The organism is Pseudoduganella buxea (assembly GCF_009720835.1).
GTDB classification, from domain to species: Bacteria; Pseudomonadota; Gammaproteobacteria; order Burkholderiales; family Burkholderiaceae_D; genus Rugamonas; species Rugamonas buxea.
Genome location: NZ_WNKZ01000018.1, coordinates 1 through 57,288, shown reverse-complemented (window position 1 = coordinate 57,288; position 57,288 = coordinate 1). Strand labels below are relative to the sequence as shown.

Below are 57,288 nucleotides of genomic sequence, written 5' to 3'. Positions count from 1 at the left end.
ATATTTGCACCGAGTTCCAGCGATGGGCCGACCACGTTACCTGTCTGGTTCAAGTCGATCCGGTTACTCCAGTACGCAACATTGCCATGCGACTCGATGCCTGCTTCCATGTTGCCCTGGATAATACTGTCGCTGATGAGTCCGCCGTAGTGCACTATGCCGGCCCTGCCATTTTCACTGGCGATCGAACGGGTAATCTGGCTGGTCGAGTACAGGAGGAAACCTATGCGGCCGTTCTTGATCGCACGGCTCCGGCTTACACGTCCCTCGGTGATGGCAATGCCGTTGCCGCCGTTCTCCATGCTGGACATTTCATCGACTTCCACCCACCAGCCCAGGGACACGCCGTCGCCGCCCATACTGCGCACAGCGCCGTTGCGTAGCACAACATAGTTGCCGCGATAATTTTCGGCGCCGATTCCTGCCGAGTGACCGCTGTCTTTGCCGGGGCCGAAGATGGTGAAGCCGTTCAGATCCACTTCCACGTGATCGGCGGCCAGTACGATCGCACCTGTTTCACTCGCCGTCACGTGCAGGTTGGATGCAAGGCGGTAGCTGCCGGGTTGGGAAATCGTGACGGGAAAGCCTGGCTCGTCCCCGGGTGTCACCCCGCCGGCAATCGCCCGAGCCTGCGTGATCACGACGACGCCATCGACCGCGCCAGCCCGTTGCGGGCAACTGCAAAGCGCGAGTGCGGCGAATATAGCGAACAAGACGTGCGATGGATTGTTCATGACAGACTCCTTATGTCGCTCGGGTCCAGCAAACCGGTGCGTCTTCCAATGGCCAGCGCCGATCGCCGGGTGTGGACCTGAACAGCCACGCGATTCGACCAAGGGCCCCTGCCTTGCGCTTACGGGCAGGCGGTCGACCCATGGCATAAGTTCGGGCCCAATTCCACAAGAGCCCCGCCGGCCGCGCCTGCGCCGCTGCTGGCGATGACGTTACCCTTGTAACCGCTTGGTCCGCCCAATCCGGCGGGATTCCCGAAAATCCCCCATTCGCGGTTGAACACCAGCACATTATCGCTGACCAGGCTGGAGCCATACTCGATGTAGATACCGCTCGCCCCGTTGACGCCCGCGTGACTATGAATGATCTGTCCGATCAGGATACGGAAACCGTGGCGGCCATTGTCGTTTGCTTCGCAGTTGGTGATGCGCGCTCCCGTCGTCAGGATCATGCCGTCCACGCCATTGTTGCTGCTGCTGACATGATCGATGGTGGCTCCCGAGTCGATGGAGATGCCGTGACCGCCCATATCCCGCACGAAGCCATTCTTGACGATGACGGCTGCGCCGGTCGTCCCGCCGCCGGGATGCCCCTCGATGCCTGCTGCGGTACCGAAGCCCTTGCCCGGGCCGAAGATCGTGAATCCGTTCAGGTCGAGCTCCACGTAGTTGGCCCTCAAGTCCACAGCCGGGATATTCGGCGTTGCCACGCGCAGGTCGGAAGCCAGGCGGTAACTTCCCGGCTCGGAGATCGTGACCGGAAACCCGGGCAGGTCCGCCGGGGTCACGCCACCGGCCAGTGCGCGGGCCTGCGTGATCAGAACCACCCCATCGACGGCGCCGGCGCCCGGCGAGAAAGCCGCCATGCCCAATGCCGCCAGCGTTGCCAGACCCGATATGATGCTGCGCGAAATGTCCATTTGTTGCTCCTTTGCTGTTCATGGTGGAAAAATCAGGATGCGCGGCGCCGCCGCGACCAGACCGCGACGCCGGCGCCGCAACCGGCCAGCAGCAAACAGTCCGTTGCCGGTGCCGGCACCTGGTACACGATGCCGGCCACCTCGTACTGGTAAAGCTGGCCACCGCGGTTGACGGCACCGGTCAGCATGAAGGTGTGCGGGTAGCGGTAGAAAAGGTCGGGAGGGATGGCCGGCAGCGCATCGCTGCGGAACAGCGAGCCCGGGTAGTCCAGCTGCATGTCGAACATCGCATAGGAATTCAGGCCGTCCGGATTGCCGGCTTCGCCGTGCAAGGTGTACTGGTCGCGCACCGGTCCGTCGACGACGCCGATACGGTAGTCGTTGAAGACGAAAACCAGCGGCGTACTGTCGGGGTAGAGCTCGAGCTGCAAGAAGAACGGCGCACCGTCGGTACGGCCATACACGCCGACGCTTGGATCGTCCGGCGCCAGGTCGGGTGCCTCGGTATCGAAGAAAACCCGTCCTATCAGGGCGGTCCCGGGCCCTGGCGTGACCCGGAAGGGACTGGCCGGATCGAACGTCGCCTGCTGGACGGTGCCATAGAAGTTGTAGTGGAACGGAACCGCTTGCGCGCCCGACGCCAGCAGTGCGCCGACGAGCGCGGCCGCACGAAGGATGTGTTTCATTGCTCAGCCCTCCCAGATGGTTGACCCGTTGGAGACGGTATCGGCCAACACTGAACGCAAAGCTCGTACCAACCCGGATTTCCCCTGCGGCGAGCGGCACTGGGCTGCGGCGTGCTGCCATTAATGGACTCGCTTGTAAGGAAGCCCGACGGTGGTGTGAACATGCCTGCTGACAAGGCGAAGCAGGCCCGGACGCCCCGCGCTTGTGTACGCTGACGTACAGAGTCTCCCGTCAACGCAAGGCACAATGCACCCATGAAAAAGACCTTGCTCACCCTCCTCCTCGCCGCGCCACTGGTGCAGGCCGCCGCGCAGACCGCAACCCCGCAGCAGGCGGCCCGTCCCGCCACGCCGGCAGTCGCGCCGCAGGCGCCGCCGGCACCTGTCACGCCAGCGCCCGCCACGGCCACGGCCGCCCCGGTCGCACAAGCGCCTGCGCGCACGCAGGATTCGCCCGAGCTGCGCGCCCAGGTGCTCCTGGATCGTGCCCATTTCTCGGCCGGACAGATCGACGGCGCCTACGGCAGCAATATGAAACACGCGCTGGCTGGCTTCCAGAAGTCGCGCGGCCTGCCCGTTACCGGCAAGCTGGACCAGGCCACCCTGGACGCGCTGGACGACCGGCAACCGGTCATTGCCACCTACACCATCACGGATGCCGACGCCCAGGGCCCGTATGTGAAGGTGCCCGAATCGATGGGCGAGAAGGCGAAGCTGGCCGCGCTGGGCTTCGCCAGCATCGAGGAAGCGCTGGGCGAACGGTTTCACGCCAGCCCGGCCCTGTTGAAAGCACTCAATCCGGGCAAGGATTTTGCCCGCGCGGGCGAGCACATCCTCGTGCCGAATGTGCACGCGGCCGGCCCCATGCCAGCGGCGAGCAGGCTGGTGGTCGACGACTCGGACCGCACCCTGTCGCTGGTGGATGCGGACGGCAAGGTGGTCGCCCAGTTCCCCGCCAGCACGGGCAGCGAACACGATCCCCTGCCCATCGGCGAATGGAAGATCAACGGTGTGGGCCGCAATCCCGACTATAACTACAACCCGAAGCTGTTCTGGGATGCCAAGCCGGGCGACACGAAAACGAAGATCAAGCCGGGGCCGAACAACCCCGTCGGCGTCGTGTGGATCGACCTGTCGAAAGACCATTACGGCATCCACGGCACGCCCGAGCCGGGCAGCATCGGCAAGACGGAGTCGCACGGCTGCATCCGCCTGACCAACTGGGACGCGGCCAAGGTGGCCGACGTCGTCAAGCCGGGTTTCCCGGTCATCCTGCAAGACTGATCCGGGGAGAACGCGATGAAATGGCTGTTGACCTTGTTGTTCGGCGCCGTACTGGGCGTCGTCGGGACGGTGCTGTACCTGGGACGCGATGTCAGCAGCGCGGGCACGCCCTTGCCGGGCCCTGCCGTGACGCCGGCCCCGGCCGCCCCCGCTGCCCCCGCGACGCCACCGCCCGCTGCCGCGACGCCACCGGCAGCCGGCGTGGCACTGCCCGCCGCCGATCTGCCGGAAGTGACGCCGCCCGTACCGGTCTCGCCGGCACCGGCAACGGTGGACATGAACGTCAAGCCGGCGCTGGGCCCGCTATTACTGCCCGTGGCCGGTGTCAGCGCGAAGGAACTGACGGACACGTTCAACCAGGCGCGGGGTACCGAGCGCCGCCATGAGGCCCTGGATATCGTCGCACCGAAAGGCACCCCCGTGCTGGCCGTGGCGGACGGCAAGATCGTCAAGCTGTTCAACAGCAAGGCAGGCGGCTTGACCGTCTACCAGTTCGACCCGTCGGAGAAATACGCGTATTACTATGCGCACCTGGACAGCTACGCGGCGGACCTGAAGGAAGGCCAGACCTTGCGTCGTGGCCAGATGGTGGGCTATGTGGGCGTCAGCGGCAATGCCGATCCGGCCACGCCGCACCTGCACTTCGCCATCTTCGAACTGGCCGCCGACAAGAAATGGTGGCAGGGCACGCCCGTCAATCCATATCCTTACCTGACCGAAACGACGGCCAGGTAGGCAGGCCGGCACGTAAAACAAAGGGGGCGAAGCCCCTTTGTGCGTTTACCAGTGGCGCAGGCGCCCCGTGTCCATGTGGACAAACTGGGAGTCGTGGTAATAGCCCACGCCGCCGCCCTTGATGCCCAGCGCGGCCTTGTGCACCTGCTTCAGGTCGACCCCGGGAATGCGCAGGTCGATGGCCTTGCCTTCCAGGTGCATGCTGTGCCTGGCGACGCCGCCACTGGCAGCAGCGAGCTTCTGGTTCGTTTCCGGCGAGCGATAACCCGAAATGATGTGGATGATATTGTTGCTCCCGAACTGGGCGCTGACCTTGTTGACGAGGAGCAGCAGGCCCGGGTCGATGGTGGCAATGGTATTGCTGCGATGATCGCGCAGCAATTTATTGATGTCCTGCAGCGCTTCCGGAATGAACTGGCCTTCGGCCCAGAACATCGTGCGCAGGGTCTCGCCTGTATGCGTGTTGTAGAAACGCAGGCTGCGTTCATGCGGCGCCGCCACGGCGGCCCGCGCCAGGGCCGGCATGCTCAAGGCGGATGCCACGGCCACGGATTTCTTGAGGAATGATCTGCGATTGTCCATGGGCTTCATCATACGCCTGTCGCGCCAGCGATGTTTTTGTGGCGCGTGGAAATTCTTTCACATATACTTGCGCACTCAAGTACTTTTCAAGGACAAATCATGAATCCAGAATTCAACACCGATAATGGCACCCTGGCGGGCGATGCCGCCCTGGCCTTCTGCCTGCGGCTGGCGCGGGCGCAGGCCACGGTCGTGCGCCGCCTGGACACCGTGCTGGGCGGCCACCACGGCCTGTCATTCGGCGACTTCATGCTGCTGCATCACTTGTCGAAGGCGCCGGGCGGCCGCTTGCGCCGGGTCGACCTGGCCGAGCGCCAGGGACTGACGGCATCCGGGGTCACGCGCACCCTGCTGCCACTGGAGAAGACGGGCCTGGTTGCGCGCATGGCCGACGAGCGCGACGCCAGGGTCGGCTTTGCCGCCATCACGCCGGCCGGCCACAACCTGTTTGACCACGCCCTGCTGACGGCGCGCGAGACGTGCGCCGAACTGCTGCGCCATGCGCCGGCCGACCAGCTCGAAGCGCTGACGGGTGTGCTGGGCAATATCGTCGGACCGGGTGCATGAGCGCCGCGCCGCGCGCTGCCTTGTGGCGCGACACCAACCTGCGGTGGCTGATGGGGGGCAGTACCTTGTCGCTGCTGGGCGACCAGTTCACCCTGATCGCCCTGCCGTGGCTGGTGCTGGACGTAACGGGCGACGCGCTGGCGCTGGGCCTCGTCATCGCCCTGATGAGCGTGCCACGGGCCCTGTTCATGCTGGTCGGCGGCGCGCTGGTCGATCGCCACTCGCCCCGGCTGGTGCTGCTGCTGACCAAATACGCCAGCGCCGTGCTGCTGGGCGTTCTCGCCGTGATGACGTGGCGCGGCCAGGCCACGCTCCCCGTGCTGTACGCGCTTGCGCTGGCCATAGGGCTGGCCCAGGCCTTCGCCATCCCGGCTGCCACGTCGATCCTGCCGCGCGCCGTGCCGGCACCGCTGCTGCAAGGTGCCAACGGCATGATGATGGGCCTGCGCCAGCTGTCGCTGCTGGCCGGCCCCTTGCTGGCGGCGGCGCTGCTGGCTTTCTCCGGCGGCGCAGGCAAGGCCGACACGCGTGCGCTGGCGCTGGCCTTCGCCGTCGACTGCGCCAGCTTCCTGCTGTCGGCGTGGACCCTGGCGCGCGTCAAGCCGCTGCCCGCGCAGGCCGCACCAGAGGGGCAATCCGTGCTGCGCGCCGTCGGCGCGGGCCTGGCGATGGTGTGGCGCGACGTGCCGCTGCGCACCTGCTTCCTGTACTGGGGCCTGGTGTCGTTCTTCGTGGGCGGCTCGATGCAGGTGGCGCTGCCGCTGCTGGCCAGCGAAACGCTGCGCAGCGCACCGGCCTACGCGCTGCTGCTGGGCGCCCACGGCGCCGGCACCTTGCTGGGCATGGCCGTCGCTGCGCTGCTGCCCAGGCTGGCGGTGCTGCCGTTCGGCGCCATGCTGCTGGTGGGCGACGCCGTGGCCGGCATGCTGCTGGCCCCACTCGGCACGATTGGCGCGGCCTGGCAAGGCGCCGTGCTGCTGCTGGCGCTGGGCATCCTGGGCGGCTACCTGCAGGTGGCGATCTTCACGTGGATCCGCAAGCGCGTTCCGGCGCCGATGCTGGGGCGGGCCATGAGCATTTTCCTGTTCATCTTCATGGGCCTGGCGCCCCTGTCGGCGGCGGGCACGGGCTGGGTGCTGCAGCATGCCAGTTTGCCGCAGCTGTTCGCGGCCAGTGGCGCCATGCTGGTCTGCTGCGCCGTGCTGGCGTGGACCCTGACGCCGATGCGCGCCATCGGCGCCGATGGTGCCGATGGCGCCGACCGTGCCGGCAGCGCTAGAATGACGCCCTGACAATCTCGAGCAGGTAGGGCAAGCATGGAAACGAAATGGCTGGAAGACTTCATTTCACTGGTGGAGACGAATAATTTCAGCCGCTCCGCGCAGCTGCGCCACGTCACCCAGCCGGCCTTCTCGCGCCGCATCCAGTCGCTGGAAAACTGGCTGGGCACGGACCTGGTCGATCGCACCACCTTCCCCACCCGCCTGACACCGGCGGGCCTCGTGTTCTACGAGCAGGCGCTGGAAATGCTGGGCCAGATCAACGGCGTGCGCGAGCTGCTGCGGCACAAGCGGGCGGCGGCCCGCACCACCATCGACCTGGCCGTACCGCACACCTTGTCGCTGACCTTCGTGCCGAAGTGGATCACGGGGCTGGAAGGGGAATTCGGCACCATCAACAGCCGCCTGATGGCGCTGAACGTGCACGACGCCGTGCTGCAGCTGGTCGACGGCGGCTGCGACCTGCTGCTGTGCTACCACCATCCGCGCCAGCCCGTGCAGCTGGACCCGGGCCGCTACGACATGCTGGTGATGGGCCGCGAGGCGCTGCGCGCCTATGCGCGCTGCGACAAGGCCAGGGAACCGGCCTTCCGCCTGCCCGGCCGCAAGAACGCGCCGCTGCCCTTCCTGTCGTACACCACCAATGCCTACCTGGGCCGCATGGTCGACCTGATCCTGGCGGACGCCAGGCCGGCCCTGCACCTGGACAAGCGCTACGAGACGGACATGGCCGAGGGCCTGAAGATGATGGCGCTGGAAGGCCGGGGCATCGCCTTCCTGCCCGAATCGGCCGTCACGCGCGAGGTCAAGACGAAGCAGCTGGCGCGGGCCGACGAAGGCGGCCAGTGGGAAATCGAGATGGACATCCGCCTGTACCGCGAGCGGCCGTCGGCGGCCAGGCCCGGCAAGCCGATCGTCGCGCAGTTGTGGGAGTTCCTGGCAGAGCGCTTGCAGCCGCGGGCGTCGAAACGGCGCGTGCCGGCGTCCGAGCGCTGACACCAGAATCCACGTTATGCGTTTTTTGCATGGCTGGATGCGCAAGCGGCATTGGCCGGCAAACGGCCCGCCGCCATAAGATTCGCTCCGTTGCCGCGCACCGTATCGAGGTGCATGCGAGCAGACCATTCGAACCCCGAATCCCGGAGCCATCACATGATCAATCACGCCCTGCCCTCCTACCTGAACGCCGACGATCTCGGTCCATGGGGCCAGTACCTGCAGCAGATCGACCGCGTCACCCCGCACCTGGGCGCCCTGTCGCGCTGGGTGGAAACCCTGAAGCGTCCGAAGCGCATCCTGACGGTCGACGTGCCGATCGAGCGCGACGACGGCTCGATCGCCCACTTCGAGGGTTACCGCGTGCAGCACAATATGTCGCGCGGCCCGGGCAAGGGCGGCGTGCGCTTCCACCAGGACGTGACCTTGTCCGAAGTGATGGCCCTGTCGGCATGGATGACGGTGAAGAACGCCGCCGTCAACGTGCCCTACGGCGGCGCCAAGGGCGGCATCCGCGTCGACCCGAAGACCTTGTCGAAAGGCGAGCTGCAGCGCCTGACGCGCCGCTACACGAGCGAAATCAGCCTGATCATCGGCCCCACCAAGGACATCCCGGCGCCGGACGTGAACACCAACGAACAGGTGATGGCGTGGATGATGGACTCGTACGCCATGATCGAAGGGAACCTGTCGACCGGCGTCGTGACGGGCAAGCCCATCTCGCTGGGCGGCTCGCTGGGCCGGCGCGAAGCCACCGGCCGCGGCGTGTTCGTCGTCGGCCGTGAAGCGGCCGCCAAGCGCGGCGTGGCCATTGCCGGCGCCCGTGTCGCCATCCAGGGCTTCGGCAACGTCGGCGGCGTGGCCGCGACGATGTTCGCCGACGCGGGTTCGAAAGTCATCGCCGTGCAGGACCACACGGGCACCGTGGTGCACCAGGGCGGCCTGGACGTGGCGCTGCTGCACAAGCACGTGGCCGAAGCGGGCGGCGTCAAGGGTTTCCCCGGCGCCGAGGCCTTCCTCGACCGCGACGCCTTCTGGGGCATCGAATCGGACATCCTGATCCCGGCCGCGCTGGAACAGCAGATCACGGCCGAGAACGCGCCGACGATCCGCACCAAGATCATCCTGGAAGGCGCCAACGGCCCGACCACGCCGGAAGCGGACGACATCCTGATGGAGAAGGACATCCTGATCGTGCCGGACGTGCTGGCCAACGCCGGCGGCGTCACCGTGTCGTACTTCGAATGGGTGCAGGACTTCTCCAGCTTCTTCTGGTCCGAGGAAGAGATCAACGCCCGCCTGACCCGCATCATGCAGGAAGCGTTCAACGCCGTGTGGGAAGTGGCCCAGGACAAGAAAGTCTCGCTGCGCACCGCCACCTTCATCCTGGCCTGCACCCGTGTGCTGCAGGCGCGTGAAGTGCGGGGCCTGTACCCGTAAGAAAAATCCGGAACCGTTCCGACTTTTCGGGGACTGTCCCGGATGGTTCCGGAACAGCCTCGGCAGATTCCTCGCAGAAGAAGAGCGGCCGCCCCCGAGCGGCCACCACGGAGGAGACGGGCGCGACAGCGAGCAACTCGCTGCCGCGCTTTTTTTTTGCGACCACGCGCCGGCATTGTGGGCCAACCCACAGACATCGCCGCCTTGCCTGATCGACAATCAGTCATCTTCGACCAGCCAAGGAAGCGCCATGCACGTCCCCATCGAATACGACCCCCGCTTCGAGTTTCCCGAAGAGGGCGAAGGCGATACCCAGTCCGAGCTGCTCGACACCTTGCACGGCATCGCCGACACCACGTTCCGCGACAGCGGCAAGCCCCTGCGCAGCGTCCACGCGAAGAGCCACGGCCTGCTGCGGGGTGAGCTTCGCGTGCTGCCCGGCCTGCCGCGCAGCCTGGCGCAGGGCCTGTTCGGCCAGCCCGGCACCTACCCCGTCATCATGCGGCTGTCGACCACGCCAGGCGACGTGCTGGCCGACAGCGTCTCCACGCCGCGCGGCATGGCGCTGAAGGTGCTCGGCGTGCGTGGCGAGCGCCTGCCCGGCAGCGAGAACGACAGCACCCAGGACTTCGTGCTCGTCAACAGCACCACCTTCCTGAACGCCGGCCCGAAAGCCTTCCTGGGCGGCCTGCAACTGCTGGCTGCCACCACCGACAAGGCGCCCGCGCTGAAGGAAGTGCTGTCCGCCGCGCTGCGCAAGGCCGAGGGCCTGCTGGAGAAAGCCGGTACCGAAAGCGCCGCGCTCAAGGGCATGGGCGGCCACCCCGCCACCAATCCGCTGGGCGAGACCTACTACAGCCAGACCGCCATCCTGTTCGGGCCGTACATGGCGAAGGTGTCGCTGGCGCCCGTCGCCACCGGCCTGACCCGGCTGCACGGCGAACCTGTTGACGTCAAGGGCACGCCCGATGCGCTGCGCCAGGCCGTGTGCGACTACTTTGCCCAGCAGGGCGGCGAGTGGGAGCTGCGCGTGCAGCTGTGCACGAATATCGAGGAAATGCCGATCGAGAACGCCGCCGCCGAGTGGCCGGAAAGCGTCAGCCCCTTCATGCCGGTGGCGCGCCTGGTGGCGCCGCCGCAGGCAGGCTGGAGCGAGGCCCTGTCCGCCGCCATCGACGAAGGAATGAGTTTCAGCCCGTGGCATGGCCTGGCCGTGCACCGTCCGCTGGGCGCCGTCAACCGTGTGCGCAAGGCGGCCTATGAAATGTCGGCGCGGCTGCGGGCCCGGCGGCGTGGCGCGCCCATCGTCGAACCGGTGTCGCTGGACGAGGTGCCGTTCGGCCCCTGAACAATCGGCCGCTCGCCGCGCCCGCTTGCTAAAATGCGCGCCTGACCGGCGCGCGCCGGTCGTCCTATTCATGACCGGAGAACCGAATGACCTTACGCCTGCTGGTAATAGGCGCCGCGCTTGCCGCGGCCACCAGTGCAAACGCCGCGCCGCGCGGCCTGACCGTCGAAGACCTCGCCAGCATGGACCGCGTCGGCAGCCCCTCGCTGTCGCCCGACGCGGCCCGCGTCGTCTACACGGTGCGCAGCACGAACATGGACAAGAACCGCGGCAATACGCAGCTGTGGATGATCGACCTGCGCGCCCCCAGGCCGGTGCCCCAGCAGCTGACGTCGCACGACGCCAGCGCCGCCGATCCGGAATGGTCGGCCAGCGGCGACGCCATCTACTTCCTGTCCAGCCGCTCCGGTTCCAGCCAGGTGTGGCGCCTGCCCGCCCATGGCGGCGAGGCGAGCCGCGTCACCGACCTGCCGCTGGGCGTGGACAGCTTCCGCGTCTCGCCCAAGGGCGACCGCATCGCCGTCACGCTGGCCGTGTTCCGCGACTGCGCCGACCTGGCCTGCAGCAAGAAGCGCGGCGACGAGCAGGAGAAGAACAAGGCCACCGGCAAGGTATACGACCAGCTGTTCGTGCGCCACTGGGATACGTGGAACGACGGCCGCCGCAACGTGCTGTACACCTTGCCGCTCGACGCTGCCGGCAAGGCCGGCAAGGACCCGGTCAGCCTGTCCGGCACGCTCGACGGCGACGTCACGTCCAAGCCCTTCGGCGACCGCGGCGAATACACTTTCAGCCCGGATGGCCAGCGTGTCGTCTTTGCCGTGCGCGTGGCGGGCAGGACGGAGGCATGGTCGACCAACTTCGACCTGTACGACGTGCCCGCCGCCGGCGGCGCCGCACCGCGCAACCTGACCAGCGACAATCCGGCCTGGGACACCAAGCCGCAGTTTTCCCCGGACGGCAAGACCCTGGCCTACCTGGCGATGAAGCGCCCCGGCTTCGAGGCGGACCGCTTTCACCTGGTGCTGCAGGATGTCGCCAGCGGCAGGAAGCGCGTACTGGCCGAGGGCTGGGACCGTTCCATCGCCGACTACCGCTGGCGCGCCGACGGCCGCGCCTTGCTGGCCAATGCCGACGACGTCGGCCAGCACCGCCTGTTCGCGCTGGACGCAGCCAGCGGCAAGGTCACCGCGCTGACGGGCCAGGGCTACGTGGCGGACTTCGACACGCGCCGCGACACCACCGTGATCGCGCACGCCACCTTGTCGGGCGGCGCCCAGTTGTACAAGCTGCCGGCCAACGCCAGCTCGGAGCAGAAGCCGGCACCGCTGACGACCTTGAACGCGGCCCGCCTGGCCGACGTGCGCATGGGCCAGTACGAGCAGTTCTCCTTCAAGGGCGCCAACGGCGACACGGTATATGGCCACGTGATGAAGCCGTGGAACGCCCAGCCGGGCCAGAAGTATCCGGTGGCCTTCCTCGTGCACGGCGGCCCGCAGGGCAGCTTCGGCAATTCGTGGAGCTACCGCTGGAACCCGCAGGTGTATGCCGGCGCCGGCTACGCCACCGTCTTCATCGATTTCCACGGCTCGACCGGCTACGGCCAGGCCTTCACGGATTCGATCAGCGGCGATTGGGGCGGCAAGCCGCTGGAAGACCTGAAGAAGGGCCTGGCCGCCGCCGGCGAGAAGTTCCCATGGCTGGACACGGCCAACGCCTGCGCGCTGGGTGCGTCCTACGGCGGCTACATGATGAACTGGATCGAGGGCAAATGGAGCGACGGCTTCAAGTGCATCGTCAACCATGACGGCGTGTTCGACCAGCGCGGCATGGCCTACTCGACCGAGGAACTGTGGTTCACGGAGTGGGAGAACGGCGGCACCTATTACGACAATCCGGAAGGCTACGAGAAGTTCAACCCGGTGCACCACGTGAAGAACTGGAAGACGCCGATGCTGGTGATCCAGGGCGACCTGGACTTCCGCATCCCCACCGCGCAGGCCCTGGGCACCTTCAGCGCCCTGCAGCGGCAAGGCATCAAATCCAAGCTCCTGGTGTTCCCGGACGAGAACCACTGGGTGCTGAAACCGGCCAATTCGATCCTGTGGCACCACACGGTGCTGGGCTGGCTGGATGAGCACCTGAAGAAGTAAATCCGCCAGCTACGATGGCCGCCTTGCGCGGCCGTTTTTTCTACCGCTGCGCCAGGACGGTCGTGCACGTCAGGCCATGGCGGGCCCTGGCTTACTTCCAGGCGCAGGTGCGAAAACCGCAGAAGATATCGTCCCGCTCAGGCATGTAGAAGTTACGGAACTTGGGCGAACGCAGGCGCGTCGGCGTCGCGCTCGACGCGCCCCGCAGCACCTGGTGGCTGCCGAACCACGGCTGCGAGTATTCACGGTAGCGGTCCGGCGCGAAACCGGGATAGGGCTCGAACGGCGACGCCGTCCATTCCCACAGCTGCCCCCAGCGGAACGCCGGGTGGCCGTACTGCGCCGCGTACTCCCACTCCGCTTCCGTCGGCAGGCGCCGCTCGGCCCACGCGCAATAGGCCTGCGCTTCGTACAGGTTGACGTGGCGGACCGGCTCGTGCGGCGCCAGGGTGGCCGGCTGGCCGAAGCGCACCGTCAGCCACTGGCTGCCGTCGCGGTGCCAGTAGCGCGGCGCCGAACGTTCCTGGCGCATCAGCCAGGCCGCGCCGGCATTGCTCCAGAACTGGCGCTTGTCGTAGCCGCCGTCGGCGACGAAGTCGGCATACTGGGCGTTCGTCACCAGGGCGCCATCCATGCGGAACGGCGCCACATATACGGCGTGGCCGCCCTTCTCGTTATCGAACACGAAGCCGCCGGCCGCTTCGCCGCAGCCCATCTGGATGGTCCCGCCAGGAAAACCCAGTTCGCCCGGCGCCACCAGGGCCGGCTCGTCGCGCGCCAGGTGAGGCGGCGCCTGCAGGCCCAGGGTCTGCAAGGTGTACAGGAAGGCTTCGCCGTGCATGTCCTCGTGGGCCAGCACCAGGCGGTAGGGATACAGCGCCTCGTCCGTGTTCGGCTCGCGCCCCAGCTTGTCCAGCACCCGGTCCAGCACTTCGTGGCAGTAGGTCTTCACGCCGCCCGTGCTGGGCAGGTCCAGGCTCCAGCGGCTGCGGTGGGGCACCAGGTTCGAATCGAACCAGTCGTCGCCCTTGCTCAGCATCGACGTGAACTGGGCGTCGGCCGGGTGGCTGGAGAGCGCCTCGCGCAGCACGAACCATTCGGCGAACCAGGCCGTGTGGCCCAGCTCCCACAGGGGCGGGTTGATGACGGGCAGGTACGGCACATTGCGCAGGTTGTCGAGGCCGGCGGCGGCATAGCCGTCGAACAGGCCGAGCGTATAATGGCGCGCGTTCTCCAGCGCTTCGGCAAGCTGCTGGGTGCGGGCGTAACGGAACGAGGCGGTGATGGAATTCATAAGGCACTTTGTAGCAATGACCACGATTGTAGCCGCTTGATGGCGAACCGGCCCTACCTGTGCATTATCAGTCCCGCCCTGGCCGACGCCAACAACGGCAACTGGCAGACGGCGGCGCGTTGGGCGCGCTTCCTGCGAGGTCGTTATCGCGTTGCCATCGCCAGGCAATGGCGACCCGATGGGAACGGGCCGGCGCCCGACCTGCTGGTGGCGCTGCACGCACGCCGCTCGGCCGATTCGCTGGACGCCTTTCGCGCCACCTACCCCGACCGGCCCGCCGTGCTGCTGCTGACCGGTACCGACCTGTATCGCGACATCCACCACGATCCCGCCGCGCAGGCTTCGCTGCGCCATGCGACGCGGCTGGTGCTGTTGCAGGCCGCCGGCCTGGCCGAGCTGCCGGCTGAACTGCACGGCAAGGCCTGCGTCATCCACCAGTCCGCGCCGGCGCTGCGGCCGTGGAGCGCGCCGCGCCGCCATGCGGATGTCGTCATGGTCGGCCACCTGCGCGACGAAAAGGACCCGGCCACCTTCATGCGGGCCGCCGCCCTCGTGACGGCGCCGCGCGCACGGCTGCTGCACATCGGCGGCGCCCTCGATCCGGCATTGGGCGAGCTGGCCCTGGCGACGCAGGCCGACGTGCCGCGCTACCGGTGGCTGGGCGCCCTGCCCCGTGCCACGGCGCGTCAACGGCTGCGGCGCTGCCATGCGATGGCGATCTGCTCGCGCATGGAAGGCGGCGCCAACGTCATCATCGAAGCCGTCACCTGCGGCGTACCCGTGCTGGCCAGCGACGTTTCCGGCAACCGGGGCATGCTGGGCGGGGACTATGCCGGCTATTTCCCCCTGGGCGACGCGCCCGCACTGGCCCGGCTGATCGAGCGCAGCATCGCCGATCCGGCCTTCCACGCACTGCTGCGGCGCCAGTGCGCGACGCGCGCGCCCCTGTTCGCACCGGCCACCGAGCAGGCAGCATTGCTGGAACTGGTGGATAATCTGCTGATTCACCGCACGTAATATTCGAAAGACATCATGAGTACTGAACCGATCAAACTGACTTCCTTTTCCCACGGCGGCGGCTGCGGCTGCAAGATCGCCCCCGGCGTCCTGTCCGAAATCCTGAAGAATTCCCATGGCTTTCCCGTGCCGAAGGAACTGCTGGTCGGTATCGAGACGGCCGACGACGCGGCCGTCTACCTGCTCAACGACGAGCAGGCCCTGATCGCCACGACGGACTTCTTCATGCCCATCGTCGACGATCCCTTCGACTTCGGCCGCATCGCCGCCACCAACGCCATCTCGGACGTGTATGCCATGGGCGGCACGCCCATCATGGCGCTGGCCCTGGTCGGCATGCCCGTCAACAAGCTGCCGCTGGAAACCATCGGCCAGATCATCAAGGGCGGCGAATCGATCTGCGCCGAGGCGGGCATTCCCATCGCGGGCGGTCACACCATCGACTCGGTCGAACCGATCTACGGCCTGGTCGTGCTGGGCCTGGTGCATCCGTCGAAGATCAAGAAGAACGCCGACGCCCGCGCCGGCGACGTGCTGGTGCTGGGCAAACCGCTGGGTGTGGGCGTGCTGTCGGCCGCGCTGAAGAAGAACGTGCTGGGCGACGAAGGCTATGCCGCCATGATCGCCAACACCACCAAGCTCAATAAACCGGGCAAGGCCCTGGCCGACCTGGCCGGCGTGCACGCGATGACGGACGTGACCGGCTTCGGCCTCCTGGGCCACCTGCTGGAACTGGCGCGGGGCGCCAAGCTGACGGCGAACCTGTCGATGGCCCAGATTCCCCTGCTGCCCGGCGTCGAGCAGCTGGCCCACGACGGCTACTTCACGGGCGCGTCGGGGCGCAACTGGGACGCCTATGGCAAGGATGTCACCCTGGACCCGGCCGTCACGCCGGCCCAGCACACCTTGCTGACGGACCCGCAAACCTCGGGCGGCCTGCTGGTCTCCTGCGACCCCGCTGCCGTCGCCGACGTGCTCGCCCTGTTCGCCCGGGAAGGCTTCGAAGCCGCCGCCGTCATCGGCAACATGAGCGCCGGCGACGCGCGCGTGCAAGTGAACGCCTGACCGCCCGCGAGCAATATTTCCCCGAAAATGGGGACAGACCCCATTTTCTGAGCAATATTTCTCGAAAAATGGGGTCTGTCCCCATTTTTTTGGCAACTTTTGCCGGACGAAATAGCTTGACAGTGTGCAAGGGCTTCTCTTACATTGGAGTCATGTTCACGCATCCGCAACTATCTGCTTTCCTGCTATCGCTTGCCAGCCTACCGCTGGCAACGCGCCTACTAGCACGCGCCTGATTCGTTTTACCCTCAGCGCGTCGCACGTGACAGCCGCCGCACCACGCTGTACCCAAGCCGGCCACAAGCCGCACCGCCTCGAAAAACAGGAAAGATTGCACCGATGCTCATCACGGCCATCCATCGTCCCTTCGCCGCATCCGCCGCCATTGCCATTGTCACGCCAGCGCTGGCGCTACCGACCGGTTGCCTGGTCCAGTGCCCCGTGGCCACCAGGCAGCCCGACGCCACATGACGCGCCGGCCGCGGCCCGCGCCTTCCCGCTTTTCCTTACAAGATTCCAGGAGTACACCATGATGTTGCAGAACCCGGCAGCCAAATACCGCGCCTTCCCACCCGTCCAGCTGTCCGACCGCACCTGGCCGAACAACACGATCACCAAGCCGCCGATCTGGATGAGCACCGACCTGCGCGACGGCAACCAGGCCCTGATCGAGCCGATGAGCATCGAGAAGAAGCTGCGTTTCTTCGACCTCTTGATCAAGACGGGCCTGAAGGAAATCGAAGTGGGCTTCCCCTCCGCGTCGCAGACCGATTTCGATTTCGTGCGCCGGCTGATCGAGGAAGACCGCATCCCGGTAGACGTCACCATCATCGTGCTGACGCAGTCGCGTGAAGAGCTGATCCGCCGCACCGTGCAGGCCGCCGCCGGCGCGAAGAAAGCCATCGTCCACCTGTACAACTCCGTGGCGCCCGTGTTCCGCAAGGTGGTGTTCGGCATGTCGCGCGAGGAGATCACGCAGATCGCCACCACCGGCACCGTCCTCGTCAAGGAACTGATCGCCAGGCACCCGGAAACGGACTGGGGCTTCGAATACACGCCCGAATCGTTCTCGACGACGGAACTGGACTTTTCCAAGCATATCTGCGACGCCGTCACGGCCATCTGGCAGCCCACGCCGCAGAAGAAAATGATCATCAACCTGCCTTCCACGGTGGAGTGCAGCACGCCGAACGTGTATGCCGACCAGATCGAATGGATGTCGCGCAAGCTGGAACGCCGCGACAGCCTCATCATCAGCGTGCACCCGCATAACGACCGCGGCACCGCCGTGGCCTCGGCCGAACTGGCCGTGATGGCGGGCGCCGACCGGGTCGAAGGCTGCCTGTTCGGTAACGGCGAGCGCACCGGCAACGTCGACCTGGTGACCCTGGCACTGAACCTGTACACGCAGGGCGTGCATCCGGGCCTGGACTTCTCGGACATCGATTCCGTGCGCAAGATCGTCGAGGAATGCAACCAGCTGCCCGTGCACCCGCGCCATCCCTATGTGGGCGACCTGGTCTTCACGGCCTTCTCCGGCTCGCACCAGGATGCCATCAAGAAGGGCTTCGCCCAGCAGCAGCCGAACGCGCTGTGGGAGATTCCGTACCTGCCGATCGATCCGCAGGACCTGGGCCGCAGCTACGACGCCGTGATCCGCGTGAACAGCCAGTCCGGCAAAGGCGGCATGGCCTACCTGCTGGAGCAGGACTATGGCCTGGTGCTGCCGCGCCGCCTGCAGATCGAGTTCTCGCGCGCCGTGCAGGCCGTGGCCGACGAGACAGGCCTGGAGATCACGTCCGAAGGCATCCATCAGATCTTCGAGAAGGAATATTTTGCCCAGACGTCGCCGTATGCCTACGTGTCGCACAAGATGATCGAGGACAGCAGCGCCGACGAATCCGTGCAGATCGATATCGGCCTGATGCACCGCCAGGCGCCGCTGGCCCTGCAGGGCGGCGGCAACGGCCCGATCGATGCCTTCGTCGACGCGCTGGGCCTGGACGTGAAGCTGATGGACTACCACGAACACGCCATCGGCCACGGCGCCAATGCCCGCGCCGCCTGCTACGTGGAACTGCGTCTGGACAATGGCCCGACCCTGTTCGGCGCCGGCATCGACAGCAATATCGTCACCGCCTCGTTCAAGGCCGTGCTGTCGGCCGTGAACCGCCAATTGAAGGCACGCGAGGCTGCGAAGGCCACGGCACTGGACACCGACGCCACCGCCTGACGCGAACCCGCGCCCGCGGCATGACGTACGACCAGTACGCCTTGCCGCGGGCGCCGCTACATCCGGCTCCTCACCGCCTCACCCGCTGAAACGGCGACCAGTGAGCGCCTTGCGCGTACCCGGTCGCCGTATCGCGTCAGCATGTCCCGCCTGGCTTCCACGCCATCACGTAACGAGATTGACGATACGCCCCGGCACGTAGATGAATTTCTTCAGCGTGTGCTCGCTGACGTACGTGCTGACGTCCGCATGGTTCAACGACACGGTGCGCAGGTCTGCCTCGGGGATGTCCCGCTTCACCACCACATTGCCACGCAACTTGCCGTTCACCTGCACGGGCAGGGTAATCAACTCGTCCTGAAGCAGTGCGGCATCGGCCTGTGGCCAAGGCGCCAGGTGGATCGACTCGCGCGGGCTGATGGTCGACCAGATTTCCTCCGTCATATGGGGCGCGAAAGGCGCCAGCGACAAAAGGAACAGCGAGAAATCGGACACGCTCAGCGTGCGGTGCTGGACTTCGTTCAGACAGCCCATCAGCGTGGCCACGGCGGTATTGAAGCGGAACTTCTCGATGTCGTCGCCCACCTTGTCGACCGTGCGATGCAAGGCCTTCAAGGCGTCGGTGGCCGAAGCGGGGGCGTTTTCATCGATGACCCGGTGCGCCACGCTCCACACACGCTCAAGGAAGCGCCGCGTCCCGGTCAGTCCTTCGTCGCTCCATGGAATGGCTTTTTCGAACGGTCCGATGAACATCTCGTAGAGCCGGAACGCATCGGCACCGACCTCGCGCACCACTTCCTCGGGGCTGCGGCTGTTACCGCTGCGCTTGGAGATTTTCGAGCCGTCGGCGGCCAGGATATGGCCGAGGAATTCGAGGCGCTTGAACGGCTCGGCGAAATCGACCATGCCGGCGTCGTACATCACCTTGTGCCAGAACCGCGCATAGATCAGGTGCGCGACCGCGTGATCGGCGCCTGCATACACGTCCACCTGCCCCCAACGGCGCATCGCCTCGCGCGAGAACGGCGCCGTGTCGTTGTCGGGGTCCATGTACCGCAGCCAATACCACGATGACCCGGCCCACTGCGGCATCGTATTGGTTTCACGGCGCACGGGAATCCAGCCGGCGTGCCCCGGCGTATTGTCGACCTGCCCCGTTGCCGGATCGATGAAGGCGTTCACCCACTGGTCGATGCCGGCCAACGGTCCCTCCAGCGTTCCGGTGGGCCGATACGCCACCACGACCGGCAGGCGCATCGCATCCAGGTAGGCCGGAAGGACGGGCACGGCGAAGTACTCGACGCCGTCCAGTACGTGGGAAATCGGCTGCTCCGGCAGCCACTGCGCCAGTTCGCCGTGCGCCACCGCATGGAAATTGTCGCGCCCCGCGATCCACACGATGGGGAACGGTTCGCCCCAGAAGCGCTGCCGCGAGAATGTCCAGTCGCGGATCTTGTATCGCTTCCGGCCTGTCGCCGCCACTGCCGCCGCGATGCCCGACCGCGCCTGCTGCACCGGCTGCCCGTCGAAGCTTCCAGAATTGGTCAACAGGTCGCCGTCGAGGACCGCGAGCACCGGCAGGTCGAGGGCGCGGGCCAGCTGGGCATCGCGCTCGTCGTGGGCCGGCACCCCCATCACCGCGCCGGTGCCATACGACGCCAGTACATAATCGGCGATCACGACGGGAAGGCGTGCCTTGGTAAGCGGATGGATGGCGTGCACGCCGCCGAGGAGCACCGCACCGGACGACGCGCTCTGACGGTCCAGTTCCGAGGCCTGGGCTGCGCGTGCGATATACGCGTCCGCTTCAGCCTCGTTGCTGGCGGACGCCTTCAAGCTGCGTGCCAGCTCGGCATCGGGCGCCAATGCGAGGAAGGTGACGCCAAACAGCGTTTCGATACGGGTCGTGAACACGTCGACGGCTACCTGCGCCGATGTCGCGAACCGCAGCTCGTGCCCTTCGCTGCGGCCGATCCAGCTGCGTTGGGCATTCTTCACCCGGTCGGGCCATTGCGGCAGCAGGTCGAGGTCGTCGAGCAGGCGGTCCGCATACGCGGTAATCGCCAGCACCCACTGGCGCATCGGAGTTTGAAACACCGGATGGCCGCCCCGCTCGCTCTTGCCGTCCACGATATCCTCGTTGGCCAGCACGGTACCCAGGGCGGGGCACCAGTTCACGGCCACGACGTCGTTGCGCGCCAGGCCGCGCCGGAAGAACTCCAGGAAGATCTGCTGCGTATGACGGTAGTAGCCGGGGTCCGTCGTGTTGATCTCGCGCGACCAGTCGTAGCCCAGCCCCAGCATCGTCAACTGCGCGCGGAATCTATCGATATTGCGCGCCACCGTCGCGGCCGGATGTTCGTTGTTGGCGATGGCGGTTTCCTCGGCCGGCAGGCCGAACGCGTCCCAGCCCATCGGATGGAGCACATCGAAGCCCTGCATCCGCTTGAAGCGGCTGTAGACGTCGGTGGCCACATAGCCGCGCGGATGCCCCACGTGCATCGAGCTGCCGGACGGATAGGGGAACATGTCCATTACAAAGCATGTCGGTTTGCCGCCGCTGCCGTCAGCCCGGTGGATTTTCTTTTGCTCCCACTCCTGTTGCCACTTGCGTTCAAAACGATGCGGCTCGAACCTCCGGTCATGGTCACTATGCATAAGGCGAACTACCTTCCAGGATAATAGTTATAAATTCGCTGTCGCGCAGAATAAATCACCGTTGAAAATGTTTTCAGATCAGGACTGAGGGCGAGATGCGCGAACCAATTCCCTATATACATTCTGCACTGCCCGAAGTCGGCTGCATAGTACCTGGCGCGGCCGTGGGATATATTTCCACGCAACGACGGAGCCGGGTTTCATCCCACTATTCCTTGCTGACTGTCATCCAGGCTCAGCTTGTCTGACCGGCACGTTTTCGCTGGTCTGCGGCGCAGCAGCGCCGTGGCGGGGCGCCGGGCGAGGCTCTCCCGGCGAAGGGTCCGGGTTGCTGCAGCCACGGCGACACCTGCGCCAGTCCGGTGTGCGGACGTCGACGTTGCCAGTGACATGGAAAGCGCCACCCGGTCAAGCACCTCGTGCCAACGCACGGAAAATATGGTCTCTTTCGCGCGCCTGGGCGATTTCGGTTTGCTCAGTAAATACGATGGGCAGGCCGGCGGGTTTGATCCCACCTCATTCGGGCCTTTTTCCCGCTCCCGATACATTTATAACCGGTGGAGAAAGCGTTCGGCGCGAATGATTGCGGCATATTGGTGCCGAACCTTGTGAGACCAAGAAACAGAATTACGCCGGGGAGCTACTATTCCAATGCCGAGTTTCCGGATCCGACGTGCCCCGTCAGCAATGGCCACGTTTGATTTACGCGGCAGGAGAATGGCAAAATCGGCCGGTACGACCGGAGCACGCGTGCCCCGCGCGGCCGATTTGCGCGATTCCAATGAACGGCGCCGACCTGACCATCCCGGTGTATATGGCACGTTCCGGCAGCTATTTGTCCTGGAGAATATCGGCAAAGCCGCGCAGTTGCCGGCCAGCGCGCGTACCAGCACGATGCGTCAGCGTGCCAGGCGGATGCCGGCGAACTGCCAGCGCGCGCCGGCCGGGAAGAAGTTGCGGTAGCTGGCGCGCGCGTGGCCGCCTGGGGTGGCGCAGGACGAGCCCCGCAGCACATACTGGTTGACCATGAACTTGCCGTTGTATTCGCCGATGGCGCCGGGCGCCGTGCGGTAGCCCGGGTACGGCGCGTAACTGCTGCTGGTCCATTGCCAGCAATGGCCGAACATCTGCCGCAGGGTGCCCTCCTCTTCCACCTCCCGGGCCTCGCCGGGAAACGGCAACGACGGCGGCGTGCCCGGCACGGCGCCGTGTTCGCGCGCGGCCCACTCCCATTCGATTTCCGTCGGCAGCCGCGCGCCGGCCCAGTGGGCATAGGCGTCCGCCTCGAACAGCGACACGTGCGTCACGGGGCGTGCCGGATCGAGCGGCTGCAGGCCGGCCAGCGTGAATTCGAACCAGCGCCCGTCCTCGCCCCGGTGCCAGTAGATCGGCTGGCGCAAACCCTGGGCGTTGACCCAGTCCCACCCTTCGGCCAGCCATAGCGCGGCCTGCTCGTAGCCGCCCGCTTCGATAAAGGCCAGGTAGTCGCCGTTCGTCACCAGCTGCGAGGCCAGCTCGAACGGCTCGACGAACTGGCGGTGGCGCGGCAGCTCGTTGTCGAAGCAGAAGCCGTCGCCGTCGTAGCCGATGGTGGCCAGGCCGCCGGCGCAGGCCAGCCATTGCGGGCTCAGTGCCGGGGAGGCCGGTGCCGGCGGCTCGTCCAGGTAGGCCGGCCACAGCGCGCTTTGCGCCAGCAGGTGCTTGACGTCCGTCAGGATCAGTTCCTGGTGCTGCTGCTCGTGCTCCAGCCCCAGGGTCAACAGGCTCGCCAGGCGTTCGCGCGCAGCCCCTTCCCGCACTGCGCCGATCAGCGCGGCGATACGGGCATCGACGTTGGCGCGGTAGGCCCGCACTTCGTCCAGCGACGGGCGCGTCAGCAGGCCCCGCTGCGGACGCGGGTGCTTGTCGCCGATGCCGTTGTAATAGGAATTGAACAGCACGCGGAAGGCCGGGTGGAACGGCGCAAAGCCGGGTTCCATCGGTGCCAGGATGAAGGTCTCGAAGAACCACGTGGTATGGGCCAGGTGCCACTTGACCGGGCTGGCGTCCGGCATCGACTGGGCGCCGCAGTCCTCGCTCGACAAGGGCGCCGCCAGCGCCAGGGTGTGGCGGCGCACGGCCTGGAAGCGGGCCGTCCACAGGCCCGGGTCGTTCATCTGCATGGCGGCCCTCCTAGGCGCTGGCGGCGCGCGCGTGCATCACGGCGAACCAGCCGGCGTCGTCGGTCCAGTTGCCGTCGGCCGTGAAGCCGGCTTGCGCCAGCAGGTCGGCAAAGCTCTCGCGCGTGTACTTGTAGCTGTCTTCCGTATGGATTCGGTCGCCGCGCGCGAAATGGCGCTCGCCGCCCTGCCACTGCACCGTCAACGAAGTGCGCGCTTCCAGGTGCATCTCGACGCGGCTTTCCTCGGCATTGAAGAAGGCCACGTGCTGCCACTGGCGCACGTCGAAGTCGGCCCCGAGCAGGTAGTTCAGGTGGCGCAGCATGTTCAGGTTGAAGGCAGCCGTGACGCCGATGGCGTCGTCGTAGGCAGAGTCCAGCACGGCCGCGTCCTTGATCAGGTCCACGCCGATCAGCAGGCCGCCATCGTGCGACGCATTCTCGCGCACCCGGCGCAGGAAGGCGATGGCCTCGTGCGGGGCGAAATTGCCGATCGACGAGCCGGGGTAGAAGAACACGCGCCGCTGCGCTTCGACGCCGGCGGGCAGCGCGAAGTGGCCGGCCAGGTCCAGCGCCAGCGCCATCATGGCGATGTGCGGGAAACGCTGCTGCAGGCGGCCCACCGCCTCGTTCAGGAACTCGCGCGAGATATCGATGGGCACATATTGCTTTGGCTGCAGCAGCGGGAACAGGCTGGCGGCCTTGGCGCAGTTGCCGGCCCCCAGGTCGATCAGGGTGCTGCCCGTGCCGACGCGGCGCGCGATATCGGCGCCATGCCTGGCGAAAATCGACGCCTCGGTGCGTGTGGGATAATACTCGGGCAGCTCGCAGATGGCCTCGAACAGGCGCGAACCGAGGCTGTCATACAGGTATTTCGGCGACGTGGCCGCCTGCGGCGCCAGCAGGCCAGCGGTAATGTCGGCGATGGTGGCGCGTTCGCCATGGGCGGTGCGGTGCGTCGCCGGGGCGCGCTCCGGCGCGACGGTGCGCAGCGCGGCTGTTCGGGTCATGGACATGGTCTTGTTCTTTCCTGGTTTTTGCTTTGGCATCAACGACTGCGAAGAACTGCAAGAAGAACTGCAAGGAAGCTGCGGAAGCTGCGCGTGGTGCTGGTGAAGCGATGCCCCGGCGCGGCGCTGGACCGGCATCAGAGCAGCCTCGGGGAAAAACCTGTAGCCGACCAGCAAACGCCAGCACGAGGCTGGCTGTCTTGCCGTCAGCATGATCGATAGCATCTTTGGATAGCATCTTTGTTATCATAGCCGAATATCGACGGCGCGGCGCCCAGCTCAGGCAGCAGTGCGCCCGCCGAACCGGACATGAACCGGACACGAACCGATCCCGAATCGATCACGAACCACCACCTTCCAGGACATCCATGAAATTCACTTCCCTTCTTGCCGCCGCCGGCATCCTGCTCGCTTCCAGCACCGCTTTTGCCCAGCAGGTGCTGCGCGTGTCGGCCATTCCCGACGAAGCGCCGACCGAACTGCAGCGCAAGTTCAAGCCATTGGGCGAATACCTGGAAAAGAAGACGGGCATGAAGGTGGAATTCACCCCTGTGACCGACTACGCCGCTTCCGTCGAAGGCCTGATCAACCACAAGCTGGACATGGTGTGGTTCGGCGGCTTCACCTTCATCCAGGCCAAGGACCGCAGCAAGGGCCAGGTGGTGCCGCTGGTGCAGCGCGTGGAAGACGAAAAATTCCGCTCCGTGTTCATCACCACGTCGCCCGCCATCCAGAAGCTGGAAGACCTGAAGGGCAAGACGCTGTCGTTCGGCTCCGAGTCCTCCACCTCGGGCCACCTGATGCCACGCTCGTTCCTGCTGGCGGCGAAGGTCGATCCGGACAGCGACCTGAAACGCATCGCCTTCTCCGGGGCGCATGATGCCACCGTGGCGGCTGTCGCCGGTGGCAAGGTCGACGCGGGCGCCCTGAATATCTCCGTGTGGGAAAAGCTGGTCGGCGAGAAGAAGGTCGACGCAGCCAAGGTGCGGGTGTTCTACACGACGCCGCCCTACTACGACTACAACTGGACGGTGCGTGCCGACATGCCGGCCGACCTGAAGAAGAAGATCACGGACGCCTTCCTGTCGCTGGACCCGAACACGCCCGAAGGCAAGCAGATCCTGGAACTGCAGCGCGCCACCAGGTTCATTCCGACCCGCGTCGAAAACTATAACGCCATCGAGGCGGCCGCCAAGAACGCCGGCCTGCTGAAGAAGTAAGAAGGACCCGTTACCGCAATGAGTTCCACGCCACGCGCCGCCGCTGCGCTTGTCTACCGCCTCGACGGCGTCGATGCCCACCATGCGGGCGGCACGCGCGCGCTGGCGCTGCGGGGGATCACCTTGCACGTGGCCCCCGGCGAGCAGCTGGCGCTGATCGGGCCTTCCGGCGCCGGCAAGACCACCTTGCTGGCAACCCTGGCTTGTGCGCACCGGCCGGAGGCGGGCACTTTCGAAGCCTTCGGCACCGATCCGTGGGCACTGGCCGAACGCGAACGGCATCGGCTGCGCGCACGCCTGTTCCTGGCACCGCAAACGCCACCGCTGCCGCCGCGCCAGCGCGTCGTCACGGCCGTGCTGGCGGCGCGCCTGCCCCAGTGGAACCTGTGGCAGGCCCTGGTCTCGCTGGTCAAACCGCGTGACCCGGAAGCGGCCTACCGCGCGCTGGCCCGCTTCAACCTGGGCGAGAAGCTTTACGCCCGCGTCGACCGCCTGTCCGGCGGCGAGCGCCAGCGCTGCGGCCTGGCGCGCCTGCTGCTGTCGAACGCCCAGGCCCTGCTGGTGGACGAGCCCCTGTCCGCGCTCGACCCGGCACTGTCGCAGCTGACCTTGACGACCCTGCAGCAGGAAGCGTCAGCGCGCAACGCCGCCCTGGTCTGCAGCCTGCACCAGGTCGATCTGGCGCTTGCCCACTTCAACCGCATCGTCGCGTTGAAGGATGGCCGCCTCGTGTTCGACCTGCCCCGCGCCCAGGTCACGCAGGCCATGATCGACGCCCTGTACCTGAACGAGCAGCCACCGGCCAACGCCCCGCGCGAGGACGACCTGCCCGCCAAGCTTGCCGTCGGCGCCTGCCTGTAGGCGCCATACCGATGCAGAGCATTCCCGCCGTACCCTATTCCGAGCGCCACCCCGACCCCGCCTGGCGCGGCCGCGTCACGTGGACCGTGCTGGCCCTGTTGATCCTGTGGCCGATGGTCGTCGCCAGCGAATTCAAGCCCGCCATCCTGTTCGAGGGCGACAGCCTGGCCGCCACGGGCAACTTCCTGGCCGCTTTTTTACCACCTGCGCACTCGCCCGAGTTCCTCGCCATGCTGCTGCGCGAGACGTGGCAGACGGTGGCCATTGCCACTGCCGGCCTGACCCTGGCGCTGGTGGGCGCGATACCGGCTACCTTGATCGTCACCGAGCGCCTGTCGGTCTCGCGGCTGGGCACGGGCCGGATGGCGCCCCTGCCGGCGGCCGTGCGCCAGCTGGTGCGCTGGCTGCTGGTGCTGCTGCGCAGCGTGCCCGAGCTGGTCTGGGCGCTGCTGTTCGTGCGCATCATCGGCCTGGGGCCGACGGCCGGCGTGCTGGCCATCGCCCTGACCTACTGCGGCATGCTGGGCAAGGTGTATGCGGAAATCCTGGAGTCGTCCGAGCGCCACGCCAGCGATACCCTGCTGGCCAACGGCGGTTCGCGCCTGGCCGCGCTGCTGTACGGCGCGCTGCCGGAGTCCGCCTCCGAGCTGGTGTCGTACACCGTCTACCGCTGGGAGTGCGCCATCCGCGGCTCCGTCGTGATGGGCTTCGTCGGTGCCGGCGGCCTGGGCCAGCGCATGGATGAATCGATGAAGATGCTGGCCGGCGGCGAAGTGTCGTCCATGCTGCTGGTGTTCGTGCTGCTGGTGGCCTGCGCCGACGTCGTCTCGAAACAGCTGCGCCGGAGGCTGGGATGAGCGCCGCGCCCCAAATGCCGGCACCGCCGCCGCGCCGCTGGTCCGGCCTGGCCTTTGCCCTGGCTCTTCTTGCGCTGGTGGCCGCCAGCTTCGCCAGCCTGCCGCTGCACTTCGCCGCGCTGTTTTCCAGCGAGGCGGCAACCAGCGTGGCCGAGTTCCTGGGCGGCTTCGCGCCGCCGGAACTGGCCGGCGGCTTCCTGAAAAAAACCGCCATCGCGCTGGGCGAGACGCTGTCGATGTCGGCCCTGGGCACCTTGCTGGCCGTGGTCTTCGGCCTGCTGCTGGCCATTCCCGCCGCGGGCCGCTTCGGCCGGGTGCCCCGCGCCCTCGTGCGCGTGCTGCTGAACGTGCTGCGCTCGATTCCGGAACTGGTGTGGGCCTCGGTGCTCCTGATTGCCGCCGGACTTGGGCCCTTCCCCGGCACCCTGGCCCTGGGCGCGCACACGGCCGGCGTGCTGGGGCGCCTGTTCGCCGACGCGCTGGAGAACGCCACGCCGCTGCCGGAACAGAGCCTGCGCACCAATGGCGTGGCGCCGATGGCGGCCTTCTTCTACGCCACCTTGCCGCAGACCTTGCCGCAGATGCTGTCCTACGCGCTGTACCGGTGGGAGAACAATATCCGCGCAGCCGCCATCCTCGGCGTGGTCGGTGCCGGTGGGTTGGGCCAGATGCTGAAGTACCACCTGTCGCTGTTCCAGATGCCGAAGGCGGCCACCGTGATCCTGGCCATGCTGCTGCTGGTCGCCCTGGTCGACGCGGCCAGTTTCGGGCTGCGCCGGCTGCTTACCCGTTAATCCACCCGCCTGAAAGGCACCATGCTGGAACTGCGCCAACTGAATAAATCCTATGCCAGCGGCCACCCGGTGCTGCGCGAGCTGTCCTACACCTTCCGGGCCGGCGAATTCGTCGCCATCATGGGCGACTCGGGCGTGGGCAAGTCGACCCTGCTGAACCTGATCGCCGGGCTGGATCACCCCGACCCCGGCCCCGCCGCGCCCATCCTGGTGGATGGCATCGCCATGGCCTCGCTCGACGACGACGCCGCCACCCGCCTGCGCCGCGAACGCATGGGCTTCATTTTCCAGGCCTTCCACGTATTGCCGCACCTGACCCTGCTGCAAAACGTGGCGCTGCCCTTGCTGCTGAACGGCTTGCCCCAGGAACGGGCCAGCCAGATGCTGGCCGCCGTCGGCCTGGGCGGGCGCGACCACGATTATCCGCACCAGCTGTCGGGCGGCGAAATGCAGCGGGTGGCGATTGCCCGCGCGCTGGTGCACCGTCCCGCCCTCGTGCTGGCGGACGAGCCCACCGGCAACCTCGACCCTGAAACGGCGCAGGCCGTGTTGCAGCTATTGCGGGCGGAGATTTCCGCCAGCGGCGCCTGCACCATTATGGTGACGCATTCGCAGGCGGCGGCCGCGATGGCGGACCGGACTGTCATTCTTACCAGGGCTGGACTGCAGGAAGCGCCACACGTCAAGCGGTTCGCTCAATAAACTGAAGATTTTTCGCCAGCAAAGCGCGCCTTTTTTTACAGCCGTAGTATAGTTTATCCAACTTGCATGGTTATTAATAAAGCCCCATAGAACAAGCCAGCAGGCGCCTTGGATGCACGCGTTGTTATAACTCAGGGAGGAGCAAATGAGCGTGAGGCAAAAAAAGCTGGAGTTAATCGAGGCCATGAACCGGGCCCGAGCCATGGAACCGTCAAGTTTCGTTCCCAACAAGCTGCTCGATACCTTGATCGAGCGGATGAATCTGAAGAACGATGCCGAGCTGTGTCGGGTGCTGGAAGTACAGCCCCCCATTATCAGCAAGATTCGTCACCGTAAGCTTGCAGTAGGCGCAACGATTCTATTGCGCATGCATGAGAAGTCGGAAATGAGTATCCGCGAGTTGAAGGAATTGTCCACTGCGTCCGTGCACTGAAGTACAGTGCAATGCCTGGCGCCGGCATCGCAGCTCCGGCGCCCGTTTTACCTTGCCTGTCCGCGCAATATCCCCGCAACGCCGTCCCTTCCCCCTGAGCCGTACCCAGGCCACCTCGCCCCGTCGCCGGGTCTTTCCGACCGCTGATATTTTGACACTTTGCGTTCGGTCCGCCCTCCCACCATTGGGAGAGGTAAAGCTATTCCCGGCTGACTACACTGGCCGAGACGCGGGCCCTGCCTGCCCGTGCACCAGGGGATACCATGACAAAGTCGTCGACGCCACCGGCTGCGGCCTTGCTGAGCGCCGTGCTGGCCCTTCTGCTGTCCGGCTGCGACGGCGCCCATAGCCAGAGCACCGCCGCGCCGCCGCCCGCCTCGCCCGTTTCGGCCGCCACGGTCGTGCAGCGCGAGGTCGTCGAGACGCAGGAATTCTCCGGCCGCCTTGAAGCGGTGGAACGAGTCGAGATCCGGCCCCGCGTGTCCGGCTACATCACGGCCGTGCACTTCACGCCGGGCGCGCTGGTGAAGAAGGGCGACAAGCTGTTCACCATCGATCCCCGCCCCTACCAGGCCGAGCTGGCCAAGGCGGAGGCGGACGCCAATTCGGCCCGGGCCCGGGCGGGACTGGCCAAGGTCGAGCTGGACCGGGCCGCCCGGCTGCTGGCGGACCGCGCCATCGCCCAGCGCGAGTTCGACGAACGCTCGGCCGCCGTCAAGGACCTGGACGCGGCGGCACGCGCCTCGGCCGCCACGGTCGATGCAGCCCGGCTGAACCTGGGCTATACGAATATCACGGCGCCCATCGCCGGGCGGGTCAGCAAAGCCGAAATCACGCTGGGTAACCTGGTCGACGGCAGCGCCGTGCTGACTTCCGTCGTCTCGATTGAACCCATCTATGCCAGTTTCGACGGCGACGAGGACAGCTACCTGCGCGTGCGCCAGCAGCTCCGGCAAGGCCAGAACAAGGACAAGGACATCCGGGTGCGCATCGGCCTGGCCAACGAGACGGGCTTCCCGCACGAAGGCAAGCTGGAATTCGTCGACAACCGTCTCGATCCGGCCACGGGCAGCGTGCGCATGCGCGCTACCTTCGCCAACCCGGACGGCCAGCTGGTGCCCGGCCTGTTCGCCCGCGTCCAGCTGGCCGGCGGCGGCCGGCAGCAGACGGCCGTGCCGACCCTGCTGATCCACGACCGAGCCGTCGGTACGGACCAGGACCGCAAGTATGTCTACGTGCTGGGCAAGGACAACAAGGCCGAATACCGTCCCGTCACCCTGGGCCCGTCCGTGGACGGCCTGCGCGTCGTGCGCGCGGGCTTGAGGCCGGGCGAACGCATCGTCGTGGACGGCCTGCAGCGGGTGCGGCCCGGCGCGCCGCTGGCGCCCCGCACCGTGGCGATGGATGCCGAACCTGACGCCGGCGCACCGGCCCAAAAAGGCTGACCTGGAGGGAGCATGAACTTCCCGCGCTTTTTCGTCGACAAGCCCATCTTCGCTGCGGTGCTGTCGATCATGATCTTCGTTGCCGGTTTGATTGCCATCAGCCGCCTGCCCATCTCGGAATACCCGGAAGTGGTGCCGCCCTCGGTGGTGGTGCGGACCCAGTACCCGGGCGCCAATCCGAAGGTCATCGCCGAAACCGTGGCCGCGCCGCTGGAGGAGCAGATCAACGGCGTGGAAAACATGCTGTACATGGATTCGAAGGCGACGTCGGACGGCAGCCTGGCGCTGACGGTGACGTTCAAGATCGGCACCAACGCCGAGCAGGCCGAGACGCAGGTGCAGAACCGGGTACAGCGCGCCCTGCCCCGGCTGCCAGAGGAAGTGCGCCAGATCGGCGTGACGACGGCGAAAAGCTCGCCCAACCTGACGATGGTGGCCCACCTGTCCTCGCCCAAGGGCCGCTACGACGACGTCTACCTGCGCAACTACGCCGTGCTCAACGTGAAGGACCAGCTCTCGCGCATTCCCGGCATGGGCGAAGTGATCCTGTTCGGCGCCGGCGACTACGCCATGCGCATCTGGATCGATCCGCAGAAGCTGGCGGCCCGCTCGATGACGGCGGGCGACGTGGTCGACGCCATCCGCGCCCAGAACGTGCAGGTGGCGGCCGGCGTCGTCGGTGCCTCGCCCACGAAAGGCTCGCAGTTCCAGCTGACCGTCAACACCACCGGGCGCCTGAAGACGGTGGACGACTTCGGCGGCGTCATCGTCCGTACCAACGCCGATGGCGCCGTGACCCTGCTGCGCGACGTGGCCCGGGTCGAGCTGGGCTCGAACTCGTATGCACTGCGCTCGCTGCTGAACAACAAGTCGGCCGCTGCCATCGGCATCTTCGAGGCACCCGGCGCCAATGCGCTGCAACTGTCGACGGACGTGCGCGCCACCCTGGCCGAGCTGTCGAAGGACTTCCCCGAGGACGTCGAGTTCTCCATCGTCTACGACCCCACCCAGTTCGTGCGCGAGTCGATCCGCGCCGTCATCCACACCCTGCTCGAGGCAGTGGCCCTGGTCGTTGTCGTCGTCATCGTGTTCCTGCAGACGTGGCGCGCCTCCATCATTCCGCTGCTGGCCGTGCCCGTGTCGATCATCGGCACCTTTGCCGTGATGCTGATGTTCGGCTTTTCGATCAACACCTTGTCGCTGTTCGGACTCGTGCTGGCCATCGGCATCGTCGTTGACGATGCCATCGTCGTGGTGGAAAACGTCGAGCGCAATATCGCCGCCGGGCTGACGCCGCACGACGCCACCATCCAGGCCATGCGCGAAGTGTCCGGGCCCATCGTCGCCATCGCGCTGGTGCTGTGCGCCGTCTTCGTGCCGATCGCCTTCGTGTCCGGCCTGACGGGCCAGTTCTACCGCCAGTTCGCGCTGACGATCGCCATCTCCACCGTCATCTCGGCCCTGTGCTCGCTGACCCTGGCGCCGGCCCTGGCGGCGGCCCTGCTGCGCAGCCACGACGCACCGAAGGATGCGCTGACGCGCGGCATGGACAAGCTGTTCGGCCCCTTCTTCGGCTGGTTCAACCGCTTCTTCCACCGTTCCTCCGATGCCTACGGGCGCGGCGTCAAGGGCGTGATGGCCCGCAAGAGCCTGGGCATCGGCGTCTACCTGGCGCTGACGGTGGCGGCCGTGTTCGCGTTCCGCGCCGTGCCGTCCGGCTTCGTGCCGGCCCAGGACAAGCAATACCTGGTGGGCTTTGCCCAGCTGCCGGACGCGGCCTCCCTGGAACGCACGGATGCCGTCGTGCGGCGCATGTCGGACATCATCAGGGACGTGCCGGGCGTGATGGATTCGATCGCCTTCCCCGGCCTGTCGATCAACGGCTTTACCAACGCGCCGAACGCCGGCATCGTCTTCATCGGCCTGAAACCGTTCGGCGACCGGCACTCCGCCGAGCTGTCCGGCCCGGCCATCGCGGCCGAAGTAAACAAGCGGCTGGGCGCCATCGAGGATGCCTTCATCATGGTGTTCCCGCCGCCGCCGGTGAACGGCCTGGGCACCATCGGCGGCTTCAAGATGATGGTCGAGGACCGGGGCAACCTGGGCTACGACGCGCTGTACCAGGCCACCCAGGCGCTGCAGATGAAGGCGTGGCAGAACCCGCAGCTGGCGGGCGTGTTCTCCAGCTACCAGATCAACGTGCCGCAGCTGTTCGCCGACATCGACCGCACCCGCGCCATGCAGCTGGGCGTGCCGCTGGCGACCGTCTACCAGGCCTTGCAGATCAACCTGGGCTCCCTGTACGTGAACGACTTCAACCAGTTCGGCCGTACCTACCAGGTGGTGGTGCAGGCCGACGCGCCGTTCCGCTCGCAGCCCGAGCAGATCGCCCAGCTGAAGGTACGCAACGACAAGGGCGAGATGATTCCCCTGTCCTCGCTGATGCGGATGAAGGACACCTATGGCCCGGACATGGTGAACCGCTACAACGCCTACACGGCGGCCGACATCAGCGGTGGCGCCGCGCCCGGCGTGTCGTCCGGCCAGGCCCAGGAAGCCATGTCGCAACTGGCGCGCGAGACGCTGCCGAAGGGGATCACCTACGAGTGGACCGACCTGACCTACCAGGAGATCCTGGCCGGGAACACGATGGTCTACGTCTTCCCCCTGTGCGTGCTGCTGGTCTTCCTCGTGCTGGCCGCCCAGTACGAAAGCTGGACCCTGCCGCTGGCCGTCATCCTGATCGTGCCGATGTCGATCCTGTGCGCGCTGGTGGGCGTCAAGCTGACGGGCGGCGACAACAACGTCTTCACGCAGATCGCCCTGTTCGTGCTGGTGGGCCTGGCTTCGAAGAACGCCATCCTGATCGTGGAATTCGCCCGCGAGCTGGAAGACCATGGCCGCACCGTCCTGCAGGCGGCGCTGGAAGCATGCCGGCTACGGCTGCGGCCCATCCTGATGACGTCGATCGCCTTCATCATGGGCGTGCTGCCGCTGGTGTTTTCCAGCGGCGCCGGTGCCGAGATGCGCCACGCGATGGGCGTGGCCGTCTTTGCCGGCATGCTGGGCGTGACGTTCTTCGGCCTGTTTCTCACGCCCCTGTTCTACGTGCTGCTGCGCACCCTCGCGCTGCGCCTGTCCGGCACGCCCCACAAGCGTCACCACGCCGACACGGGCCTGGGAGGCTCGGGCGACCCGGGCGCGGCACCGCTGGAAGCCCCCGCCCCCGCCACCGCCCTCGCCACGCCCGCCCCGCGCGACAGCTGGCGCTGAGCCGGCGCCGTTACGCCAGAACCGGCTGCCGCGCCGCAGCGCTGGCCGCCGGTTTCGATTCGGCGTCAGGCGGCCAGCTCCTCGACGCCGTAGTGGCGGGCGTAGCGGGCGTCCATATTGGCCAGGGGCAGCAGGACAAACAGGTCGGCGCTGTCGAAGTCCGGGTCCCAGGCCGGTTCGCCGCAGATCCACGCGCCGGAGCGCAGGTAGCCCTTCAGCAGCGGCGGCACCTGGGCGGTGCGGGCTGCTTCCAGCTTTTCGTGGGGGAACGGCAGGTGGGGCGTGACGCGGTATTCGGCTGGGGCCAGGTGGGTCCGGCGCAGCGTGTCGTAGACGGCGACGGCGTTGTGGCCGCCGTCGGCCAGGCTGATGCTGGCGCAGCCGACGAAGTAGTCGCAGTGCTGGCGCCGCACGTAGTCGAGCAGGCCTGCCCACAGCATCATCAGCACGCTGCCGCCCCGGTAGTCGGGGTGGACGCAGGCACGGCCCGCTTCGACCATGCGCCCGCGCAGGCCGTTCAGCCGGCCCAGGTCGAATTCGTTTTCGGAGTAGACCCGGCCCAGGCGGCGCGCGCCGGCCGGCGACAGCAGCCGGTAGGTGCCGACGATCTTCAGCGAGTCGACGTCGCGCACGACCAGGTGGTCGCAGTGTTCGTCGAATTCGTCGCTGTCCAGGCCATCGGCGCGCTTCAGTGCCGTCAGGCCCAGGTTCTCGACGAACACCCGGTAGCGCAGGCGCTGCACGGCGCGTACGTCGTGGCTGGTGGTCGCCATGCCGACGACGAGGCGGGGCGACAGCGCCCTGGCATAGCCTGTTGCGGTAGTCAATTGCATGCTTCGTCCTCTATTGTGGAGACGAAGCCAGCGTAACGGCCCTTTACTTCAACAGGATGACAGCGCGATGTCGCCTCGGTGACATCAGTCCTTTTTCGGACGGCCCGTCTTCAGGGTCGGCAGCGAAGCAAGCACGCTTTGCAGGGTCGCCATGTCGATCTGGCTGATCAGGGCCACGCCGATGCGCAGCAGCTCGCTCTTGCGGATTTCAAAGCCGGCCTTCAGGCAGGCCTTCTTGACCTGGCCCAGCACCGCGTATTCCGCTTCCGGCATCGTGAAACTGTCGCGCACCAGGCGTTCCTTGGCCGGCTTGTCCTTGGCGACGTCCGCAGCCTTGGCGACGGCCTTGGTGGCCGGCTTGGCCGTTGCCTTCGTGACTGGCTTGGCGGTCGGCTTGGCCGGTTTCGCTGCCTTGACCGGCTTCTCGGCCTTCTCGACCTTTTCCGCCTTCGCGGCCTTGGCCGGTGCGGCCTTGACGGCGGCTTTCACGCTGCTCTTGCGTGCTGCCTTGGCGGGTGCCGGCGCCGCCGACGTGGCCGCTTCCGCCACGGCCTTCACGGGCGCCCTGGCGGCACGCTTGGCCGCCGGCTTGGCGGCGGGCTTGGCGTCGACAGCGGCGGCAGGTGCCGCCGCTGCCTGACCTGGCGTGGCCTTCCTTGGCGCGGCCTTGCGGGCCTTGGCCGGCGCGGCGGCGACATTCACATCGCCAGTCGCGGCAGGATCGTTGACGGTGGTTTCGGTTGCCGGCGCGGCGGCCGGTTTGACAGACTTGAGTGCGTTCATGCTAGCTCCGCGGGGAATTGAATAATATAAACAATATATACTATTTCTGGCCGCAAGGCACCAGTCCTTGCGTTTTTTGCGCCGGCGCGTGCCATGCCGGGAACCCGGACCCAAGCACCGGGGTCCGACCCGGGAGGGCCTGCCGCCGGCCTTACCGGGCCAGGAGCCGCTCCACCATTGCAAGCAACAGGGCGGGCTCCACCGGCTTGGCCAGGTGACCGGAAGCGCCCGCCGCCACGGCCCGCGCGGCATCCTCGGGTGCCGACTGCGCCGTCAGGAAGACGACGGGCACGGCGACCGTCGCCGGGTTGGCGCGGATGCGCCGGCATACTTCATAGCCGTCCATTCCCGGCATCACGGCGTCGAGCAGTACCAGGTCGACCGGGGCAGCGCCCAGCAGGCGCAGCGCCGCCTCGCCGCTGATGGCCACGCGCGTGTCATAACGGCCCTTCAGCAGCGCACACAGCACCATGATGCTGTCGGGCGTATCGTCCACAACCAGCACGGTCTTCAAGACGGCTCTCCTGCCGGCATGCCGGTCGACAGCGACCGTCGCGCGGCCTCGAAATCGTAGCGGGCGATCTGCGCCGCCAGCTGGTCCAGGATGGCCGGGGCCAGCACGGCGGCCAGCGCCGGGCGGGTACTGTCGAAGTAGTCGACGCTGTCGGCACTGCTTGAAGACAGCAACGCGGCCAGGTGGGCCACCGCCTCGGCCGGACGCACGGCCGCCGTGCGCGCCCCTTCCGCCGGCCCGGCCGACGCCTCGTCCCAGGCACCCGCGGCGAAGCGGGCATCGACGGCCGTCACGGCCACGTCGAGCGCCACCTTCAGTTCGTTCAGCAGCACCGGTGCCGGCGCCTCGCCTTCGGCCAGCGCCGCCTCGACCTCGCGCGCGGCCGCCTCGACGGCATTGGCGCCGACATTGCCGGCCACGCCGCGCAAGGTATGCACGCGCTGGCGCGCCTCGTCGCGGCGGCCGGCCGCCAGCGCCGCCATCACCGTCTCGGCCGCGTCGCGCTGCGAGTGGCAGAAGCGTTCCAGCAGTTGCAGGTACAGTACCTGGTTGCCGGCCACGTGGCGCAGGCCCCGCCCCGTGTCGATGCCGGCCAGCTCGGGCAGGCCGCGTCCCCGCTGGGGTGGCTGGGCCGGTGGCGCCGGCAGCATGGGCCGGCCCAGCCAGCGCGACAAGGTGGCATACAGCCGGTCCGGGTCGATCGGCTTGGTCAGGTAATCCTGCATGCCTTCGGCCAGGCAGCGCTCGCGCACGTCGGCCAGCGCATGGGCCGTCATCGCGATGACGGGCGTGCGGTCGAAGCGCTTGTCGCGGCGCAGGGCCAGGGTCGTCTCGTGGCCGTCCAGCATCGGCATTTCCAGGTCCACCAGCACCAGGTCGTAGCGCTCCGGACCGGCCTGGGCCAGCATGTCCAGCGCCTCGCGGCCGTTGCCGGCGAAATCGACATGGATGCCCTGCACCTGCATCAGTTCCGCCGCCACCTGCTGGTTGACGGGATTGTCCTCAACCAGCAGCACGCGGGCGATGATGGCCGGCGGCGCCGGGGGCAGCGCCGTGCCGCGCTGCTGCGCCGGCGTAAACAAGGTCACCAGCATCTGCATCAGCGCCGACTGGGCGATGGGCTTGAACAGGAAGCCGGCAAAGCCGGCCGCCTCCGCCTCGCGCTGGGTGTCGTCGCGTCCGAAGGCCGTGACGAGCACCATGCCGGGCTGGCGCCGCAGCGGCTGGGCCGCGATGCGGCGTGCCAGCTCGATACCGTCGATGCCGGGCATCTGCCAGTCCGTCAGCACCAGCGCATACGGGTTGCCGGCGGCGTCGGCCGCCAGCACCAGGTCCAGCGCGGTCGCGCCGTCGCCGGCCGTGTCGGCATGCAGCGGCAGGCCGCGCATGGCTTCGCACAGCACTTCCAGCGCCAGCGGATTGTCGTCCACCAGCAGCACCCGCGCCCCATCCAGGGCCGGCGGCAGCACGGGCGCCGATTGCGGCTCGCCGCAGCGCGCGAAGCTGAGCTCGAAACTGAACACGGAGCCGCGCCCTTCCTCGCTGTCGACGGCGATCGAGCCGCCCATCAGCCGCACCAGCTGCTGCGAGATCGACAGGCCCAGGCCCGTGCCACCGAACTGGCGCGTGGTCGAGCCCATGGCCTGGCTGAAGGCGCGGAACAGCTTGGCCTTCTGCTCGGGCGCCATGCCGATGCCCGTGTCGCGCACGGAGAACACCAGCACGACGCGGTCGGTACTGTCGCTGTCGAGCTGGCGGCAGGACAGTTCCAGTTCGCCCGTGGCCGTGAACTTGACGGCATTGTTGACCAGGTTGATCAGCACCTGGCCCAGGCGCAGCGGGTCGCCGCACAGGTGACGCGGCACGGAAGGCGGCACGTCGAACAGGTACTCCAGGCCCTTGTCTGCCGCCTTCTGGCTCGTCACGCTGGCCACGTGGGCCAGCACGTCGTCCAGGAAGAACGGCACGGCCTCCACTTCCAGCCGGCCCGCCTCGATCTTGGAAAAATCGAGGATGTCGTTCAGGATGCCCAGAAGGCCCAGGCCGGCGCGGTGGATCTTGCTGATGTAGTCGTGCTGCTTGGGCGACAGCTCGGTGCGCAGCGCCAGGTAGGCCATGCCGATGATGGCGCTGATGGGCGTGCGGATCTCGTGGCTCATATTGGCCAGGAACTCGGACTTGGCCAGGTTGGCCGCCTCCGCCTTCACGTTGGCCGCCACCAGCTTCTGCTCGCGTTCGCGCCGGTCGCTGATGTCGCGGATGAAGCCGCAGAACTCGTAGTTGTCGGCGCCGTCGAGCAGGATGCGGGTGATCGACAGCTCGATGGGAAACTCGCTGCCGTCGCTGCGCAGCGCCTCCACCTCGATGCGGCGGTCCAGCACTTCGCCGCGGCCCTCGCCGGCCAGGTAATTGCGGAACCCGCGCCGGTGATCCTCGCGGTAGCGGGGCGGGATGATCAGGCTGTCGAGCTGCTGGCCGACGGCCTCGTCGCGGCTCCAGCCGAAGATGCGCTCGGCCTGGCGGTTCCAGCCGGCGACGCGGCCGTGCCGGTCCATCGTGACGACGGCGTCGAGTGCCGTGTCGATAATGGCCTGCACCTTGCGCTCGCTGTCGCGCGCCATCTGCATCGTCATTTTCAGGTCGTGCGTGCGGGCGTCGATCTTCGTTTCCAGGTCGCCGTTCAGTTCGCGCAACTCGCTTTCGGCGTCGCGCAGGCGCGTCAACGTGTCGCGAAAGCTGCGCACGGCGCCGGACAGGCGGCCCACCTGGTCGGCCCGGCCGATGCCGGACAGCTGGATGTCCGTCCTGCCCTGGGTCAGCTTCTCCAGCGACTTCTGGATGTCGGCGAACGGGCGCGCCGCCTTGCGCCCCACCAGGAAGATCGACGCGACGATGGTCAGCGCCAACAGCAGGTTGACCACCAGGGCCTGGGTCAGCTGGCGGCGCAGGTCGCGCTCGACTTCCTGGCGCGAATAGGCGATATCGATGGCACCGACCCGGTAGCTGCGCGAGCCGTCGACGAAGGTGATGTCGCGGTGCACGGCAATGGCCTTGCCCGGATCGATGCGGCTGGCCGAGAAGCCGGCCAGCTCGGCGCCGCCGGCCGGGGCGGACACGCGCAGCATCAGCACTTCCGGCGTGCCGCGGATGGCGTCGACGACGCTGGTGATGGCGGCGTTGTTGATGTCGAACAGGGGCCGCGCCAGCGCCTGGGCCAGCACCGTGGCCAGGCGGTCGGAGCGCTCCTGCAGGCGCAGTTCGGCCTGGGCCTTCAAGGTGTGCAGCGCGTAGGTCGTGTAGGCGGCCGTCGACAGCGCCACGGCCAGGAAGATCGAGACGGCCAGGCGCAACAGGATGTCGCGCCGCCACGTGTCGCGCAGGCGGCCCAGGGGCGAACCGGCCAGCCAGGTCAGGAACGTCTGCATCAGCGGGGCGCGCCCTTGCTGCCGGCACGCTCCAGTTTCTGGTAGGCCGGGCTGTTGCGGGCCTGCTCGACGGCGGCCCACACGCGCTGGGCCAGCGCCGGCTGGCGCGCCACCAGCTGGTGCGACAGCATCAGGAAGTAGGGTTTTTCCACCAGCGGCAGCGGCAGCGCTTCGATGCGGTCGCCGTACGGCCCTTCCAGCAGGGTACGGGCATCGCTGCCGCCCACGGCGGCGCCGGCCAGGCGCCCGGCCAGCAGTTTCTTCACCAGCTCGTCGGAGCGCTGGCTGCCTTCGTCGACGGTGACGTTCAGGCTGCGCAGCTGGTCCGTGATGGAATAGCCCAGCTGGGCGCCGATGGCACCGTCCACGTTGCGCAGGGCCCGGCCGTCCCAGTCCAGGGTGCCGCCCTTGCGGCGCAGCAGGATGTAGCGGTCGATGTGCATGCGCTTGCCCGCGTCCGGCGTGGCGCCGCCCGGGTATTCGCCGATCTCGCGGCGGTCGGGTTTATAGCTGACGGCAAAGGCGCCATCGACGGCATTGGCTTTCAGCTGCGCCAGGCAGCGCTTCCACGGCATGCTCTGGAAGTGGAACTCCACGCCGGCGCGCTCGGCGACAAGCCGCAGCAGTTCGAAGTTCAGGCCTTCGCCGGTCTGCGTGCGCCACGGCTTGACGTCGGCCCGTTCGTAGCAAAGCGTGATTGTGGGACCGGCGGCCAGCGCGGACATCGAGGCCGGCAACGCGAGTGCCAGCGCAAGCGAGGTAAGGCAGCGCCGCCGCAGGCCCACGCCGCCCCGTGCAGCCGTACGCGCCGCCACTGCCCTCGTCGATTCCAAGCCCATACTGCCCCGTGCCGCCATCATGCCTCCAGATAACCCGTCACCACTGGCCCGCGCGGGCCACCCGAGTTGGTGAAAGCTATAGTGTAAGCAAAATTACAAGGCAGTGATACATTCTTGCTGACAATATTTTTTGTCGTGGATGCGCGATGCCACCAGGGTGCTCAGGAGCCGGTGCGCACGGTCAGGTCGATATCGACCTCGTCCCATGCTTCCTGTTCCTTTTCCAGCCAGTACATCAAGGTGGGATGCTCGGTGGCCCAGCCGCGCCGCAGTTCCAGCTCGATCTTGTTCTTCATGCGCAGCTTCGGCGCGGCGTCCGCCACCTCGACGCGCGCATGCATGAACACAATGGCCAGGCGCAGCGCCACGACGGCGCGGGCAAAATCGCCGTCGGCCAGAAACTCGCCGATCTTGCGCAGGTTGCCTTTCTGCCCCAGCGCCAGCCGGCTCATGGTGCGCTGGTCGCGCGTCGTGAAGCCCGGCAGGTCGGCGTTCTCGATGATGTACGAGGTATGCTTGTGGTAGCCCGTCTGCGATACGGCCATGCCCAGTTCGTGCAGCTGGGCGCTCCAGTACAGCAGCCGCGCGCAGGCGTCCGACGAGGGCTTCAACTGCTCGAGCAGCACCAGCGCGTCGTCGGCCACGCGCCCCCCGCGCGCCGTGTCGACGTTGAACTTCTGCAGGAAGGCGCGAACGGATTCGTCGCGCCGGTCGCGCCGGGTCGAGCGCAGGTACAGGTCCCACATGACGCCCATGCGCAGCCCCGCTTCGACAGGTTCGATCTGGCCGATGCCCAGTTCATGCATCACGCCGATCAGGATGGCCAGGCCGCCGACGATGGTGCCGGCGCGGTCGGGCCGCAGCCCGGGCATGTCGATCCGGCTGACGTGGCCCAGTTCGATCAGGCGGTTCTTCAGCGCTTCCAGGCTGGCCGGGGTCAGGCCCTTGCCCAGGTTGTTCTTCTCGATCACGTCGGCGATGGCACGGATGGTGCCGGAGGAGCCGTAGGCGCGCTTCCAGAACTGCGGCTGGTACGGCGGCGCGCCGTCCTCGAAGATGCTGCGGGCCGACAGGATGGCGGCCTGGAACGACGGCGCGTCGACGGCGCCGTTGATGAAGAAGGCCAGGCTTTGGCGCACGCTGCCGACGGTAAACGATTCGACCCGCTCGATGTCCAGGCCGCGGCCCAGGATCAGCTCGGTGGAGCCGCCGCCGATATCGACCACCAGGCGCCGCTCGGTGGGCTGGTCCAGCGCGTTGGCCACGCCCATGTAGATGAGCCGCCCTTCCTCCTCGCCGGAAATGATCTCGATGGGATAGCCGATGGCCTGCTCGGCCTGCGGCAGGAAGGTGGCGATATTGCGCGCCTGGCGCATGGTCGACGTGGCCACGACGCGCACGGCCTCGAGGTCGTAGCCCTTGAGCGTGTCGCGGAAACCGGCCAGGCAGGCCAGCGCCCGCTGCATGGCGTCCGGCGTCAGGTTGCCGGCGGCGTCGAGGCCGGCCGCGAGGCGGATCGGTTCGCGCACGCTTTTCAGCACGCGGATGGCGTCGCCGTCGTGCTTGCCAATGGAAAACCTGAAACTGTTCGACCCGAGGTCGACCGCTGCGTACATGGAGGATTCCATTTATATCGTTTATATAGAAAATCCTACCACATTAGAACCCGTTGATGACGGGATCATGACATCAGCGGTGCTGGCCGACTGTGGTGGGCGCGGCGGCGGGCGGGTCCAGGTCGGCGTCGTCGTCCGGCAACACGGGCGCGGCGGCGGCCACCACCTGGTTGCGTCCGCGCAGCTTGGCCGCCTGCAGGGCCTCGTCGGCGCGCTTGAACAGGCTGACGGTGGAATCCTCGGCGCGGATCGTCGTCACGCCCATGCTGGCCGTCAGGTTGATGACGGCCCGCTCGGCCTTGACGGGCAACGCCGCCACGGCCTGGCGAATCCGCTCCGCCACGACGACGGCCTCGGGCAGGCCCGTGCGGGGCAGCAGCAGCGCGAACTCGGCGCCGCCCAGCCGGCCCATCAGGTCGCTGTCGCGCAACTGGCCGCGCACGGCGTCGACGATGGCCTTCAGCACCGTGTCGCCCACGCCGTGGCCGTAATGGTCGTTGACGCGCTTGAAGCTGTCCAGGTTCAGGATGACGACGGCGGTGGGCTGGCCGGGACGGCGCGCCAGCGCCAGCCACGGCGCCAGGCCCTGGTAGAAGCCGCGCCGGTTCGGCACGTCCGTCAGCGCGTCCACCACCTGCAGGCGTTCCATCTCGCTTTGCAGGCCGTCGCGGCCCAGCAGCAAGGTGCCGGCGGCATTGACCAGCAGGACCAGCAGGAACGCCACCAGCGCCCACTGCTCGATGACGGCGCCGTCGACGTAGCCGCTGGCCCAGTCCAGGCGCCCGATGAGCAGTTCCTGCACGGGCCTGCTGCGAATGATGACGCCGCCAGCCACGGCCAGCAGCGGCAGCAGGTTGACCGCCGCCATGGTCCGCCGCAGCAGGCTGGCGCGGCCGCAACGATGAACAGCGCCGCCAGCAGCACGCCCGGCTGGGCCGGCAAGGCCACGCTGCCCGCCAGCAGGGCCGCCAGCGCGACCACCAGGGCACCGACGGCGAACACCTGCAGCAGCAGGCGTGACGCGATGCGTCCGCCGGCCAGCTGGCGGAAGGCCGCCACTTCAAAAGCGATGCCGGCCGTCAGTGCGATGAAGAAGACGGCCGTGACGATATCGTTCATCGGCCCCAGCCAGGCCGGTACCAGCCACGCCCCGCCCTGGCACAGGCGGGCGGCCAGCACGGCCGACAGGTCGCCCCGCCCGCGCCGCCCGGCCGCGTGGCACCACAGCACGCCGGCCAGCACCAGGTTGCCCAGTGCCAGCAGGTGCAGCAGTGCCTGGCTGTCCATGCCGCTCACACTTCGTGTTCGACGTTGCTGCTGCCGTCGCCCACCTTGCTGGCCCAGGCCTGCGTGAAGAAGGCCTTTTCTTCCTCGTTCGGGGCGTCGTGCCAGAACACGATCAGGGTGCCCTTGTGGTCATGCAGCTGGCTGACCTTCTCGATAAAATAATTCTTGCCCGCCAGATCGGCCAGGGCGGCCACGTAACCATACACGCGGTTCAGGCGCTCGATGCGGTCCGGCTCGGTAAAGCTGTTCGTTGCGGTAATGGTCGGGTGGTCCAGAAACATGAATGATCTCCGTGGGGCCCGGTGGACCCTGCCTGGGGCAATGTACCGATAAAACGGTGTCGTGTAAATGAAGCTGCCGGGTTACACTCTGGCGGCGAGCCCGAGAGCTTATCAGAACCTCCAGCCCGAGAACAAGCCGGCACCATGTCTACCGTTTCCGACCACCGTCCCCTCGTCAGCCGGCGCAACGGCCGCCTTACCCTCGAATTCCAGCCCGGCGCCGTGCAGAGCCAGATGGACCTGCGCGACCCGCACCGGCTGGTGCTGGCGTATGCGCGCGCCATGATGTGCTTCGTGCTGTTCAAACCGCGCCCGGCCCATATCGTCATGGTCGGCCTGGGCGGCGGCTCGCTGGCCAAGTTCTGCCACCGCTACCTGCCGGCGGCCCGCATTACCGTCCTGGAACTGCGCGAGGACGTCATCGCGCTGCGCGAGCACTTCGAGATTCCGCCGGATTGCGAGCGCTTTCGCATTGTCCATGCCGACGCGGCCCGCCACATGCCGCAGCTGGCCGGCAGCGTCGACGTGCTGCTGGTGGACGGTTTCGACGACGACGGCCTGCCGCCGGCGCTGTCGTCGGCCCGCTTCTATGCGGACTGCCGGCGGGCGTTGCGGCCGGACGGCGTGCTGGTGGCCAATATCTTCAGCTACGATCCCCACTACCGCACCATGCTACGGCGCCTGCAACATTGTTTCGGCAACCACGTCGGGCAGTTACGCGGCATCGCCGGCAACAACCGCATCGTCTTCGCCCACCGCGCCGTGCCGGGCACCCACACCCGCGCCGGCGCGCTGATGCGGCGCCTGGCCACGTGGGGCAGCCCGTGGCCCTGCCTGGGATTCGGCCCCGTCAACCAGCTGCTGGCGCACCGTGTCGTGGCGGGCCTGCGCGCGGCGGCGCACGGTGGCCGCGACAGTGCGTCAAGACAACAATAAATTCTTCATAGATATACAAAAGGTCGGCAAACGGGCCGATTTATGCCACACTGGCAAGCTGTCGTCTTGATCAAGGAATCGCATGCGCCGCCGCCCGTCTTCCACCGCTGCCCCGGCGGCGACCGTGTCCCGCACGGCGCTGCTGACGCTCGCCGTGGGGCTGGGCGTCACGGGGGTGCTGTCGGCCGGCGTGGCCGCCCTGGAATACGGCAAGATGTCGCTCGGGTTCCAGCAGCGCGCCAACCTGCGCGTGGCAGCGATCCGGCGCGGCCTGGATGACGCCATCGAAGTGCTGACGGTGACGAACCAGCTGTTTCGCACCTTGCCGCCGGAAAGCGTCACGCGCGAGCAGTTCGGCGGCTTCACACAACCCCTGCTGCAGCGCTATCCCTTCATCCATTCCTTCACCTTTCACCGCCTGGTGTCGCATGCCGACCGCCCGGCGTGGGAAGCGGCGGCCAGCCGCCTGCGCCCGGGCGTCACCATCGCCGAGGTGCATGACTTCCGCTTCGGCGTGGCCGCCGAGCGGCCGTGGTACAACGTGACGGACTATTTCGAGCCATTCGACCCGCGGCGGGAAGTATTTGGCCTGGACGTCGGCACGCTGTCGGAAACGCGTGTCACCATCGAGCGCATCCTGCGCACGGGCCGGCCCGCCGCGACGGCGCTGATGAAGCTCGACAGCAAACCCGGCCTGCCGCAAACCTTCGTCATGATGATGCCCGTGTACCGGCCCGGCGCGCCGCTGGAAACGCCCGAGCAGCGCCACGCGGCGTGGGTGGGCGACACGGCGGCCATGATCCATGCGCCTCAGCTGGTGCACAAGATCCTGCACTCGGCGGGTCTGCTCGACGAGGCCCACCTGGGCCTGCGCGTGTACGCCGGCAGCACGGGCAGCGCCGAACGCATCCTCGTGCATGCCAGCGGCGCCGATGGTGGCGCAAGCCCGGCGCCGCACTGGCTGGACCGCTGGTACCACGACCGCGAAACCCGCTCCTTCGACGTGCTGGGCCTGACATGGCGGGTGCAGGTGGCGGCCTCGCCCCGCCCCTTCCTGGCCGACCACCTGGGTTCCGTGTCGACGCTGGTGGGCGGCGCCCTGTTCAGCATCCTGGCCGCGCTGCTGATGCAGACCCTGGCGCAGCGCTCGCGCCGGGTGCAGTGGCTGGTCGAGGCGCGCACCTTCGACCTGCAGCGCAGTAACGAAAAGCTGAACGCCGACGTGGCCGCGCGCAAGCGCACCGAGCGCGCGCTGCAGGAAAGCGAGCACCGTTTCAAGCGGCTGCTGGCCCTGTCGTCGGACTGGTACTGGGAACAGGACGTCAACTTCTGCTTCACCAGCATCACCAACGGCTTCTTCGACAAAGGCCGGCTGGACCGGGCCGACTACATCGGCTTCACGCGCTGGCACAGCTACCCGGCCATGCAGCACACGACATGGGGACGCCAGCACATGGCGCAGCTGGAAGCGCGCCTGCCGTTCGCCAATCTGGAATACGCCATCACGGGCAAGGACGGCGTCACGCGCTGGTTTACCAGCAACGGCGAACCGGTGTACGACGCCCAGGGCGAGTTCCGCGGCTACCGGGGCACGGGCAGCGAGATCACGGAGCGCAAGCTGGCCGAGCAGCGCATCCAGCATATCGCCCACCACGACGCGCTGACGGGCCTGCCCAACCGCGTGCTGCTGCAGGACCGCCTGGCCCAGGCCGTGGCCTATGCCAACCGCAGCGGCCACCCGCTGTGGGTGCTGCTGATCGACCTGGACCGCTTCAAGTTCGTCAACGACAGCCTCGGTCACAAGGCCGGCGACCGGCTGCTGCAAACGGTGGCGGCGCGGCTGCAGGCCTCGGTGCGCGAAAGCGACACCGTGGCGCGCCTGTCCGGCGACGAATTCGTCGCCATCCTCAGCGAATACCCGGAGGAGTCGCTGTCCCCGGACGTGGTCGGGCGCATCATGCGCGCGCTGGCCCCGCCGGTGGACCTGGAAGGCAAGGAGTTTTTTGTGACCTGCAGCATCGGCGTGGCCGTCTACGACGGCCCGGGCGGCGACGCCGGCCAGCTGATCGAGCATGCGGATATCGCCATGTACTCGGCCAAGAAGCTGGGCCGCAACTGCTACCAGTTCTATCAAAGCTCGATGAACGACGCGGCCCAGGAACGGCTGCGCATCGAAAGCGCGCTGCGCTCGGCGCTGGAACGGCAGGAATTCGTGCTGCACTACCAGCCCCAGCTCGACCTGGCCGGCGGCGCCATCGTCGGCGTCGAAGCGCTGCTGCGCTGGCAGCACCCGGAACTGGGCATGGTGGCGCCGCAGCGCTTCATCGGCCTGGCCGAAGAGACGGGCCTGATCGTGCCGATCGGCGCGTGGGTCATGCGTACCGCCTGCGCCCAGGCAAGGGCGTGGATGGACGCGGGCCTGGGCCCGCTGCGCGTGGCCGTCAACCTGTCGGCACGCCAGTTCGCCCAGCGCGACCTGGTGCAGTCCGTGGCCCGGGTGCTGGCCGACACGGGCCTGCCGCCGCACCTGCTGGAACTGGAGCTGACGGAAAGCCTGTTCGTCGACGACGTGGCACAGGCCGTGACGCTGCTGCACCAGCTCAAGGCGCTGGGCGTGGGCTTGGCCATCGACGATTTCGGCACCGGTTACTCGAGCCTTTCCTACCTGCGCACCTTCCCCATCGACGTGCTGAAGATCGACCGCAGCTTCGTCGGCCAGATCGCCGTCGACACGGATCAGGCGGCCATCGTCATCTCCATCATCGCGCTGGCGCACAACCTGCAGCTGAAGGTGATCGCCGAAGGCGTCGAGACGGCCGGGCAGCGCGACTTCCTGCGCGCCCACGGCTGCGACGAGGTGCAGGGCTATTTCTTCAGCCGGCCCGTGCCTGCCGGCGAGGTGGCGTCCCTTTTGCCCGCCCTGCTGGCGGGCGCTCACGAACAGGACGGCGTGGCAGCCGAAGCGCCCCTGTGAGGCCCTACTGGCCGCGCTTCCTGGTCTTCGCTCCATGCAGCGCCAGCCGCGCCGCCTTGCGGTCCTTGGCCTGCTCGAAGCGGGCGATGCGTTCGGGCGTATCGGGCACCAGCTCCGGCACGGCCACGGGCTTGCGGTCCTTGTCGACGGCCACCATCGTGAAGTAGCAGCTGTTGGCATGCCGCACCAGGCGCTGCTGGATGTTCTCCGTCACCACGCGGATACCCACCTCCATCGACGTCTTGCCCGTGTAGTTGACCGAGGCCAGGAAGGTCACCAGCTCGCCCACGTGGATCGGCTGCAGGAACATCACCTGGTCGACCGACAAGGTCACGACGTAGCTGCCCGAATAGCGGCTGGCGCAGGCGTAGGCCACGCTGTCCAGGAACTTCAGGATGGTGCCGCCGTGGACGTTGCCGGAGAAGTTTGCCATGTCCGGCGTCATCAGGACGGTCATCGTCAGCTCGTGGGCCGACCAGTGCATTGCGCTTTCCATAGTGCCTTCCAATCGAAAATAAAAATGTTCTCCCAGGCATTCTAACCTTAACAACTGGCGTGCCGTGGCGTATCCTTGCCACGTTCGCAACATTGAAAGGGTATGCACCATGCAGTGGAAAAAAGTCGCGGCCGCCTGTGCCGGCCTGGTCCTCGCGGCCTCGGCGCAGGCCGCCTTCACGGCCGACCAGGTCAAGTCGTTCACGCTGCCGAACGGGATGAAGTTCATCGTGCTCGAGTCCAGCACGATCCCGAACGCGAATATGTACACGTTCTGGAAGGTCGGCTCGCGCAACGAAGCGCCCGGCACGACGGGACTGTCGCACTTCTTCGAGCACATGATGTTCAACGGCTCGAAGCACTACGGGCCGAAGATGTTCGACCGCACGATGGAAGCCAGCGGCGGCAGCAACAACGCCTACACCAGCAGCGACGTGACGGTGTACCAGGACTGGTTCCCGGCCTCGTCCCTGGAGACCATCTTCAAGCTTGAAAGCGACCGCATCGCCCACCTGACGATCGACCCGAAGATGGTCGAGAGCGAACGGGGGGTCGTGCTGTCCGAGCGCAGCACTGGGCTGGAAAATTCCAATGTGCGCATGCTGATGGAAGACCTGAACAGCGTGGCCTACAGCGCCCACCCGTATTCCTGGCCCGTGATCGGCTTCGAGTCCGACATCAAGGCGTGGACCCAGCAGGACCTGGTCGACTACTTCCGCACCTACTATGCGCCCAACAACGCCGTGGCCGTCATCGTCGGCGACGTCAAGGCCGCGCAGGTGAAGACCCTGGCGGGCAAGTACTTCGGCGCGATTCCGAAGCGCGCCCTGCCCCCGGCCGTGAAGACGGTGGAGCCGGAACAGAAAGGCGAGCGGCGCCTGTTCGTCGCCAAGCCGTCGGCCACGTCGGCCAACCTGATGGTGGCGTACAAGGTGCCGCAGGCCGACCATGCCGACCACTACGCCATCGACGTGCTGCAAAGCCTGCTCACGGAAGGCAAGACCTCGCGCCTGTACAAGGCCCTGGTGGAGCAGCAGTTGGCCACGTCGGTGGGCGCCGACACGACCGACGGCTTCGATCCGGGCCTGCTGTACGTGTTCGCCGTGGCGGCCAACGGCGTCGATGCCGACAAGGTCGAGAAGGCCATGCTGGCCGAGCTGGATAACGTCGTCCGGAACGGCGTGACGGCGCAGGAACTGCAGAAAGTGAAGAACACCAAGCTGGTCAACCTGTACCGGCTGCAGGAGACCATCAACGGCAAGGCCCAGCAACTGGGCAACTACGAGGTGTTCTACGGCGGCTACGCGAACCTGTTCGCGGCGCCGGCGGCCTACGAGAAGCTGACGCCGGCCGATATCCAGGCCGTGGCGGTGAAGTACCTGAAAAAATCCCAGCGCACCATCGGTGTGCTGGCGGCGAAGGAGCAATGATGAAAGCACTGACAACCGGTGGCGCCCTGCTGTGCGCCGCTTCCCTGGCCAATGTGACCGGCGTGGCCGCCGCGGCCGAATTCAAGCTGCCCCCGTTCGAGACGACCAGGCTGCCGAACGGCCTGACGGTGCTGCTGATGGAGCGCCATGAAGTGCCGCTGATCGCCGTGCGTGCCGTCGTCAAGGCCGGTGCCGTCAACGACGGGCCGCAGGCCGGGCTGGCCAACCTGACGGGCGACGCCATCCTTCTGGGCAGCGCGCGCCACAACAAGGCCGCCATCGACGAAGCCTTCGACTTCCGCGGCGCCGTGCTGGCCGGCGGCGGCGGAGTCGAGCAGACCACCGTGCAGGCAAACTTCGCCAAGGCCGATGCCGCCGCGCTGCTGCCGCTGTTCGCGGAGATCGTCCAGCAGCCCAGCTTCGACAACACGGAGCTGGACAAGCTGCGCACGCGCAAGGTCAGCGGGCTGAAGCAGGCCAAGGAGAGCCCGCGCCAGGTCGCCGGCACGTATTACCGCAGCATGCTGTTCGGCAGCGGCGCCTACGCCAATCCGGCCGGCGGCACGGTGGGCAGCCTGCAGGCGCTCAAGCAAGACGACGTCAAGGCCTTCCACGGCCGCTACTTCCGGCCGGATAACGCGGCCATCGTCGTCGTCGGCGACTTCGATCCGGCCGCGATGAAGCAGCAGATCCAGGCCCTGTTCGGCCAGTGGCGTGCCGATGGGGCTGCGCCGCAGCGCTTCGATTACGGCAAGCCGCTGACGGACAAGGCTAGAGTCTGGCTGGTCGACAAGCCCGACGCCATCGAGACGACGTTCCTGATCGGCGGCGGCGGCATCGCCCGCAACGATCCGGACTACGTGCCGCTGCAGGTGGTCAATACGGTGCTGGGCGGACGCTTCACGTCCTGGCTGAACGACGAGCTGCGCGTCAACTCGGGCCTTACCTACGGCGCCAACAGCGCGTTCTCGCCGCTGTCGCAGGCCGGCACCTTCGCCATCTCCAGCTTCACGGCACTGCCGAAGACGGAAGCGGCGCTGGACCTGGCACTGAAGACCTATCAAAGGCTGTGGGACAAGGGCATCGACAAGGCCACGCTCGATTCGGCCAAGGCTTACGTGAAGGGCCAGTTCCCGCCCCGGTTCGAGACGAGCGAGCAGCTGGCCAGCCTGCTGGGCGACATGTACGCGCTGGACATCCCGCGCAGCCAGATCGACAACTTCATGCGCGACGTCGACGGCCTGACGCCGGAGAAAGCCAAGCAGCTCGTCGACAGGCACTTCCCCCGCAACAACCTGCAGATGGTCCTTGTCGGCAAAGCCAGCGAAGTGCGCAAGGTCGCCACGAAATACGGCGAAGTCACCGAGCTCGACATTACCGCCGACGGCTTCCGGCCAACGAAGTAAGCGCGCACCGACACCGGATTCGGGGCCGGGCCCCTGATTCGATGTTGCCTGAAAACCGGTGTCAGACACCGTTTTCAGGTCACTGCCTCAAGGAGCGGCGATGGCAGCCATGAATTTGCCGTCCGATACCGGTCTCGATCTCGAAGCAAGTATCGGACACCGATTCAGAGCGATATCGGCGGCCTTGCATGACCGCGCCTGGTGAAGGATTACTGCTCTTGGGCGTCGATGTCGGCCAGCGTCTCGCGGCCCTTGTCGGTGACGGTGTAGCCCGCTTCGATGGGGGCGATGTGGGACTTTTTGCCGAGGAAGGCGGCGACGTCACCGTCGAGCTTGGCGGTAGGGTCGGCGGCCAGGGCGCGCAGGCTGAGGATGCAGCGGCGCAGGAACAGCAGTTCCTTGCCCTTGTCCGTCAGCGACATATGGCCGTTGCGGGCGATCGACAGCAGCTTCAGGCCGGACAGGCGTTTCGTATTGCGGCCGACGCAGGCACTGGGGCGGCCCGTGATGCCACGCGCGACTTCGGCCAGCGCGTTGTACTCATCGGTACTGAATTTTTCGTTTTTCATTCTTGCTTGATCCATGATGGCAGTTGCGGCCATCATGGTACGCGCAGCCGGAGGCGGCGGCAAGCAAGGCGGGACGCTTTCCCGCGCAGGGCGGGCGGCGCCATGGGCAGCTTACTTCAGCGCGCGCACGGTCAGCCACAGCAGGCCGACACCGGCAACGATGCCTGCCCAGGCCATGCGCACCTGGTTCATCCGGCCACGGCGGCCCAGATAAATTTTGTTGTGTAAGGAATTGCCCATAGTGGTCTCCCAATAAAGTTCTATGGCTCATTATAAAAATAGTTCAGTGACGGCCTTGTGACAGCCAACACAAAAACAACGAAATACATCTTTGCAGCAACACTTATTTCATTAAAGCAATGCTGCGACAGCCCCGGCGCCGGCTTGTTACGATGGTCTTATATTTTCCACCACAGACCAGGAGTCCACCATGAGCCAAATCAGCGTTTCCACCACCAACGCTTCCGGCCAACCGACGCAACCGGACGAATCCGAAAAAGGCCGCCACATGATCAACGAGCCCGACATCGGCAGCGGCGAAAAGACGCCCGGCGAACGGGAGACGGAAGAACAGATCCGTCAGATCTCGCCGAATCGCCAGAGCGACCCATCGCGCGAACCGGCCAAGCCCTGAGCCGGACCGCCGCCCGACCGCCTCAAGCCTTGATGGGCGGCGGCGGCGCCGTCGGTTCGCTGACCGGCGGAATCTCGCTTGGCGGGACGTCGCTGGGCGGCGGCATCGTCGGCGGGTCCTGCTCCGGCGTCGGGGTATCCGGGTCCGGCGTGATATGCGCGCGAATCGCGGATTCGCCTCCCTGTACCACTGCGTTTTGCTCGGCGTTCATATCCATAACGATGCTCCTCCATAAATGTTGACAAAACCTTAGCATTTTTTTTTGCAAGCTGGCGCAGGCTTCGGCCCTGCCCGATTTTGCTGCACACCGGCCTTCCAAGTCGACGTCCCGACGCACACCGTGGCGTGCCGGCAGCGCCCGCCAATCTCCCTTACACTGGGCTTTTTCGCCACAGGAGTCCAGCATGAGCACCCGAGGCTTTACCGGCCGCCGACCTGGCGCCGATGCCGCCCGCCGCCTGCCGCCGGGCCAGTACGAAACCCGCGACTTCCCCGTACTGTCGCTGGGGCCGGCCCCCGTCATCGACCTGGCCCAATGGCGCTTTACCCTGCGCCACGGCGCCCGGCCCCTGGCCAGCTGGACGTGGGAACAGTTCCAGGCCCTGCCCCGCACGCGCTGGCAAGGCGACATCCACTGCGTCACGACCTGGAGCAAATTCGACACCGAGTGGGAAGGCGTCACGCTCGACGACCTGCTGCAGGCGGCCGGCGTGGCAGCGCCCACGCCCTACCTGCTGGCCCAGTCCTATGACGACTACGACACCAATGTGCCGCTGGCCGAGCTGGCGGGCGGCCGCGCCATGATCGCCACCCATTTCGGCGGCCAGCCGCTGACGGCGGAACATGGCGGTCCCGCGCGCCTCCTGGTGCCGCACCTGTATTTCTGGAAGAGCGCAAAATGGCTGAAGGGCCTGAAGTTCACGGCCCGGGACGAAGCTGGCTTCTGGGAGCTGCGCGGCTACCACATGCACGGCGACCCATGGCGCGAGCAGCGTTTCAGCAGCGACGACTGAAGGCGCCGCGATGACGACACCGGCCAACGACGGCAACTGGCGACGCGCCGTCATCGTGCGTATCGAGCCGCGCACGCCGGGCATGCGCAGCTACTTCCTGCATGCGCCCCTGCTCCGCCACGTGGCGGGCCAGCATGTCGACGTGCGCCTGACGGCACCAGGCGGCTACCAGGCCCACCGCAGCTATTCGATCGCATCGAGCCCCGGCGCGGCCGATATCGAACTGGCGATTGCGGCGCACGACGACGGCGAGGTGTCCGGCTGGTTCCACGATGTCGCGGCCGTGGGCGATACCTTCGACGTACGCGGCCCGCTGGGCGGCCATTTCACGTGGGACGGCACCCAGCACGGCCCGCTGCTGCTGGTCGGCGGCGGCGCCGGCATCGTGCCCCTTGTGTCGATCGCCCGGGCCTGGCGGGCGGCAGGCGGCGGCTCGCCATTGCTCGTGCTGCACTCCGCCCGCGAGGCCAGCGCGCTGGCCTTCAGCGACGAGCTGGCGGCGTTGGGGAACCATGGCTGGGGCCAAGGCAGATACGTGACGGCCACCACGCGGGGCGCCCCGCTGCCCGGGGGTTTCGGGCGCCGCATCGACGCGGCCATGCTGGACCAGTTGCTGGACGAGTGGGGCAATCTGCCCGTTACCAGCTACCTGTGCGGCCCGACGGCCTTCGTCGAAGCCATGGGCAAGCTGCTGGTGGCGCGCGGCCTGCCGGCCCGTTCGATCCGCACGGAGCGCTTCGGCTGACGGGTGTCAGCCGGCGGCGTCACTGGCCAGCGGCGCGGCGGTCGTGCGGGCGGCCAGCAGTTCCAGGATCTGTTCGACACTGACGGGTTTGACGAGGTGGGCCGCGAACCCCGCCTCCAGGGCCAGGTCGCGGTCCTTCTGCTGGCCCCAGCCGGTGACGGCGACCAGCACCGTGCGCGACAGCCCCGGCAAGGCGCGCAGCGCACGCGCCAGGTCGTAGCCGTTCAGGTAAGGCAGGCCGATATCGAGGAAGGCGAAATCCGGCGCGAAGGCCTCGGCCGCGGCCAGTGCCTGGGGACCGTCGTGGCAGATGTGCACCGTGTGGCCCATCGTGCGCAGCAGCGCGCCGATGGCGTTGACGAAGTCCAGGTTGTCATCGGCCAGCAGGATGCGGAAAGGCCGGCCCTGCGCCAGGCCCGCCACGACTGCCGGCGCCGCACCGTGCACGCCCTGCAGTACGGGCAAGGTGACGATGAATTCGCTGCCGGTGCCCGGCCCGGCGCTGCGCCCTTCCAGCGAGCCGCCGTGCAGCTCCACCAGCCGGCGCGCCAGCGACAGCCCGACTCCCAGTCCGGCCGACGTGCGCTCGAGCGAAGCATCGGCCTGCACGAACATGTCGAACACCCGCCCCAGCATCTGCGGCGCGATGCCGATGCCGTTATCCGACACGGCGATGCGCAACTGGCCGTCGTCCGTCACCTGGGCCGCCAGCGCCAGCCGGCCGCCCCGGTCGGTGTACTTGGCTGCGTTGTTCAGCAGGTTCGACAGCACCTGGGCCAGCCGCGTGGCGTCACCCAGCACGTAGACGCTTCGCTCCGGCAGGCTCACGCTGATGGCATGGCCCTGGGCATCGATGAATGGCCGCACGATTTCCAGCGCATTGGCCACCACGGCCTGCAATTCGACCTGCTCGTGCCGGATCGTCAGCTTGCCCGTATTGATGCGCGAGACATCGAGCAGGTCATCGACCAGGCGCACCATCTGCTTCAACTGGCGCTCCATCACGGCACGCGCCCGCTCGGTGGCGGCCGGATCGCTGCGGTTCAGGCGCATGATGTCCAGGCCCGTGCGGATCGGCGCCAGCGGGTTGCGCAGCTCGTGCGCCAGGGTGGCGAGGAATTCGTCCTTGCGCCGGTCGGCCAGCAGCAAGGCCCGCTCGGCCCCCTGGCGCACCGTCATCTCGTGTTCCAGGGTGCGGTTGGCATCCTGCAGCGCCGACGCGCGGCGCTCCACCTCGGCCAGCATCTTGTTGAACGCGCCCACCAGGGTGCCGATCTCGCCGCTGGCCTGCTCCGTTACCCGCAGCGAGAAGTCGCGCTTGTGCATGACGGCGCGCGCCACCTCCGTCACGGCTTCCAGCGGGCGCGTGATACCCTGCTGCAGCCGGCTGGCGACGATGGCCGCCAGCAGCAGGCTGCCGAGCGTGACGCCGCCCAGGATGATGGCGTAGCTGGCCAGCCGGTCCAGCAGGCGGTAGCGGGCGCTGAGGAAGACCGTGCCGACGATTTCGCCGTTTTCCACGATGGGGTGATACACCACCATGCGCCCGCCTTCGATGGCATGGCCGGCCGGGCCGGGCCGGCTGGGAAAGACGGGCGTGGCCAGTGCCGACTGGGCATACGCGGCGAACATGGCGCCGTTGGCGCCGTAGATGGCACCGGCCTGGATCTGCGGGCGCACCCGCAGCAGCGCCAGGTTCTGCCGGGCCGCACCGGGGTCGTTGAAGCTGATGGCGGGCGCCGACACGGTGGCCACGATCTCGGCCTGGGTGGTCAGGTCGTCCACCCAGTTCTGCTGGAAGGTGGTCAGGTCGTAGATCAGCATGCTGACCGACATCGTCACCAGCGCGACGAACGTGGTGGCCAGCGCCATCACCACCAGCTTGGCGCGCACCGTATGGGGCCGCAGCCTGCGCAACACTCAGTTCCCCTTCTGCACGTGGTACGCCACCGACAGCAGGCGCGAACTGAGGCGGATGTTGCTGCGTTCGGCCGCCGGCAGCGAGACCTCGAAGCGGATGCGCTCCTCGACCAGCCGGAAATTGATGACGGCGCCCTGCTGCAGGCCGTTCTCGTCCTCGGTGACCGTCAGCACGCCGCCTTGCGCGGCACCGCGCAGGGTCTGCAGGGGCCGCTCCGCATCGGCGCCGACGAACAGCATCTGCATGCCGGCGACAGGATCGCCGTCGCGCAAGGTGCGCACGGTGACGGCGCGGCCGTTGACGGTGCGCCCGGCCGTCAGCCGCGTCACTTCCGCGGCGACATCGTCGGCCCCCAGCACGCCCACCACCAGCGGCGCGCCCGCCTCCAGCGGCGCGGCGAATTCGACGTAGCCGAGGAATTTGAACAGGTAGGCAGCCTTGACGCTGCGTTCCAGGCTGGCGCCGGCGACCGGCACGGAAGCTGCCTGCGGTGCGGCCCACGTGCCACCCACGGGGCTGCCCAGGCCCAGGGCCAGCAGCAAGGCGGCGGCGCAGCGCAGTGTTGGGAAGGTTCTCATCATCAGTACCGCACCGTGAGCTTGACAGCGAGGGCGCGCCGGACGACGCTGCGGTTGGGCGCGGCGCCGAATTCCACGTGCGAGCGGTGCAGCAGGTTCTGGGCGGCCACGGCCACGTCCACGTTGGGCCGGGCCTTCCACAGCCACTGCGCATCGAGTTCGTAATACGATGGCACGGCGGGGCGCGCCAGCGCGGCCGTGTAGCGCAAGGTCCAGTCCAGCTGCATGGCGTGCGGCAGGTCATGCGAGGAGCGCAGCTGCCAATAGCGCTCCGGGTCGCTGGTGGCCACGCCGAGGGTACCCCGGTTGTCCCGGCTGCCGGGCAGCAGGTGCGAGCGCACGCGCTGCAGCACCAGGCCGGCGTTCAGCCGCCAGTGCTCGCGCGCCTGCCAGCGGGCCCACATCTCGACGCCACGCACATCGCCCGCCGCCATGTTGCGAATCTCCAGCAGCCCACTGTAGGCCGGGCCGTTGACATTCGGCTCCTGCGTGCGCAGGCGCTCGTAGCTGGCGTAGAAGGCCGTGGCCGAATACGACAGGGCCGGCGTCGGCGCCATGCGCCAGCCCAGTTCGGCCACGCGCGCCGTCTCGGCCTGGAAATCCGGCCCGCCGCCGACGGTGTACCGGGGCACGTTGCCCACCAGCGTGGGGCGGGCCGGAAAATAATAATCGCGGTCGATGCGCGACGGCGCCCGCACCGTGCGCGACAGGCTGGCCCACAGCAGCCGGGTCGGGCTGGCCGTCCACGCCAGCCGCAGGTTCGGCAGGTATTCCGCGCCAGTGTAGTTGTTGTGCTCGACCTTCAATCCGGCCGTCAGGCGCAGGTCCTCGTGCAGGGCCAGCTCGTCCTGGGCGAACACGCCCGTCCAGTGCATCGAACGCGTCGACGGCAGGAAGGCATAGGCGCTGCTGGGCGTGACGCGGTCGCGCGCATGGCGGTAGCTCGCGCCCCACGTGATGTTGTGGCGCCCGGCCACGCGCAGGCTGTGCTGGGCATCGAGGTCGACGACGTCGAGCCGCTCGATAAAGGCAAATTGCTGGTCGCGCTCGGCGTGATCCAGCACCAGCTGAAGCCGCAGGTCCGAGTCGTCGGACAGCTTGCGGGTCAGGCGCGCCACCAGATTGGCGCCGGACAGGGGCGCGTCGGGCTGGCCCAGCTGCGCCAGGTCGGTGGCATACACGTCGCCGGACACGGTCAGGCCGCCCAGCGGGCGGTCCCAGTCGGCGCGAAAGCCGGCCTGGCGGCGGCGCAGGCCGGAACCGTCGG

At 67.3% G+C, this 57,288-nt stretch carries 50 protein-coding genes (1 of these 50 only partly in view); 26 read left to right on the top strand and 24 right to left on the bottom strand.

Going from position 1 to position 57,288, the window contains the following annotated elements:
* The 3 genes from GM672_RS08955 to GM672_RS08945 all read right to left on the bottom strand — a co-directional run.
* Positions 1-734 carry the 5' portion of a right-handed parallel beta-helix repeat-containing protein gene (locus GM672_RS08955; RefSeq protein WP_155470183.1) on the bottom strand. It extends 28 nt beyond the left edge of the window, so 734 of the gene's 762 nt are visible here — the first part of the coding sequence; it begins with the start codon at positions 732-734; the stop codon falls past the left edge of the window.
* Positions 735-853: 119 nt separating this feature from the next.
* Positions 854-1,651, bottom strand: coding sequence for a right-handed parallel beta-helix repeat-containing protein (locus tag GM672_RS08950; RefSeq protein WP_155470182.1), 798 nt, complete (start codon positions 1,649-1,651; stop codon positions 854-856).
* A 32-nt stretch (positions 1,652-1,683) separates the two neighbouring features.
* Positions 1,684-2,337, bottom strand: coding sequence for a hypothetical protein (locus tag GM672_RS08945; protein WP_155470181.1), 654 nt, complete (start codon positions 2,335-2,337; stop codon positions 1,684-1,686).
* Between the two features lie 255 nt (positions 2,338-2,592).
* Here GM672_RS08945 and GM672_RS08940 point away from each other — a divergent pair, with 255 nt between their 5' ends.
* The gene (locus GM672_RS08940) at positions 2,593-3,621 is read left to right on the top strand and encodes a L,D-transpeptidase family protein (RefSeq protein ID WP_155470180.1); all 1,029 of its coding nucleotides are present in this window, start codon (positions 2,593-2,595) and stop codon (positions 3,619-3,621) included.
* 15 nt (positions 3,622-3,636) lie between these two features.
* On the top strand, positions 3,637-4,356 hold the full coding sequence (locus tag GM672_RS08935) for a M23 family metallopeptidase (RefSeq protein WP_155470179.1): 720 nt from the start codon (positions 3,637-3,639) through the stop codon (positions 4,354-4,356).
* A gap of 45 nt (positions 4,357-4,401) precedes the next feature.
* On the opposite strand, the gene mepK is transcribed toward GM672_RS08935, so the two are convergent.
* Entirely contained in the window at positions 4,402-4,938 is a 537-nt protein-coding gene (mepK, locus tag GM672_RS08930; protein WP_155470178.1) for a peptidoglycan L,D-endopeptidase MepK, read from the bottom strand.
* Between the two features lie 99 nt (positions 4,939-5,037).
* Between mepK and GM672_RS08925 the strand changes: the two genes are divergently transcribed.
* The 6 genes from GM672_RS08925 to GM672_RS08900 all read left to right on the top strand — a co-directional run bounded on the left by GM672_RS08925 (position 5,038) and on the right by GM672_RS08900 (position 12,722).
* Complete coding sequence (locus tag GM672_RS08925) at positions 5,038-5,505, top strand: MarR family winged helix-turn-helix transcriptional regulator (RefSeq protein WP_155470177.1); 468 nt, start codon at positions 5,038-5,040, stop codon at positions 5,503-5,505.
* Positions 5,502-6,797, top strand: coding sequence for an MFS transporter (locus GM672_RS08920; RefSeq protein ID WP_155470176.1), 1,296 nt, complete (start codon positions 5,502-5,504; stop codon positions 6,795-6,797). Before GM672_RS08925 ends, GM672_RS08920 begins: the two co-directional genes overlap by 4 nt.
* A 24-nt stretch (positions 6,798-6,821) precedes the next feature.
* Positions 6,822-7,781, top strand: a complete 960-nt coding sequence (locus tag GM672_RS08915) for a LysR family transcriptional regulator (RefSeq protein ID WP_155470175.1) — start codon at positions 6,822-6,824, stop codon at positions 7,779-7,781.
* Positions 7,782-7,937: 156 nt separating this feature from the next.
* Positions 7,938-9,221, top strand: a complete 1,284-nt coding sequence (locus GM672_RS08910; RefSeq protein ID WP_155470174.1) for a Glu/Leu/Phe/Val family dehydrogenase — start codon at positions 7,938-7,940, stop codon at positions 9,219-9,221.
* Between the two features lie 250 nt (positions 9,222-9,471).
* Complete coding sequence (locus GM672_RS08905) at positions 9,472-10,569, top strand: catalase family protein (protein ID WP_155470173.1); 1,098 nt, start codon at positions 9,472-9,474, stop codon at positions 10,567-10,569.
* 86 nt (positions 10,570-10,655) lie between these two features.
* Positions 10,656-12,722, top strand: coding sequence for an alpha/beta hydrolase family protein (locus GM672_RS08900; RefSeq protein ID WP_155470172.1), 2,067 nt, complete (start codon positions 10,656-10,658; stop codon positions 12,720-12,722).
* A 91-nt stretch (positions 12,723-12,813) separates the two neighbouring features.
* On the opposite strand, the gene senA is transcribed toward GM672_RS08900, so the two are convergent.
* A complete protein-coding gene (gene senA, locus GM672_RS08895; RefSeq protein WP_155470171.1) occupies positions 12,814-14,016 on the bottom strand; it encodes a selenoneine synthase SenA in 1,203 nt (400 codons plus the stop codon).
* 39 nt (positions 14,017-14,055) lie between these two features.
* Here senA and senB point away from each other — a divergent pair, with 39 nt between their 5' ends.
* The 3 genes from senB (at position 14,056) to leuA (ending at position 18,331) form a co-directional block, all read left to right on the top strand.
* Positions 14,056-15,033: a selenoneine biosynthesis selenosugar synthase SenB gene (gene senB, locus GM672_RS08890; RefSeq protein WP_155470170.1), complete on the top strand. Its 978-nt coding sequence runs from the start codon at positions 14,056-14,058 to the stop codon at positions 15,031-15,033.
* Positions 15,034-15,048: 15 nt separating this feature from the next.
* Positions 15,049-16,098, top strand: a complete 1,050-nt coding sequence (gene selD, locus GM672_RS08885; RefSeq protein WP_155470169.1) for a selenide, water dikinase SelD — start codon at positions 15,049-15,051, stop codon at positions 16,096-16,098.
* A 529-nt stretch (positions 16,099-16,627) separates the two neighbouring features.
* Positions 16,628-18,331, top strand: a complete 1,704-nt coding sequence (gene leuA, locus GM672_RS08880) for a 2-isopropylmalate synthase (RefSeq protein WP_155470168.1) — start codon at positions 16,628-16,630, stop codon at positions 18,329-18,331.
* 165 nt (positions 18,332-18,496) lie between these two features.
* Here leuA and GM672_RS08875 read toward each other — a convergent pair whose 3' ends face one another.
* From GM672_RS08875 to egtD, 3 genes are all read right to left on the bottom strand, one after another.
* Positions 18,497-20,989 carry a leucine--tRNA ligase gene (locus GM672_RS08875; protein WP_155470167.1) on the bottom strand — a complete coding sequence of 831 codons (2,493 nt, stop codon included), beginning with the start codon at positions 20,987-20,989 and terminating at the stop codon, positions 18,497-18,499.
* A gap of 899 nt (positions 20,990-21,888) precedes the next feature.
* Positions 21,889-23,151: an ergothioneine biosynthesis protein EgtB gene (egtB, locus tag GM672_RS08870; RefSeq protein WP_155470166.1), complete on the bottom strand. Its 1,263-nt coding sequence runs from the start codon at positions 23,149-23,151 to the stop codon at positions 21,889-21,891.
* A 10-nt stretch (positions 23,152-23,161) separates the two neighbouring features.
* On the bottom strand, positions 23,162-24,163 hold the full coding sequence (gene egtD, locus GM672_RS08865; RefSeq protein WP_155470165.1) for an L-histidine N(alpha)-methyltransferase: 1,002 nt from the start codon (positions 24,161-24,163) through the stop codon (positions 23,162-23,164).
* A 362-nt stretch (positions 24,164-24,525) separates the two neighbouring features.
* Here egtD and GM672_RS08860 point away from each other — a divergent pair, with 362 nt between their 5' ends.
* The 8 genes from GM672_RS08860 (at position 24,526) to GM672_RS08825 (ending at position 33,742) form a co-directional block, all read left to right on the top strand.
* Positions 24,526-25,377 carry a putative selenate ABC transporter substrate-binding protein gene (locus tag GM672_RS08860; protein ID WP_155470164.1) on the top strand — a complete coding sequence of 284 codons (852 nt, stop codon included), beginning with the start codon at positions 24,526-24,528 and terminating at the stop codon, positions 25,375-25,377.
* Positions 25,378-25,395: 18 nt separating this feature from the next.
* A complete protein-coding gene (locus GM672_RS08855) occupies positions 25,396-26,238 on the top strand; it encodes a phosphonate ABC transporter ATP-binding protein (RefSeq protein WP_155470163.1) in 843 nt (280 codons plus the stop codon).
* Between the two features lie 11 nt (positions 26,239-26,249).
* The gene (locus GM672_RS08850; RefSeq protein ID WP_155470162.1) at positions 26,250-27,095 is read left to right on the top strand and encodes a PhnE/PtxC family ABC transporter permease; all 846 of its coding nucleotides are present in this window, start codon (positions 26,250-26,252) and stop codon (positions 27,093-27,095) included.
* Positions 27,092-27,889 (top strand): phosphonate ABC transporter, permease protein PhnE, encoded by a 798-nt coding sequence (gene phnE, locus GM672_RS08845; RefSeq protein ID WP_155470161.1) that lies wholly within the window; start codon positions 27,092-27,094, stop codon positions 27,887-27,889. The genes GM672_RS08850 and phnE overlap by 4 nt, the downstream gene beginning before the upstream one ends.
* A gap of 21 nt (positions 27,890-27,910) precedes the next feature.
* A complete protein-coding gene (locus GM672_RS08840; RefSeq protein ID WP_155470160.1) occupies positions 27,911-28,591 on the top strand; it encodes an ABC transporter ATP-binding protein in 681 nt (226 codons plus the stop codon).
* Positions 28,592-28,736: 145 nt separating this feature from the next.
* The gene (locus GM672_RS08835) at positions 28,737-29,024 is read left to right on the top strand and encodes a hypothetical protein (protein ID WP_155470159.1); all 288 of its coding nucleotides are present in this window, start codon (positions 28,737-28,739) and stop codon (positions 29,022-29,024) included.
* A gap of 263 nt (positions 29,025-29,287) precedes the next feature.
* Positions 29,288-30,469, top strand: coding sequence for an efflux RND transporter periplasmic adaptor subunit (locus tag GM672_RS08830; protein ID WP_155470158.1), 1,182 nt, complete (start codon positions 29,288-29,290; stop codon positions 30,467-30,469).
* A 12-nt stretch (positions 30,470-30,481) separates the two neighbouring features.
* Positions 30,482-33,742 (top strand): efflux RND transporter permease subunit, encoded by a 3,261-nt coding sequence (locus GM672_RS08825; protein ID WP_155470157.1) that lies wholly within the window; start codon positions 30,482-30,484, stop codon positions 33,740-33,742.
* Positions 33,743-33,807: 65 nt separating this feature from the next.
* Here the strand turns inward: GM672_RS08825 and GM672_RS08820 are convergent, their stop codons facing one another.
* The 9 genes from GM672_RS08820 to GM672_RS08785 all read right to left on the bottom strand — a co-directional run bounded on the left by GM672_RS08820 (position 33,808) and on the right by GM672_RS08785 (position 43,320).
* The gene (locus tag GM672_RS08820; protein ID WP_155470156.1) at positions 33,808-34,575 is read right to left on the bottom strand and encodes a GNAT family N-acetyltransferase; all 768 of its coding nucleotides are present in this window, start codon (positions 34,573-34,575) and stop codon (positions 33,808-33,810) included.
* 84 nt (positions 34,576-34,659) lie between these two features.
* A complete protein-coding gene (locus GM672_RS08815) occupies positions 34,660-35,358 on the bottom strand; it encodes a hypothetical protein (protein WP_155470155.1) in 699 nt (232 codons plus the stop codon).
* 151 nt (positions 35,359-35,509) lie between these two features.
* Complete coding sequence (locus tag GM672_RS08810; protein WP_229427713.1) at positions 35,510-35,863, bottom strand: response regulator; 354 nt, start codon at positions 35,861-35,863, stop codon at positions 35,510-35,512.
* Between the two features lie 5 nt (positions 35,864-35,868).
* Positions 35,869-39,297 carry a hybrid sensor histidine kinase/response regulator gene (locus GM672_RS08805; RefSeq protein ID WP_155470154.1) on the bottom strand — a complete coding sequence of 1,143 codons (3,429 nt, stop codon included), beginning with the start codon at positions 39,295-39,297 and terminating at the stop codon, positions 35,869-35,871.
* On the bottom strand, positions 39,297-40,112 hold the full coding sequence (locus GM672_RS08800) for a substrate-binding periplasmic protein (RefSeq protein WP_229427710.1): 816 nt from the start codon (positions 40,110-40,112) through the stop codon (positions 39,297-39,299). Before GM672_RS08800 ends, GM672_RS08805 begins: the two co-directional genes overlap by 1 nt.
* Positions 40,113-40,297: 185 nt before the next feature.
* On the bottom strand, positions 40,298-41,752 hold the full coding sequence (locus GM672_RS08795) for a Ppx/GppA phosphatase family protein (protein ID WP_155470152.1): 1,455 nt from the start codon (positions 41,750-41,752) through the stop codon (positions 40,298-40,300).
* Positions 41,753-41,825: 73 nt separating this feature from the next.
* Positions 41,826-42,401: a GGDEF domain-containing protein gene (locus GM672_RS08790; RefSeq protein WP_229417638.1), complete on the bottom strand. Its 576-nt coding sequence runs from the start codon at positions 42,399-42,401 to the stop codon at positions 41,826-41,828.
* On the bottom strand, positions 42,371-43,039 hold the full coding sequence (locus GM672_RS29165; protein WP_229417635.1) for a hypothetical protein: 669 nt from the start codon (positions 43,037-43,039) through the stop codon (positions 42,371-42,373). The genes GM672_RS08790 and GM672_RS29165 overlap by 31 nt, the downstream gene beginning before the upstream one ends.
* Before the next feature lie 5 nt (positions 43,040-43,044).
* The gene (locus tag GM672_RS08785; protein ID WP_155470150.1) at positions 43,045-43,320 is read right to left on the bottom strand and encodes a hypothetical protein; all 276 of its coding nucleotides are present in this window, start codon (positions 43,318-43,320) and stop codon (positions 43,045-43,047) included.
* Between the two features lie 144 nt (positions 43,321-43,464).
* Here GM672_RS08785 and GM672_RS08780 point away from each other — a divergent pair, with 144 nt between their 5' ends.
* Entirely contained in the window at positions 43,465-44,256 is a 792-nt protein-coding gene (locus GM672_RS08780) for a spermine/spermidine synthase domain-containing protein (protein WP_155470149.1), read from the top strand.
* 82 nt (positions 44,257-44,338) lie between these two features.
* Entirely contained in the window at positions 44,339-47,230 is a 2,892-nt protein-coding gene (locus GM672_RS08775) for a bifunctional diguanylate cyclase/phosphodiesterase (protein WP_155470148.1), read from the top strand.
* A 4-nt stretch (positions 47,231-47,234) separates the two neighbouring features.
* Here GM672_RS08775 and GM672_RS08770 read toward each other — a convergent pair whose 3' ends face one another.
* Positions 47,235-47,726: an acyl-CoA thioesterase gene (locus GM672_RS08770; protein ID WP_371867046.1), complete on the bottom strand. Its 492-nt coding sequence runs from the start codon at positions 47,724-47,726 to the stop codon at positions 47,235-47,237.
* Between the two features lie 109 nt (positions 47,727-47,835).
* Here GM672_RS08770 and GM672_RS08765 point away from each other — a divergent pair, with 109 nt between their 5' ends.
* Complete coding sequence (locus GM672_RS08765; protein ID WP_155470147.1) at positions 47,836-49,155, top strand: M16 family metallopeptidase; 1,320 nt, start codon at positions 47,836-47,838, stop codon at positions 49,153-49,155.
* Positions 49,155-50,561, top strand: coding sequence for a M16 family metallopeptidase (locus GM672_RS08760; RefSeq protein ID WP_155470146.1), 1,407 nt, complete (start codon positions 49,155-49,157; stop codon positions 50,559-50,561). The genes GM672_RS08765 and GM672_RS08760 overlap by 1 nt, the downstream gene beginning before the upstream one ends.
* Before the next feature lie 209 nt (positions 50,562-50,770).
* Here the strand turns inward: GM672_RS08760 and GM672_RS08755 are convergent, their stop codons facing one another.
* Positions 50,771-51,130 (bottom strand): hypothetical protein, encoded by a 360-nt coding sequence (locus tag GM672_RS08755; protein WP_155470145.1) that lies wholly within the window; start codon positions 51,128-51,130, stop codon positions 50,771-50,773.
* A gap of 111 nt (positions 51,131-51,241) precedes the next feature.
* Positions 51,242-51,370, bottom strand: a complete 129-nt coding sequence (locus tag GM672_RS29535) for a hypothetical protein (protein WP_260098769.1) — start codon at positions 51,368-51,370, stop codon at positions 51,242-51,244.
* Positions 51,371-51,560: 190 nt separating this feature from the next.
* On the opposite strand from GM672_RS29535, the gene GM672_RS08750 reads away from it, so the two are divergent.
* Positions 51,561-51,764, top strand: a complete 204-nt coding sequence (locus tag GM672_RS08750; RefSeq protein WP_155470144.1) for a hypothetical protein — start codon at positions 51,561-51,563, stop codon at positions 51,762-51,764.
* A 22-nt stretch (positions 51,765-51,786) separates the two neighbouring features.
* On the opposite strand, the gene GM672_RS08745 is transcribed toward GM672_RS08750, so the two are convergent.
* A complete protein-coding gene (locus GM672_RS08745; protein ID WP_155470143.1) occupies positions 51,787-51,981 on the bottom strand; it encodes a hypothetical protein in 195 nt (64 codons plus the stop codon).
* A 187-nt stretch (positions 51,982-52,168) separates the two neighbouring features.
* Between GM672_RS08745 and GM672_RS08740 the strand changes: the two genes are divergently transcribed.
* Both GM672_RS08740 and GM672_RS08735 read left to right on the top strand, forming a co-directional pair.
* A complete protein-coding gene (locus GM672_RS08740; protein WP_155470142.1) occupies positions 52,169-52,777 on the top strand; it encodes a sulfite oxidase-like oxidoreductase in 609 nt (202 codons plus the stop codon).
* A 10-nt stretch (positions 52,778-52,787) separates the two neighbouring features.
* Entirely contained in the window at positions 52,788-53,522 is a 735-nt protein-coding gene (locus tag GM672_RS08735) for an FAD-binding oxidoreductase (protein ID WP_155470141.1), read from the top strand.
* Positions 53,523-53,528: 6 nt separating this feature from the next.
* On the opposite strand, the gene GM672_RS08730 is transcribed toward GM672_RS08735, so the two are convergent.
* From GM672_RS08730 to GM672_RS08720, 3 genes are all read right to left on the bottom strand, one after another.
* Positions 53,529-55,442: a sensor histidine kinase, YfiR-like protein-associated gene (locus GM672_RS08730; protein WP_155470140.1), complete on the bottom strand. Its 1,914-nt coding sequence runs from the start codon at positions 55,440-55,442 to the stop codon at positions 53,529-53,531.
* Complete coding sequence (locus tag GM672_RS08725) at positions 55,443-56,024, bottom strand: TOL_0243 family YfiR-like periplasmic protein (protein WP_155470139.1); 582 nt, start codon at positions 56,022-56,024, stop codon at positions 55,443-55,445.
* Positions 56,024-57,288 (bottom strand): TonB-dependent receptor plug domain-containing protein (locus GM672_RS08720; protein WP_155470138.1); only part of this gene is annotated, 1,265 nt, incomplete at its 5' end. The genes GM672_RS08725 and GM672_RS08720, both read right to left, overlap by 1 nt.

Bases quoted from the DNA above. Each gene is read 5' to 3' on its own strand.
- GM672_RS08745 (WP_155470143.1), bottom strand. From the start codon at position 51,981: ATGGATATGAACGCCGAGCAAAACGCAGTGGTACAGGGAGGCGAATCC.
- leuA (WP_155470168.1), top strand. From the start codon at position 16,628: ATGATGTTGCAGAACCCGGCAGCCAAATACCGCGCCTTCCCACCCGTC.
- GM672_RS08785 (WP_155470150.1), bottom strand. From the start codon at position 43,320: ATGTTTCTGGACCACCCGACCATTACCGCAACGAACAGCTTTACCGAG.
- GM672_RS08915 (WP_155470175.1), top strand. From the start codon at position 6,822: ATGGAAACGAAATGGCTGGAAGACTTCATTTCACTGGTGGAGACGAAT.
- GM672_RS08820 (WP_155470156.1), bottom strand. From the start codon at position 34,575: ATGCAATTGACTACCGCAACAGGCTATGCCAGGGCGCTGTCGCCCCGC.
- GM672_RS08805 (WP_155470154.1), bottom strand. From the start codon at position 39,297: ATGCAGACGTTCCTGACCTGGCTGGCCGGTTCGCCCCTGGGCCGCCTG.
- GM672_RS08760 (WP_155470146.1), top strand. From the start codon at position 49,155: ATGAAAGCACTGACAACCGGTGGCGCCCTGCTGTGCGCCGCTTCCCTG.
- GM672_RS08755 (WP_155470145.1), bottom strand. From the start codon at position 51,130: ATGAAAAACGAAAAATTCAGTACCGATGAGTACAACGCGCTGGCCGAA.
- phnE (WP_155470161.1), top strand. From the start codon at position 27,092: ATGAGCGCCGCGCCCCAAATGCCGGCACCGCCGCCGCGCCGCTGGTCC.
- GM672_RS08780 (WP_155470149.1), top strand. From the start codon at position 43,465: ATGTCTACCGTTTCCGACCACCGTCCCCTCGTCAGCCGGCGCAACGGC.
- GM672_RS08940 (WP_155470180.1), top strand. From the start codon at position 2,593: ATGAAAAAGACCTTGCTCACCCTCCTCCTCGCCGCGCCACTGGTGCAG.
- GM672_RS08905 (WP_155470173.1), top strand. From the start codon at position 9,472: ATGCACGTCCCCATCGAATACGACCCCCGCTTCGAGTTTCCCGAAGAG.
- GM672_RS08775 (WP_155470148.1), top strand. From the start codon at position 44,339: ATGCGCCGCCGCCCGTCTTCCACCGCTGCCCCGGCGGCGACCGTGTCC.
- GM672_RS08750 (WP_155470144.1), top strand. From the start codon at position 51,561: ATGAGCCAAATCAGCGTTTCCACCACCAACGCTTCCGGCCAACCGACG.
- GM672_RS08795 (WP_155470152.1), bottom strand. From the start codon at position 41,752: ATGTACGCAGCGGTCGACCTCGGGTCGAACAGTTTCAGGTTTTCCATT.
- GM672_RS08830 (WP_155470158.1), top strand. From the start codon at position 29,288: ATGACAAAGTCGTCGACGCCACCGGCTGCGGCCTTGCTGAGCGCCGTG.
- GM672_RS08770 (WP_371867046.1), bottom strand. From the start codon at position 47,726: ATGGAAAGCGCAATGCACTGGTCGGCCCACGAGCTGACGATGACCGTC.
- GM672_RS08950 (WP_155470182.1), bottom strand. From the start codon at position 1,651: ATGGACATTTCGCGCAGCATCATATCGGGTCTGGCAACGCTGGCGGCA.
- GM672_RS08765 (WP_155470147.1), top strand. From the start codon at position 47,836: ATGCAGTGGAAAAAAGTCGCGGCCGCCTGTGCCGGCCTGGTCCTCGCG.
- GM672_RS08825 (WP_155470157.1), top strand. From the start codon at position 30,482: ATGAACTTCCCGCGCTTTTTCGTCGACAAGCCCATCTTCGCTGCGGTG.
- mepK (WP_155470178.1), bottom strand. From the start codon at position 4,938: ATGGACAATCGCAGATCATTCCTCAAGAAATCCGTGGCCGTGGCATCC.
- GM672_RS29165 (WP_229417635.1), bottom strand. From the start codon at position 43,039: ATGGACAGCCAGGCACTGCTGCACCTGCTGGCACTGGGCAACCTGGTG.
- GM672_RS08875 (WP_155470167.1), bottom strand. From the start codon at position 20,989: ATGCATAGTGACCATGACCGGAGGTTCGAGCCGCATCGTTTTGAACGC.
- GM672_RS08925 (WP_155470177.1), top strand. From the start codon at position 5,038: ATGAATCCAGAATTCAACACCGATAATGGCACCCTGGCGGGCGATGCC.
- GM672_RS08735 (WP_155470141.1), top strand. From the start codon at position 52,788: ATGACGACACCGGCCAACGACGGCAACTGGCGACGCGCCGTCATCGTG.
- GM672_RS08725 (WP_155470139.1), bottom strand. From the start codon at position 56,024: ATGATGAGAACCTTCCCAACACTGCGCTGCGCCGCCGCCTTGCTGCTG.
- egtD (WP_155470165.1), bottom strand. From the start codon at position 24,163: ATGTCCATGACCCGAACAGCCGCGCTGCGCACCGTCGCGCCGGAGCGC.
- GM672_RS08835 (WP_155470159.1), top strand. From the start codon at position 28,737: ATGAGCGTGAGGCAAAAAAAGCTGGAGTTAATCGAGGCCATGAACCGG.
- GM672_RS08855 (WP_155470163.1), top strand. From the start codon at position 25,396: ATGAGTTCCACGCCACGCGCCGCCGCTGCGCTTGTCTACCGCCTCGAC.
- GM672_RS08900 (WP_155470172.1), top strand. From the start codon at position 10,656: ATGACCTTACGCCTGCTGGTAATAGGCGCCGCGCTTGCCGCGGCCACC.
- GM672_RS08815 (WP_155470155.1), bottom strand. From the start codon at position 35,358: ATGAACGCACTCAAGTCTGTCAAACCGGCCGCCGCGCCGGCAACCGAA.
- GM672_RS08910 (WP_155470174.1), top strand. From the start codon at position 7,938: ATGATCAATCACGCCCTGCCCTCCTACCTGAACGCCGACGATCTCGGT.
- GM672_RS08840 (WP_155470160.1), top strand. From the start codon at position 27,911: ATGCTGGAACTGCGCCAACTGAATAAATCCTATGCCAGCGGCCACCCG.
- GM672_RS08860 (WP_155470164.1), top strand. From the start codon at position 24,526: ATGAAATTCACTTCCCTTCTTGCCGCCGCCGGCATCCTGCTCGCTTCC.
- senA (WP_155470171.1), bottom strand. From the start codon at position 14,016: ATGAATTCCATCACCGCCTCGTTCCGTTACGCCCGCACCCAGCAGCTT.
- senB (WP_155470170.1), top strand. From the start codon at position 14,056: ATGGCGAACCGGCCCTACCTGTGCATTATCAGTCCCGCCCTGGCCGAC.
- selD (WP_155470169.1), top strand. From the start codon at position 15,049: ATGAGTACTGAACCGATCAAACTGACTTCCTTTTCCCACGGCGGCGGC.
- GM672_RS08850 (WP_155470162.1), top strand. From the start codon at position 26,250: ATGCAGAGCATTCCCGCCGTACCCTATTCCGAGCGCCACCCCGACCCC.
- GM672_RS08790 (WP_229417638.1), bottom strand. From the start codon at position 42,401: ATGGAACGCCTGCAGGTGGTGGACGCGCTGACGGACGTGCCGAACCGG.
- GM672_RS29535 (WP_260098769.1), bottom strand. From the start codon at position 51,370: ATGGGCAATTCCTTACACAACAAAATTTATCTGGGCCGCCGTGGCCGG.
- egtB (WP_155470166.1), bottom strand. From the start codon at position 23,151: ATGCAGATGAACGACCCGGGCCTGTGGACGGCCCGCTTCCAGGCCGTG.
- GM672_RS08935 (WP_155470179.1), top strand. From the start codon at position 3,637: ATGAAATGGCTGTTGACCTTGTTGTTCGGCGCCGTACTGGGCGTCGTC.
- GM672_RS08920 (WP_155470176.1), top strand. From the start codon at position 5,502: ATGAGCGCCGCGCCGCGCGCTGCCTTGTGGCGCGACACCAACCTGCGG.
- GM672_RS08740 (WP_155470142.1), top strand. From the start codon at position 52,169: ATGAGCACCCGAGGCTTTACCGGCCGCCGACCTGGCGCCGATGCCGCC.
- GM672_RS08945 (WP_155470181.1), bottom strand. From the start codon at position 2,337: ATGAAACACATCCTTCGTGCGGCCGCGCTCGTCGGCGCACTGCTGGCG.